Consider the following 57,671-nt stretch of genomic DNA (forward strand, 5'->3'; position numbering starts at 1 on the left):
ATTGCGGTCAATGCGTTGCTTTGGGAATTCGTGGCAACACGAAGGCTCAGCAACGTGCCCAGTAATCTTCGGCTTCCTGGCGGCTTCGCCCGTCCGCATCTCTTCTTCCCATCGTTTCAGTCACGGAGACAACCATGACCAAAGACCCCATCGAGCTCGACGTCCGGCCGCTTCTCAAGAGCGGTAGCGATCCGTTCCAGGCCATCATGCGCGCCGTCGACGGTCTGGCACCCGGACAACCGCTCAAACTGATTGCAACGTTCAGGCCGGTGCCGCTTTTCAGCGTCATGGCCGGCCGCGGCTTTGCCCACCAGGACCAGCCGCTCGGCAACGGCGACTGGGAGGTTCTATTCACGCCGGAGGAACAGGTCGATGAGATCAGGGTCTCCGCCGGCGACACGGATCTGGACGCATGGCCGGATCCCGCGCGCCAGCTCGATCTGACGGATCTGGACCCGCCCGAGCCGATGGTTCGCATCCTCGCCGTGGTGGAAAAGATGCAGGCCGGCGAGGTGCTTTTCGCACTTCTCGCGCGCGAGCCGCTGTTTCTCTACCCCGAACTAGCCAAACGCGGTCACAAATGGGCCGGGAACTTCGACGCGGCGGGCGAGACCTATCGCATCCTGATCCGCGTCGGTGGACAGAAGGGGGACGAAAATGCAGCCGACTGAACGCGAAGAGCTGGTCGAAAGCATTCGCAGCGCCCTGCGGATGATCGTCGATCCGGAAATGGGGTCCAATGTCGTGGATCTCGGTTTGATCTACGACATTGCTGTCCAGGATGGCGGCATCGTCCGCGTAACGATGACCACGACGATAAAGGCCTGCCCCGCCACGGCCTTTCTCAAGGAAGCCGTGCAGAACTGCGTCTGGTACGTTCCCGGCGTCGAATATGCCGAAGTGCGGCTGACCTACGAGCCGCCATGGACCCCGGAAATGATGCGCGAGGCATCTGCCAGGTATTAGGTCGTGGACGTGTAAACTTGCACGCATGTAGCGTGCTGGTGCGCACTGTGCTGTCAATCATCTGAACCACAGCACCGTTCAGGTTCGAGATCGCTCTCAGGATATGATCCCAGACAGGCTCGCGTTCAATGTCGCCTTGAGTCCGTATGCGGTTGCCCGATCCGCAAGTGAATGAACGAGGGACCCGTCCAAATGAAATCTGTGTGCGATTATGTCGAGATTTGCTGCAACACTTGCTCATCGGGAGGTTGCAGCTAATGTCGCTCCGACAACGTCCAGGAGAGTGTGCATGGTCAGGTTCAATCGATTGCCAGCGCTGGCGCTGTTTTCGCTCGTCTCAGCGACGTCCGTTGCCGCGCAGGACCATTTCGGGCCCAAATTCATGGCCGATGTCCCAGCGAGCATCCAGACGCCGGATACCGTGGAAACTCGCATCGGAACCCTGAAGTTCTCGGACGGTCTTCCCGATCAAGAGACGGTGCAGAAGGTTTATGACAACATCGACTTTTCAAGGGGCGTCGAAGCGTTTCTATCGGGAATGCCAGCCGCATCTGTCTACGCACTGTGCCAGGGCCTGGAGGACGTCGGGGCCGCGAAAAACAAGGGCATCGGCATTACGGAAAATCTTATGGACGCGCGTTCATTGTTTCTGACCGCGAATACGACAACCGTCTACGTCTTTTTCTGCGTTGATCTTACGAACGGACCAGTCGTCGCGGAGGTACCTCCAGGCGTCCTCGGACCCGTCGACGACGCATACTTCCGCTACGTCACCGATGTGGGCCTCATCGGACCCGACCGCGGTAAAGGTGGGAAATATCTTTTCGTGCCACCAGACTATTCCGGCGAGTTGCCTGCTGAAGGCTACTTTGCCACCAAGTCGCCGACCAACACAAACCTGATTCTCTACCGCGCCTTCGTAAAGGACGGCGACATCGCTGCGGCAGTCAGGAGCGTGAAGGACCATGCGCGTGTCTATCCGCTGTCGGCGGGCAAGGAGCCGCCGGAAACCACCTTTATCAACATCTCCGGCAAGCAGATGAATACGGTCCATGCCAATGACTTCCATTTCTACGAGGAGCTGAACAGCGTCATCCAGACCGAGCCGGGCGATGCATTCGATCCCGAAATTGTCGGCCTGTTCGCATCTATTGGCATCAAGAAGGGCAAGCCGTTCGCGCCTGATGCCCGCATGAGGGCAATCCTCACCGAGGCTGTTGCGGTCGGCAATGCGACGGCCCGGTCCATGGTCTTTGCTCCCCGCGATGAACGCGCGAAATTTTACCCCGACCGTCAATGGAACAATGGCTTCATCGGCAACAGCTATCAGTTCCTGAACGACGGCGAACGCATGCTCGACGCGCGCACGATGTTCCACTACGCGGCGACGGGGATCACACCTGCGATGGCAGATGCGAAGCCCGGCACCGGCTCAGCCTACGCGTTTGCGGTCAGGGACTCGACCGGAACCTATCTCGACGGCAGCAAGACATACAAAATCACCTTGCCTGCCCCCGTTCCGGTCGGACAGTTCTGGTCGTTCACGGTCTATGACAATCAGACCAGATCAATGCTGGAGACTGACCAGAAGCTCGCAGGCATCGACAGCAACCAGCCGGGCATCAAGAAGAACGAGGACGGTTCGGTGACAGTCTGGTTCTCTCCAGAGGCTCCGTCGGGACAAGAGGGAAACTGGGTTCAAACCATACCTGGCAAGGGCTGGAATTCGCTGTTGCGGCTGTATGCTCCATTGGAGCCATGGTTCGACAAGAGTTGGAAGCCAGGCGACTTCGAGAAGGTTGATTGAACACGCGCCGCGGGTTCCGGATGTTTTGCATACGGTCCGACACCCGACCCGCTGGGAAGTCATCGAAGAAATGAACCACAGGCACTGCATGAGTGCTAGATTTCTTGCGTCTGCCGCCGTGGCAAGTGTTTCTGCCCCCATCGTTTTTTTTAGCGCAGCCAATGACCGGTTATTGGCTGCGCTAGCGATTTTCGAGAGGTTCGCCTCACGCGCGCTGTCGGAGGCACAAGCTTCGATCCTGCGGGGCGACGTCTTTATGAGTACATGGCCTCGTCGGAAGGTTGCCGCAGCGGCGGCAACCTTCTTTTTTGGTTATGCAGAACCAACTTACCCGGGGCGCTAGGCAGTACCCCGTGGCGCGCGCCGGGCGCGAACCAGCATCGGACCGTATTCGATGCAGAACAGCGCAAAGGCTGTGATCCAGAGTGCTCCCGATAGCGCGAGCAGGTGATGATAGTGCGCCGGCAGGATCTCGGCGAAGGGGCGCGCCAGCGCCGCGCCGATGATGGCGATGTAAGAGGCGCAGCTGAGGTTCGATGCAGCCAAGGGCCGTCCGGTGTGTCCACGGCTTGCGCGCGTCATGACGGCCAGCATCATGCAGGCTATGACCCCAACGGTCATCACATGCATGACGGGGTACGCGTCGAGAGCGCCGACCGCGCCTGCCGCAACGGCGGCAAAGCCGAGTGGAACGAAGGCATAGGCCGCGTGCAGGACGAACACGATCTTGTCCGGCCACGTGGTCCACCCGCGCCAGCGGATAAACCGGGCCGCCTGCAGCAACGAGGCGGCGGACGCTACCGTAGCCGTGACGATATGTTGCGGCGCGAAGGTCCAGCAGACAAGAGCAGCGACGCCGACGAGAATCGTCAGTGTGTCAAAGCGGTTATAGGGAACCGGAAAGTCGGTCCGGCCGAACTTGTTCAGCCAGTTGCGGGTGAAGCTTGGCAGAATTCTGCCGCCGACAATCATGATCAGCATGACATAAGCGCCGATCGCCAGCCGTGCCGCCGCATCGACGTCGAGTTCACGGACGACGGAGATATGGAACCACGCATTGGCGGCTGAAAGGAGAACCAGACCGCCGACGATTTTCAGATCCTTCCACTTCCGACCGACGATGATTTCGCGCGCGCAGATCGCGAGCAACGCCGGCATGAAGGCGGCCTCGATGATCACTGCGAACTTCAATCCGATAACATCGGTTGCAAGCAGCGCCAGCCGCCCGGCAACCCACAGGGCGAACAGGTAGGCGAGCGGCCTGCCAGAAACTGGCAGCCTGCCGGTCCAGTTCGGAACAGCGGTCAAAAGGAAGCCTGCGAGTACGGCGGATGAGAACCCGAAGAGCATCTCGTGTGCGTGCCAATGGGCAGGGCCATATTCGCCGGCAATGTCGATACCCGTGGTAAGGGCGGCAATCCATCCGGCCATGGCGAAGATCGCCCAGAGACTGGCGCCGAGGAAGAAGGGTCTGAAGCCATAGGAAAATAGAACGGGACCGGTGGTGGCGATTCCGCGCGGGATTCCTCCGCTAGGCCTTGGTTTGCTGAAGTAACTAAACATTGTTCGATCCTGTTCTTTCGTCGAGCGGACGGGTGGATGGGATCGATTTATCCGGGGCTTGCCCAGGCATCTTTGCGAAAACGCAATTATAGAGCCTGGCGAACGCCGCCCCCGTGAAGATTTGCAGAAAAACATCCACTTTCCGGGGCGATTTGTTCCAAGACAAAGACGTCATTCGCTCTCGGTTCTACTTGAGGCATGACTACTGAAAAACCTGTGGTCAAAACCTGAGGTGAGCCCGCCAGGGACGGCAGAGGACACCGTAACACGTTGAATTTCGGCATGATTTTCGGACGGCCACTCCGGTCGCGCGGTCATGCCCAAGGAGAGCAATGATGACAGAACAGCTGCAGATGACTCGCCGGACGATTCTGGCCGGCGCCGCCTTCGCTGGCGCGCTGACGCCGATCCTGACGGCGACCTCGACCCAGGCCGCAACGGCCGCCGCTCCCGCGGCAGCGGACACGGCGCCGGTCGACATTGCGACACTGGAACGGGTCAAGGTCGACCTCGTCGCTCCGCCCTTCGTTCATGCTCACGATCAGGTCGCCAAGACCGGCCCGCGCGTGGTCGAGTTCACCATGACCATCGAAGAAAAGAAGCTGGTCATTGACGGCGACGGCACCGAAGTGCACGCCATGACATTCAATGGCTCGGTTCCCGGTCCGCTGATGGTCGTCCACGAGAACGACTATGTCGAACTCAGATTGATCAACCCCGCCACCAACACGCTGCTGCACAATATCGACTTTCACGCAGCAACGGGGGCCTTGGGCGGTGGCGGCCTGACGCAGGTCAATCCCGGCGAGGAGACGACCTTGCGCTTCAAGGCGACCAAACCTGGCGTCTTCGTCTACCATTGCGCGCCGGAAGGCATGGTGCCCTGGCACGTTACCTCGGGCATGAACGGCGCCATCATGGTGCTGCCGCGTGACGGGCTGAAGGATGAGAAGGGACAGCCGCTGACCTATGACAAGGTCTACTACGTGGGCGAGCAGGATTTCTACATCCCACGCGACGAAGCCGGCAATTACAAGAAATACGAAACGCCCGGCGAAGCCTATGAAGATACCGTCAAGGTGATGCGCACGCTGACCCCGACCCACGTCGTCTTCAATGGCGCGGTCGGAGCGCTGACTGGAGAGAGGGCGCTGACAGCGGCCGTTGGCGAACATGTGCTCGTCATCCACTCGCAGGCCAACCGCGACACACGGCCACACCTGATCGGTGGACACGGCGACTATGTCTGGGCAACCGGCAAATTCCGTAATCCGCCCGAGCTCGATCAGGAAACCTGGTTCATTCCGGGCGGCACGGCCGGCGCGGCCTTCTACACATTCCGGCAGCCGGGCATCTATGCCTACGTCAACCACAACCTGATCGAGGCCTTCGAACTGGGCGCGGCCGGACACTTCAAGGTCACCGGCGAGTGGAACGACGATCTGATGACCTCGGTCGTCAAGCCGGCTTCGATGTAGCCCCGATATGACAATTGGCCGCGTTGCCCGAAGAGGTCTTTGGGCAGCGCGAGGCAGCGACAAAGGCATGCGCCGGATCCATCGGCGCATGCCAATAGAAGGGGAAGAACATGCGCGATAGACGTCACAAGAATTCGGTTTCGGTGTTTTCCGTCGCCGTTCCAGCTTTGCTGCTGGTTGCCATCGGCGGGGTGCTTTCGGCCAAGGTCGGGCTGCTGGATGACCTCGACGCAACGGTCGACACCCGCATCGAAGCGCCAGTGACAGTGACGATCGAGCCGCGCCGCATGGAATACCGGGCCGAAGGCCACTTCATCAAGAATGGCTTTGCCGTCGATGCACCGCTGGTTGATGCGACGCTCGCGAAACCGTTCAGGATCATGAAGTACCAGGTTAGCCGCACGGACTATCAGCGTTGCGTCGAAGACGGCGCCTGCGAGAAGGGTGAGCCGGCGGCAAGCCTCGGCAATGATACCCCGATGACCGGCGTCAACTACACCGACGCCAGCAACTATGCCGCCTGGCTGACGGAAAAGACGGGGCAGGTCTGGCGTCTGCCGACCGATCGGCAATGGGCCTTTGCGGCCGGCCGGAAATTTCCCGACGACGCGCTCGGCATTGACGGCAGCAAGGACAATCCGGCGCTCCGGTGGCTTGCCGACTACGAGCGCGAATCCGCGCGGCAGAAGTCGAAGAACCCAATGCCGCAACCGTCGGGCACGTTCGGCGAAAACGAATTCGGCGTCGCCGATCTCGACGGCAATGTCTGGGAATGGACGCAGACCTGCCACCGTCGCGTGACGATCGGCGTCGATGGCGAAGTGCTGAAGATATCGCCAGCCTGCGGGATCTACGTCGTCGACGGCAAGCACCGTGCGTCGATGAGCTTTTTCATTCGCGATCCGAAGAGCGGCGGTTGCGCGGTCGGCGTGCCGCCGGACAATCTCGGCTTCCGCCTGGTTCGCGACGATCGTTGGTATGCGAACATGCTGTACGCCTTCGAGCGCCGTTTCCCCGGTGCGGTGTAACAGCGCGGGGCCTTGATTATCGCCGCTTAAGGGCGGCGAAAGGGTGTTGTCCGCTTCTTCCTCCCGATCGCACGTGATATAGCAGCCCGCATCGCCGATCCGCAGGAGACAGGAAACGACGTGGCTGCACTGGACCGAACACTCGTCAAATCACTCCCGCTGTTTCAGAAGATGAGCGATCAGGAGCTGGACAAGCTCCTGGCGCACGCGACCGTGCGGCGCGTCCCCCAGAATGAGGCCGTCTTCGAGCAGGGGGCTGCGGCCGACTCATTCTATCTGCTTCTGCACGGACGCCTTAAGGTCACTCAGGTCACCCGCGACGGACAACAGATCATCGTCCGTGTCGTCAATCCGGGCGATCTGTTCGGCTTTGCCCGCGCGCTGCAGCGCAGCGACTATCCGGGAACGGCGATGACGGCAACGGAAAGCCTCGTCCTCGCCTGGCCGACCGAGCTCTGGAACGTGTTCGTCGAGAGCAATCCGCATCTGGCCATCAATGCGATGCACACGATCGGCCAGCGGCTCGACGAGGCCCATACCCGCATCCGCGAGATGTCGACCGAGGAAGTCGAACGCCGCGTCGCGCACGCGGTTCTGCGGCTGGCCGAACAGGCGGGTAAGCGCGAAGAGCTTGGCGTGCGCATCGATTTTCCCATTTCCCGGCAGGACATAGCCGAAATGACCGGCACGACGCTCCACACCGTCTCGCGCATTCTCAGCGCGTGGGAGGGGCGGGGACTGGTGCAGGGTGGACGACAGAAGCTGCTTCTCTGCGATCTGCCAGGGCTTCGACGTCTCGCTGAACAAGTCGAGAAGAGCTAGGGTTCGACTGCCCCTCCACGACGTGTGTGACTTCCAGACGTCTGGTCAAGGCCTGTAGTCACCATCGGACGAATGCAGTACCTATGGGCAAATTCTAGAGCGCCGTGCGTTCAGATGAACGCACAAAGGACGCTCTAGCACTTTGATTGTAGAGCATCTTATCCGCTTTCGGTGATTCCACTTGAAAGCGGGATGCTCTAGTCGCGGGGTCCAATGGATCGACTTGATGCCATGCGGGTACTGCTTGCGGTGGTCGACGCCGGAAGTTTGTCGGCTGGCAGCCGCAAGCTGAATGCTCCCTTGCCGAGTGTCAGCCGCAAAGTCGCTGATCTCGAGCGGCACCTCGGTGCAAACCTAATCATTCGCACAAGCCGAAACCTGCAACTTACTGATGCCGGTCGTGATTATGTCGAAGCGGCGCGGAAGATCGTGGCGGACCTGGAGGAGGCCGAGCGACGCGCCTCGGGTGAATATCAAACACCGCGCGGAACGTTGACGATCACGATGCCGGTGGAGTTCGGAAGCCGCTACGTGCTGCCGATTGCATTGGACTTCATGGACAAGCACCCGGAAGTCTCCTTGAACATCTTGTCGTTGGACCGCTCAGTCAATCTCGTCAACGAGCAGGTGGATGTTGCCATTCGTCTCGGGGAACTTGCCGACAGCTCTCTTTACGCAGTCAAGGCTGGCGAGTTTCGCCTTCTGACGGTTGCCAGTCCAGCTTATCTCAAGCGGCATGGCGTGCCTGAGCATCCGAGCGACCTGCCGAAGCATGACGGCATCATGTTCAACAACCGCTCGTTCTTCTGGGGATTTGACCTCGACGGTAAACTGATCGAAGCTCTTCCGATCGCCCGGATCGAAGTCAACACGGCGGCCAATTGTGTTGCCGCCGCGTTAAGTGGCATCGGTATCGCCCGGGTCTTTGACTACCAGGTGCCAGAGGAGCTCTCCACCGGCGCGCTTGTGCCGATCCTGCAAGGTTATGGCGGCGAGGCGAAACCGATCCACATCGTTTATTCGCGTCAAGGCCTTCTCGCACTGAAGGTGCGCGCCTTCATCGACTGGGCCCTGCCGCGGCTTCGTACGACTTGCAGTGGGTATGGATCGGCGGCCTGACAGCTACGCGCCGTCACCGAAATGATGCGCGAACCTCTTCAATCGTTTGCTTCGGGCTCTGCAGATGAGGGTAATGCCCAACGCCGGCAAGGAGATTGAGTTTTGCGGGGAGCCTTGAGGCGAGTTCGAGCCCCATTTCCTTCTTGATGTAGAGGTCTTTCTCACCCCAAACCACATTTACGGGTGTTTTGAACCGGGCCAATTGCGATTCAAAATAGTCCTGGTCCCGCGTGAAGTGAGAATAGTAGAATGAGAAAGCGTCTGCCGTCGTCAAAGCGCCATGGTTCCAGCCGTTGGCCATGTCGTCCTTGAATTCCTGCGAAACCTCGAACTGCGCTTCCTTGGGCAGGCCTCGTCTGAAGGCGTTCTCGAGGATATCGGCGCGATTCTTGTTCAGCTGGGCACGCGCCTGACCAGTCGCTCCCGCCACTTTCAGGCCTTGCAGGCTCTCGTACATGTACTGGGGCCTGTTGAAGGGAGCGAAGTCACCAACAATGATCGTCTTGGCGATATCAGGGTTTTCCAACGCCAGGAGAAGCGCCGGCAGGGCTCCGATGTCGGTTGCGTAGATCGTTAGCTTCGATGTGTCGATATCCGCCTTCGCCACGTATTCGTTCAAGACGCGCGCGTAGTCCTTGGGTGCATAGGAAAATCTGTCGACCGCTGGCCTTGATGAGAGGCCGTAGCCTGGCCAGTCGAAAGCATGAACCTCGTAGTCATTGCCAAGGGCGAGCGAAACATCTTTCCAGGCATAGAGGGTTTCCGGAAACCCATGCAGGAAGAGAACGGTCCCTTTCGGTCTCGGGTTGTGCACCACCATTCTTCTAAGCGTGATGTCTGCATCGATCTTCAGGAAGTCGATGTTGGCCTTTGGTTGTTGGGTGTCTTCGGCGCTTGCCGGTGCGATGGCCGAGCAAAGCACGGCGGCGGCTGCAAACAACGTCCGAATGGATGATTTTGGCATGTCAGTTTCCTCAATGTAGCGTCAGATCAGTAGACCAGGCGATCGACTTGCGCCTGAAGGCGAGGGCCGATCAGGAGGATTGCGGGAATGACGATCACGTAGCCGATCCCCCAGGAACGCAGCCACGTCAGGACAAATCCATTCGAAAAGCCCAGATTGAAGGCGAGAAGCGAGAAGGAGATGATCCCCGTCGTCACGACGCCCATCGACAGGGCGAATGCGATTTTCCGTTTCAGATGTATGTGCATGTCTCTCTCCCAGAGGGCTCGGAAATAGTGGCTCAATCACCCTGCTTGTCGTCAGCGACGCGCTCAGGACCTGGCATAAGAATTGAGCGCCACGCCCGCGGCCGGTAGAGCAAGAATGCGAGAGGCAGCCTCTTGATGTCGGCAAGTCCCAAACGGAGCGGAATGACATACACCGGTCGCGAAAGGACGAAATGTCATGTCGCGAACGCACCCGAAGGCCCTTGTGACCTACGCGTCATGCGCGATCGGTCTCCTTTATGCCGATCGGCTGGCGCGCCGCGGATACGATGTTGTGATGCTTGCAAATGGTGCTGATCGACCAGCCGCGCTTGCGCGTATTCTGCGGGCCGAAACCGATGCGGCGGTCGAGATCATCACTCCAAACCTTTGCACCGATCGCGGCCTGGATGACGTGGAAGCCAGTTTCGCGCGAGGAACCGGCTTTGACGTCGCCGTCAATAATCTCGGCCTGCCTCCCGGCAGGGCACTGACCGAAGCTTCTGCGGCAGATCTCGACCGCCTGATTGGCACGAATGTGAGGGCATACACGCGCATTTCGGCGGCCGCCGCCCGGAGCATGGCCCTTCGGCGCCACGGTGCGATTATCAACGTGGCGTCGGCCGTCGGCATCGCACCCGAAACTGCAACCGGCGTCTATGGCGCGAGCAAGGCCTTCCTGATCGCCCTGGCCCGCACGATGCAACACGAACTGGGACATCACGGCGTTTATGTACAATTGGTTCTGACCGCCGCAATCCGCACCGATGTCTGGCCATTTGCGGGATGTGAAGCCGAACTTCTGCCCGGAATGATGAGTGCCGCCGACGTGGTGGATGCCGCATTGGTCGGATTCGACCGTCACGAGCCGCTGACCATTCCCTCTCTGGCGAAGGCAAGCCAATGGGCGCGGTACGAACACGCGCGCAAGACGCTGCTCGATGATCTCGTGAATGGCGAGTTGGCGCCGCGATATCGGCGGCTTGTGTGACCCGAGACTACGAAACGAGAGGCTGGCTCTCATTTCCCCTCAGTACCGGTCGCTGGGTGTCCAGCCTAATCTAAAGGGCATGAGCAGGGACCGAAGCTCGCCAGCGATGACGGCCTGCTTTCACCACAATCAGAGAGGAACGACGATGCAAGAGACGTTGGGAAAAGCTGTCATTACCGGTGCATCGAGCGGTATCGGTGCGCTTTACGCTGATCGCCTGGCTCGGAAGGGTTATGATCTGATCCTCGTCGCGCGAAACGGCGATCGGCTGTGGCGAGCTGCTGCAACCATTCACGAGCAGACGGGCCGCACGGTTGAAACGGTCACGGCCGACCTGACGGTCGCGGACGATGTGGCGCAGATCGCCGGTGATCCGCGGATAACTATGCTGGTCAATAATGCCGGCGTCGGCGCAACTGCGCCTCTGCTCCAATCTGACGCTCACGCCATGAGCGCGATGATCGCACTCAACGTCGACGCTCTGATGCGCCTCACCTATGCCGCGGTGCCTGCCTTCGTCGAGCGGAACAGGGGCACCATCATCAATATCGCTTCGATCGTGGCGGTTGCACCTGAGAGACTGAATGGCGTCTACGGCGGCACGAAGGCCTTTGTTCTCGCCTTCAGCCAGAGCCTGCGTCAGGAGCTCGCCGACAGCAACGTTCATGTGCAGGTCGTGTTGCCAGGCGCCACTGCGACCGACTTCTGGGATATCGCCGGCTTGCCCGTGCAGCACCTGCCCCAGGAAATCGTCATGCCGGCCGATGCCTTGGTCGACGCCGCGCTCATGGGTCTCGCCCGCAACGAATTCGTTACGATCCCCAGCCTTCACGATGTCGGCCAGTGGGACACCTTCGAGGCTGCCCGCCAGGCGATGGCCGACAATCTGTCTACGAACAAACCCGCCGACCGCTACCTGGCCAACTGACCACCATTGAGGGCACACGGGCGACAACGTCGACGCCCGGCAGTGCCCTCGAACGAACGTCTTAGATCAAGGGAAGCGCGAAGGCTCTATCGCTGTGTAGCATAGAGAAACATTGGCCATGGAACGAGCAGACGGCGGGACCGCCTCGCTTGGCTTGGCAGATCGGGGCCAGTTATGGACAGGCAGTTTTATATCGGCGTTTTCGCGGCGATTTTTGCCGCATTCGCCTTTTCCCTCAACTTCATCGTGCCGTTCGTCATCGGCGATTACTCTACCTTCGATTTTGCTCTGATCCGCCATGTCGTTTCGGCGGTGGTTGGCGTGTATATCTTGGTGATCACCAAGGGGGTGGCGCAGTACCTTACCCCCGGCAACTGGCTCATCGCCACGTGGCTCGCCTTCATCGGCTATGTCGGCTATTTCCTCACGGTTACGGGCGCGGCCATCTATGCCGGGCCGGTGATTGCGCCCGCATTCCTCGGACTTGTCCCGATCGTTCTGGCCCTCATCGGCAATCGGCGGCAGGGATCCCTGCCGTGGCGATTTTTGATGATGCCGCTCATGCTGGTGTTGTTCGGTCTTGTTCTTGTCAACAGCGCCGCGTTCACCGAGGTCGGATTGGATTCTGTGCGTTCACTCTGGATTGGGGTTCCACTTTCTATCGCAGCCGTCGTGTTGTGGGTATGGTTTGCCATTGCTAACCAGGCAGCACTGGCCGCCAGACCGGGCATGCCTTCAGGTGTGTGGTCGGCTCTCATCCTCATCGGCGGCGGCATTTTGATGCTGGTTTTCTACCCGATTGGCGCAGCGATGGGGCTGTTCCAGCTTCCCAAGCTTGGTTTCGGATGGGGCACCGCTGCACCATTGTACCTGTGGGGTGTGTCGCTCGCTCTGGTGGCGACAGTTGGCGGCGTCTGGACCTGGAATGTGGCCGCGCGCAGCCTGCCGGTCGCGCTGGCGGCTCAATTGATCGTTTCAGAAACGGCCTTCGGCGTCATTGGTGGGCTCATTGTCCATGCTCGAATACCGACGGTTTTGGAAGGCGCCGGCGTTGCGATACTGATCGCCGGGGTCGTTCTGGCGATCCGTGTGTTCCACGGAAGAAGGGCCTGTTGAAGCGACCCATCATTCCATTTCTCCGGTAGCCTGGCGCGATTTTCGTCAGTTGGCTTCACCCATTGCCAGGACGATTTTTCCCTTCGGTCTCGGCAGCTCGCCTTCGAGCATCAAGTGCGCGTCCTTCGCTTGCTCAAACCGTAATGTCGCCCCGACATTCATCCGGAGGGCACCCCGGGAGACGAGAGAGGAGATGCGGGCAAGGCTTTCGGTCGATACGTCGACGAGAAAAAATTTGGACAGGACCTGGTGCCGTGCGGCCAGAGCCTGGTCCGGAACCGAAACGGCCGAAATCAATCGCCCTCCCTTTTTCAGCACCCGGAACGATCGCGTTTGGGTTTCTCCGCCCACCAGATCGATGACGGCATCGACATCGCGAATTTCGTCCTCAAATCTGGTTTTTGTATAGTCGATGACCGTTTCGCCACCGAGAGCAACAACGCTTTCGATGTCACCCGACGCGGCGGTGCACACTGTCCGAAGGCCCGCTTCTCTGGCGAATTGCACGGCATAGGCGCCGACGTTTCCCGCCGAACCGTGGATCAGCACAGTTTGGCCCTTTTCCAAACCAGCCTGATCGAAAAGTGCCTGCCATGCTGTCACCGCGATCACGGGCAGCGATGCCGCAGCGACGTGGTCAATCGACACTGGTTTGTGATCGAGCATGGAAGCACTGGCGACTGCGTATTGCGCGTATCCACCACAAAAGCGCTTGTTGGTGACGCCATAGACATCATCTCCAACCTTGAACCGCGTCACCCCAGCGCCGACCGCCCCGACCTCGCCTGAGATGTCCGAACCGAGAATGAGAGGGAGAGGCTGGGGCAGGGCGCTGTTGCCGGCGCGAATCCACCCATCCCAAGGGCCAACACCAGCCGCATGGACCTTGACGATGACCTCGTTCATCCCTGGCTCTGGAGTGTCCACGCGCTCCAACTGCATTACATCTGGCGGCCCGAACTGATGGACGCGCCATGCCTTTCCTGAGAAGGTCTTTGAGACATCCGGCATGTGTTTTCCTCTCGATGTTAGTGCAGTGACGAGCGCGCTGCTCACAGTGAAACAGCCCGGGCTCCACCGCCAAATCGCGTTGGGCCGCGCTGCGGACGCGCGATCGGCCGCGGTCCGCGAGCGCTGTTTCGAGGCTATCTGCCAATCGCCGCGTGGGGCACATTCCTGAAGCTTATGGCCATCCGATTGTAGGCGTTCATGAGGCTGATCGCGATCGTGAGATCGACGCGTTCGCGTTCGCTGAAGACGGCGCTGACAGCGTCATAGGCGTCACTAGGCACACCCGTCTCTGCCACGCGCGTCACTGTTTCGGCCCATGCGAGCGCCGCACGCTCGCGCTCGTCGAAGAGAGGGCCGGCTTCCCGCCAGGCTTGAAGCAACGCGATCTTCTCGATCTGCTGCCCTTTCTTCAAAAGATCCCGCGTGTGCATGTCGAGACAATAGGCACAGTTGTTGATCTGGGAAACACGCAGATAGACCAGCTCGAGCAAAACGGATGGGAGGCCGCTTTGCATGACGTAACCGTAGACACCGCCCAGCGCTTTCGCGCCGGCAGGAGCGATTTGGTTATAGTCCAGACGGGCTGACATCGGTTCATTCCTTTGCTTTGGCTGTGGTGGTCAGTTCCTTGTCGTCGGTGTCGACGACAAAGACAGCCAGAAGCTTCGCGGGTTCGGTCTTGCTCGCGTTGCGGCTTACGAGGTGGCTGGAGCCAGGGGTCTCGTAGAAGCTTTCGCCGGGACGATAGGTCCTCTTGGGCTCATCGTTCACCTGTGACTCGATTTCTCCCGACAGAACATAGGCAAAAATGAACGCCGATTTTGCATGGACATGTGGCAGTGACGCTCCGCCTGGACCGTAATCGACGACCACGGCGCGAACCGACTTGCCGGGAATGTTCGGAATATTCTGCTCGAAGGCCGGCGTAACTGTTTCGAGGGGATCATGCGCGGCGACGGGCATCGCAACGGCAATGGCGACTGCGGCGCAGGCTGCACCGATGATGGATCGTGCATTCATGATGACATTTCTCCTTTGTGGCCTGTTCATCTACTCGCTATAAATACCCCTCGACTGGTCCTGTATTAAGCACCAGGAACGCACGAAAATCTTGTACCACGGGACGGAATGGCTAAACCGCTTGAGCTGCAGATTGATCGCACTGCGAAGACCCCGCTGGCGGACCAGATCTGCATGGGCATCACTGCCGCGATCGACAGTGGCGTATTGGCATCAGGCGCGCGCCTACCCTCCTGGATAGACTTGGCGGCCCAACTTGGCGTCGCCCGTGGCACCGTTCGGCTGGCCTACGATAAACTGGCGGCGGCTCAGCTTATCGTTGCATCTCGCACAACGGGAACGCGTGTAACGGAGCGACCGATCCTATCCCGGCGACAGGATTCCCCACCGGAGCCTGGCTCCTTCATGGAGCGGTATCAGGAGATGATCGCGGGCCCGGCAATCTTCCAGATGGGCGTGCCGGCGAAGGAGACCTTTCCCGCAAAACTCTTCGCCAGGATCCGGTCCCAAAGTGTGCGCGCCGAGGCGAGCGCACCGGCGATGTATCCGGACCCACGCGGCGAACTCGAGCTGCGGCGAGAGATCGCCGCCTATCTTGCCATTGCGCGCGGGATCGAGTGTTTGCCCTCTCAGATCCTCATCACTTGCGGTTTTGCCAGCGGCCTTGGATTGACCCTCCACGCGCTTGGGCTCGAAGGACGCAAGGCATGGATGGAGGATCCTGGATTTCCGTTCACGCGGCGCGGGCTTGAGTTGGCGAGATTGTTGCCTGTCCCTGTCCCGGTTGACGCCGACGGCATCGATGTCGACTACGGCCTTCGCATCGCTCCGGACGCGGGGCTAGTCGTTGTGACACCTGGACAGCAGGCTCCAACTGGAATGACGCTTTCGCTCGGGCGACGGCTGCATCTTCTTGATTGGGCGGATCAGGCGGGAGCTTGGGTAATCGAGGATGATTATTTGGGCGAGTTGCAACTGACAGGCCGCGCCGCGCCGGCACTCGCCTCGATTGATCGTGCAGGCCGGGTCATCCATATCGGCTCGTTCAGCAAGACCATAAGTCCGACATTGCGCCTCGGCTTTGTCCTCGTGCCGCGGTCTCTGGAAGCCCGCTTCGCCGAGGTGGCGGCATGTTTGGCGCCTCCGCCCGGGCCATCCGTACAACTCGCCACCGCGGAGTTTATTTGCGAGGGGCATTTCTTGCGGCATCTGCGGCGCACGAAACGCGCATACACGGCACGCCGAGACGCATTGCTGCGGTGTCTGGAAGCGCGCGCAGACGGGATCATCGTCACGACAGCGGGTCTGGCCGTTCTGTTGCGCCTCGCCGATGGCGCGCCGGATGTTTCCATCGTGCGCGAAACGCTACCGTTCGGCCTGGCACCGGCACCCTTGTCGGTATGGCACGCGTCGCCAGCCTTCGCGAAACCCGGTCTGCTTTTGGGCGTTGCCACGTGTCCTCAGCAATATGTCGAGCGGTCTTGTGACCGCCTTCTCGAAATTATTCATCGCTGCACATCGTCGCGATGAGGAAGGCACCGGCCCAATCCGTCGGTCTTTTCTGACAGCCTGATCACGGATCCAATGTGCCAACCTTCAAAGGTGGCGGTCAACATACTCCGCCACTCGCGTGCACAAGGGCGAAAGAACGGAGCCTGAGGCCAGCAAGGGGCAGTTTATTGGAGCGCTGGTGATCGCGATCAATCACAGCCGGTGCTTGTCAGCTAGAGGCGCGGGGTTCTGGGTGAGAACTCCTCATCGAGATCCTCGAAATGAAAAGGCGGAGCGAGCGTTCCGTGTGCCTCAGTTGTGGCGAGGAGACCGGCACTGGACCGACTGATTGGCACGAACGGTGCCCTCTTGAAATCGCCCGAGTAAAACAGGGAGGCCGCTGCGGCGACGCAGAAGGCAAGGAAAAGATTGATGATGCCGGACATTTCACGTGCCTTGCTTTGATATTGGCGCCCAATCCGCGGCCAGTGTTCCAAGTGCTGCTTGCCCCGACCATTTACCGCCAAACCACATGGCCCGCAGGCAAGTCTCGACGCCTTGACACAGATCGATAACGCACCTGGAACACTGGTATTCGTTGCGCATGTAGACGTAACCTAGATTTCTCAAGCGTTTGTATCTGATGCCAACGAACCCATCTTCCTGCGATCGCGTATACCGGATATGTCTGCCTAGGGGCGTTTCTGTAATCATTTGTATCCGCGCAGGCGGATTGCGGCGGCGCCTCTATCGAGAGCGGTTATCGCAACGGCGCTTTCACGACCGTTTCTATCCTTGCGACACCCTCCAGCGTACGATGGACCGGGCATTTGTCGGCGATTTCAGCGATCTTGCCTCGAAGCTCCTCTGAGACCTCGCCGTCGATTGATATGACGCGTTCGAAGCGATCAATCCTGCCGCCAGTGCTGCGCTCAGATTCCGTGCATTCCACACAATCCCTGGCATGGATCTTCGTGTGGGAGACATCAACGCCGATGCGTCCGAGCGGCAGATTCTTGTATTCGGCGTATTGGCGCAGCGTCATCGACGTGCAGGCGCCGAGCGCAATGGACAGGAAGTCATAGGGTGACGGACCGGAATCGAGCCCGCCCATTGCCTTTGGTTCATCGGCGAAAAGACGATGGCTGCCGGCCTGGGTGGTGTTCTGAAATTTGCCGCCGCCTGTCTCCGTCACCCGCACATGCTCTATCGGCTCCGCGCCTTGCGGCGCATCGGCAGCGAGATAGCGCGTCATCCATCCTGAAATGACACGTCCGGCAAAGGCCGCGTCCTCAAGATTTGTGAGCAGGTGATCTGCCTTGTCCAGCGATATGAAGCTTTTGGGATGTCTGGCTGCGCCGAAGATTTCGGTAGCGTTGTCGATGCCGACGGTTTCGTCCAAGGGGCTATGCAAAATGAGCAGTGGCTTTTTCAGCGACGCGACGGCGCCCTTGATGCGGTGCGCACGCGCATCCTCGACAAATTGCATTTTGACGAGGAACTTGCGTCCGGCGAGATCCACTTCCGCCGAACCGGACGTCTCGATCTCCTTGAGGCTCGCGCCCAAGTTCTTCAACACGTGGCCGACATCGGCCGGTGCGCCAATCGTTGCAACCGCGCGGACTTCAGCAATGTCCTTGGCCGCCGCGAGCACTGCGGCCCCGCCGAGCGAATGACCGACCAGCAACGAGGGTGCCTGGAAGTGATGACGTAGATAGTCGGCCGCCGAGACAAGGTCGGCAACATTCGAGGAGAAATTCGTCGATGCGAATTCGCCTTCACTCGATCCCAACCCCGTGAAGTCGAAACGTAGGACAGCGATACCCTCTCGGGCCAGTTCCGCTGCGATCCGGCGCGCCGACGCCAGGTCCTTGGAACAGGTGAAACAATGGGCAAACAGAGCGTAGGCGCGCAGGGGCCCGCTGGGGAAGTCGAGCCGGGCGGCAAGAGTTGCTCCGGAATGGCCGGCAAATTGAAGCCGTTGCGAACTGAAAGCCATAGGAATGCTCCTTCGCTGCTGGGACGTGCGCAGTCTATATGAGCAGCGACGACCGGCTACCCGGATTCGTTCCGGACCCATTCTGCTCGTGCCCTTCACCTGAGCCAAGCGTTGCGGCAAGCTGCGTTCTCGCGGGTGACAAGCGCGCCAACTTTGCGACTGCAGCCAGGCAACCAACGTGGAGCATCAGACATGGATATCAATCAGGTCGGATACTTCCTCAATCTGGCTGAAACGTTGAACTTCACGGAAGCCGCGCGTCGAAGCGGCGTGTCGCAACCGAGCTTGACGCGCGCAATTCAGCGCCTCGAAGAAGAACTGGGCAGTCCACTGATCTACCGCGATGGCAAGGACAGCCGCCTGACAGCGCTTGGTCGCGACGTCCAGGCTGAATTCATGCGGGTGGAACTCGCTCTTCGAAACGTGCGCGAACATTCAGAAAGCACGGTCCACGGCCGCCGCCGTATTCTCGACATTGCCGTTGCCCCGACGATCGGCCCCGCCAAGTTCACGGCATTCTTTGACAAAGTGCTCAGCCAACTCCCTGCCGTAAACCTCAACATGCATCAGTTGTCGGCCGGCGAGGGTGCGCTGGAGGTGCTGTCGGGCAAGTATCATGCCTGCATCCTTCCGGAAGCGCCGCGTTTCAACCCCAAGCTCAACATCGTGCCGCTGTTTCGTGAGCGATTTCTCCTCGCCTGCGCTGATGGGCACCCACTTGCTGAAAATGACGTCGTCAGCGTCAAGGCCCTCGCCTCGTATCCATATGTCGACCGGCTCGCTTGCGAGTTCCATACCCAGATCACAGAGCACCTGATGAACCACAACGCGGTGATGCAGCCACGTTTCAGTGCCGATCGTGAGGACTGGGTCCAGCAACTGGTGGCGGAAGGCCGCGCGATCTGCATTATGCCCGAGCGTTCGGTCGTGGTTGAGGGGATAGTGACCCGCAGGATCGAAGGCATGTCATTGGAGCGAGAGGTGGTCTTGGCATCCGTTTCCGGTTCTGGCACGCCACTTGAGATGCGCAAGATCGCCCAGATGGCAGCCCGTCACGATTGGGCCTGAGGCGCCGGAACGCCCCATGGCATCGCTATTGAATCTATGCACGCCCTCTATTGGGAAAATCGCCGACCCAGCGCCATATTCTGGCAGCAAGTCCAATAGGAGTAATGGCTGTGAAGTACACGAAGACCGACGACGCGATCGCCAGGCTGACGTCGATTCAGTACCAAGTGACCCAGAAAAATGCGACGGAACGGCCCTTTACCGGGTCGTACAATGACAACAAGGAACCGGGCATCTACGTCGACATCGTTTCAGGCGAACCGCTGTTTGCCTCTGCCGACAAGTTCGAATCCGGTTGCGGCTGGCCGAGTTTTACGAAGCCGATCGTACATGCAAATGTTCGCGAATTGTCTGATGGTACTCATGGCATGATCCGCACCGAAGTGCGCTCAGCTCATGCCGATAGTCACCTCGGCCACGTGTTCACCGACGGTCCCGCAGATCGGGGTGGATTGCGTTATTGCATCAACTCCGCGGCACTGCGGTTCATTCCGCTCGGCGAAATGCAGGCCGAGGGCTATGGTGCCTATCTCAACCAAGTGGAGACTTTCAAATGACCGAGAAAGCTGTTTTGGCCGGTGGCTGCTTCTGGGGCATGCAGGATCTCATCCGAGCGTTGCCCGGCGTCATCAAGACCCGGGTGGGTTATACCGGCGGCGATGTACCGAATGCGACCTATCGCAATCACGGCACCCACGCCGAAGGTATTGAGATCGTGTTCGACCCCGAGACGATCAGTTATCGCCGGATTCTGGAGTATTTCTTCCAGATTCACGACCCAACGACGGTCGACCGGCAGGGCAACGACATCGGCAGTTCGTACCGATCTGCGATCTACGTTCTTGGCGATGAGCAAAGACGAATAGCCAAAGACACCATCGCCGACGTCGACGCGTCGGGACTGTGGCCAGGAAAAGCCGTGACGTCAGTCGAGCCGGTTGGAGATTTCTGGGAAGCGGAACCGGAGCACCAGGACTACCTGGAGCGCTATCCCAACGGCTACACCTGCCATTTTCCGCGCGCGAACTGGGTGCTGCCCAAGCGGGAAGCGGCCGCGTAACCGCCGGTACGTCAGCTTCAAGAGAATGGCATCCCAGCGTTCTGGTGATTTGCCGGAACACTGGGATGCCTCTGTACGCGGATGCGATCGCGAGCACATTGCCCGCGGTCGCTTTTCGGCAACCGTGCGTGGTTGGTAAAGACGCCGGGTCTGGGAACACATATCCGAGGTCTTCGCTCCCTCCCAATAGTTGCAAAATTCCCGGATTTTACCAAAATATTCTAATTAAGATTGCAGGGAGAGGGTGGTAAGGTGCGATCTGCGTCGCTGACCTTCCCATCCGCTATTTGACCGAGTGGCCCATGTCGATTTCAGATGCGATCTACCGTCCGTTCGAAACCTTGATCCGGCCCCTGGATATTCCTTACCGACCGCTGCCGTCCAAGGGGCCCGCAACCGTCCTTCTGCATTTCATATCGATGTTCCGCGGCGTGCTGATCGCGCTCGCGCTTTCGTCCATGGCGATTGAGGCCATCAACCTGACCATCGTCTGGGGGCTTTCTGTCATCGTCGATGGCGTATCGCAGAACGGTGCATCCGCCTTCTTGCACAGCGAATGGCCCCTCCTGGCTTTTCTCGGGCTGCTGATCTTTCCGGCCATGCCAGTCGCCTCGTTTCTATTGAACACGCTCAACTCGCATACGCTCGGCGTCGGCATGCCGGCCGCAATCCAATGGCAGGGTCACAAGGCGGTCGAGCGGCAGGATCTGGCTTTCTTCCACGATCTTTTTGCCGGACAGGTCGCTTCGCGCCTGTCACAAGTATCATCCGCCGTTCAGCAGCAGATCATCGCCGCCTTCCAGTCCATTCCACGTTTCCTGCTGCAGATGGTCGGTTCCGTCGTTTTGCTGAGCGCCCTATCCTGGCAGCTCGCCCTGCCGGTCATCGTCTGGATCGGGCTCAATGTGGCACTCGCCGTCAAGATGGCCCCGATTTTCGTGGAACGCTCGCGCAGCACTGCCAAGCAGCGAAGCTTGGTGTCAGGCGCCATCACCGACCTTTACACCAACATGCAAATGATCAAGCAGTTCGCTGCGGAAGACAGCGAGGCCGGCGCGATCCGTCGCATCATTCACAAAACCATACAGACGCAGCACAGGGAACAGCGCATCTACCGCACGTCTGAACTCATTGTCGTGGCACTGAACATGGCACTTTGGCTGGCGATGCTTTCGATTGGTTTTTCGGGCCTCGTCAACGCCTTTCTCACGGTCGGCGAGTTCGTCGGGGCGGTCTATATCCTCCAAAGGCTGTCCGGGCACACCTTCACCTTCCTGCAGATGGGCCAGCAGATCTTCCAGGCGATCGGGACGATCAAGGATGCGATGCCCGTGATGACGACGCCGCCGACCATAACAGATCGGCCTGACGCGACGGCCCTCGTGGTCAACAGCGGCGAGATCCGTTTCCAAGACGTCTGCTTCGCATACAAGTCCGGCAAGCCCGTCATCGCCAACCTATCGCTGACGATGCGGCCGGGGGAGAAGGTGGGGCTGGTCGGCCTCTCCGGGGCCGGCAAGACCACGCTGGTGAGCCTGCTGCTGCGCTTCTACGACATCAACGAAGGCGCGATCCTGATCGACGGGCAGGACATCCGCGATGTCACACAGACAAGTCTTCGCCGCAACATCGGGGTCATCGCGCAAGACGTCGCGCTACTGCACCGTTCGGTCGGCGACAATATCCGTTACGGCCGACCGGAGGCGACGCAGGAAGAGGTCGAAGAGGCGGCCAAAACGGCAAGGGCCGATGTGTTCATCGCCGATCTTGCTGATGGCGAAGGCCGTAAGGGCTATTGCGCCTTCGTCGGCGACCGCGGCATCAAGCTCTCGGGCGGTCAACGGCAGCGCGTGGCGATCGCCCGCGTTCTGCTGAAGGATGCGCCGATCCTCGTGCTGGACGAAGCGACCTCCGCTCTCGACAGCGAATCTGAGGCTGCCATCCAAGAAAAACTCAACCTGGTGATGGAGGGAAAGACGGTGATTGCCATAGCACATCGCCTTTCGACCATCGCCATCATGGACCGGATAATCGTACTCGATCAGGGGCGCATCGTGGAAGAAGGCAGGCCGGAAGAACTGGTTGAACAGGATGGCCTGTTTGCCCGTCTGTGGAAACGCCAGACCGGCGGCTTCATTCCTGAAGAGATAGGCTAGCCCTGAGACAGGCAGTTGGTGGCGAGATGGGCCATCGGAGCGGTTTCCAACATACCGTCACCTGGAAGCCTGCCGTGTGTTCAATCGTTTTCCGCCGTTGCGTCCATGTTCACGCAAATGCTCCGGCTGAAGGCTGCCGGTAAAGATTTCCGTCTGGAACGCCCATCGTAGCGGACCTTTATCGGCCTGTTGATGCAGCGGTGAAAACCGCTAATTGAGCGTCGAAAGCACGCTGGTAGGCGGGTCGCGCTTCGCCGCGGGTGATATAGGCGGCGAGGTTCGGATATTCGTCCAGTATGCCTGATCCTGCCAATCTGCGCAGCACCGTCACCATAAGAAGGTCACCGGCGCTGAACTCGCCGTCGAGCCAATCGGCATTGCCAAGCCTCCCGGAAAGTTCGCTCAGCCGTTTACGGATGCGGCCCTCGACGGCAGACATCCGCTGCTCGTACCAGGTCTCATCGCCTTCCAGATACCTGGCGATTTCGCGATCCACGATCGGCGGCTCCATCGTGTTGAGCGCGGCAAACATCCATGTGATCGCGCGTGCCCGGGCATTCGCATCGTGTGGCAGCAGGCCCGAACGGCGTTCGGCGATATGGAACACGATGGCCCCGGACTCGAACAGGGCGAGATCGCCTTCTTCATAGGTCGGGATCTGTCCGAAAGGATGAAGCGCTAAATGCGCGGGTTCCTTCATCGTTTTGAACGAAACAAGACGAACGTCGTAAGGTTGGCCCACTTCTTCGAGCGCCCAGCGAACGCGCATGTCACGCGCCATGCCCCTGCCGCGATCGGGCGACTGTTCAAATGCGGTAATGGTGATAGTCATCGCTGTTCTCCATAGCTCGTCTGTCTTGAAGACGATCGACTAAGCGAGATTCCGACACTCCGTGCTCGAGATTGCTCGGGGGTATTACCGCAATTCTGGCCTATGCCCTGCGGGCATCATATCGACGCAGATCAGACTTGGCAGCAATTGCATGGGGCCCCTCGCCACTACGTCGACTACTGAGAAGCCAGGCGATCGCAGAATGCCCCGTGAGCATCTTGCCGGATTCTATAGTCTTGGGAATAATCTCTGCGGAAAGAAGCCTACGGCTTCGGAAGCGCTGTCTGGAGCAAAGTTCCGACCTTACAAATGACGCGGCATCGACTAAAAAATAGGCAGCGGAAAATTTGTTAAGAAAATAGGCAATTCTGTTGCGGAAATTGCTGCGCTGCATCATGATCGCCTCATGACAAACCGCGACCTCACCATTCTCGTCATCGACGAGAACGCCATTCGTGCCTCGATCATCGAGGAAGGATTGCATGAGGCCGGGCATCGCAAGGTGACTGTCATTCATGAGGTTCAGGGTGTCGCGCGCGTCATAGACAGTCTCAGGCCGGATGTCATCGTCATCGACATCGAAAACCCCAATCGCGATATGATGGAGCATCTGTTCCAGCTGACGCGCACGGTCGGGCGGCCGATCGCGATGTTCGTGGATCGCTCCGACACCGCTTCGATCGAGGCAGCGGTGGAGGCAGGCGTGTCCGCCTATATCGTCGACGGTCTCAAAAAGGAGCGCGTCAAGCCGATCCTGGACATGGCCGTCAGTCGTTTCAACGCCTTCAGCCGATTGCAACGGGAACTGGCCGATGCCAGGTCCGCGCTCGAGGAGCGCAAGGTCATCGAGCGCGCCAAGGGCATCCTGATGAAGATCCGTGGTCTCTCGGAAGAGGAAGCCTTTGCCCTGCTGCGGCAGACGGCGATGAACGAAAAAAAGAAGATGTCTGAAATCGCGCAAAGCGTGGTGACGGCCGCCGGCCTGCTGATGTGATGGCGGGCGCGGCGCATCTGCTTGGTCGCAAGGAGTGAATGGAGTGAACAGCATGGCCAATTTCGGCGATATCGGCAGCGGCCTCACCTCGTCCGGTCACGGTTTGCCGGCGCCGCAAAAGATGCGCAGCGAGGGCGCCCGCACGCTTCGTGCCGGCTTCATCCCGCTCGTCGATGCCTCGGTCCTGATCGCCGCCTCCGAGTTCGGTTTTGCGCGCAGGGAAGGTCTTGTGCTGGACCTGGTCAAGGATGTGTCCTGGGCAAATGTCCGCGACCGTTTGGCTTTCCGCCAGTTCGATATTGCCCACATGCTTTCTCCCATGCCGGTTGCTGCCGTGCTTGGGCTCGGCTCCAATCCTTCGCCGACGATCACGCCCTTCTCGCTCGGGCGCGGCGGCAATGCCATCACGCTGTCCAATCGGCTCTTTGCCCGCATGGTGGAGGAGGGGGGGCTTGAAGGCGCCGAGGACGCGCTTGCCAATGCCCAAGCGCTCGCCGCCGTACTTGGGCGCATGAAAGCGAATGGCGATGCGCCGTCGACCTTGGGCGTCACCTATCCGTTCTCCTCGCACAATTACGAATTCCGGTACTGGTTGGCTGCCGGCGGCGTTGATCCGGATCGTGACGTCAAGCTTGTGGTCGTGCCGCCGCCGATGGCATCCGACGCGCTCGAAGCCGGCGCGATCGACGGTTTCTGCGTCGGCGCGCCCTGGAACATGGTCGCATCCGAGCGCGGTGTCGGACGTATTGTCGCCGCCAAGCAGGATATCTGGCCGTCGGCGCCCGAAAAGGTCATCGGCATGCGCCCCGAGTGGGCCGAAGCCAATCCAGAAACCGTTTCGCGGTTGATCGTGGCGCTGGATGCTGCCGCGCGCTGGTGCGACGATCCGCAAAATCGCGATGCCTTGTCCGAAGTGCTCGCTGACCAGCGCTATGTCGGCGCTCCGGTTGAAATCATCCGCCGCGTGCTTTCCGGTGAGTTCACCATCGACGCTCAAGGACAGCGTCGGGTCATCGACGACTATTTCGTCTTCCACCGCAACTTCGCCAACTATCCCCGCCCGGGCCACGCACTGTGGATCTACAGCCAGATGGCGCGCTGGGGACAGGCCGATCTAAGCCGGGAAGCGATGACGGCGGCAGCTTCGGCCTATCGCTCGGACCTTTATCGACTTGCGCTCGGGGCCGACGCGGCACCTGCGGATGCCGATATCAGGATCGAGGGCGCATCCGCTGAGGATCGCTTCATGGACGGGCATGTTTTCGATCCTGCGGCGATTGAGGCCTATGTCGAGGCGTTTCCTGTGCGCGCAGAGGGCAGCGTGGCCGCATCTGGCGCTGACAACTGATGGTTCGGCCGCTGCTTGTTTGGGCAGAGCGGCCGAGCCGGTTGTGTGCAGCGCACAATAATTCAGCAGATTCTATAATAGCTGTTTTGCTGGGCAATTACGCTCGTTCGTATTTTTATCATTCGATATCAAGCTATTAGTTCCTAGTTTGTCGAACTGGCACGGCTCTTGCTTTTAAGAAATTGCTTCGGTCAACGGCGATTGAAGCGAGTTCAAACGCCAGATCGCGTTTGCCAGAGACACTGACGTCGCACGGTTTTTGTTTCCCGAGGAATCCTCCTGATCCCGGACGCAATCTCCAAGCGGCGTTTTTTTATGTCCGGTTTTGCCCGGCAGCAGCAGAGGAACCTGCGCATGATCAAGTTTTCGACTGGCGGACTGACCCGCCGCGGCCTGCTGAAAACCACAGCGACGGCCGCTCTACTCGGTGCCGTCAAGACGGCCTTCCCGACCGGCGCCTTTGCACAGTCGGCCGGTCCCGAGACTACCAAGGCGGTTCTCGGTTTCATTGCTCTGACAGACTCCGCGCCGCTGATCGTCGCCAAGGAAAAGGGCTTGTTCGACAAATACGGCATGACCGAAGTCGACGTGGTCAAGCAGGCCTCCTGGGGCACCACACGCGACAACCTCGTGCTCGGTTCGGCCGGCGCCGGTATTGATGGCGCCCATATCCTGACGCCGATGCCTTACCTGATCTCGACCGGCAAGGTGACGCAGAACAACCAGCCTCTGCCGATGGCGATCCTCGCGCGCCTCAATCTCGACGCGCAGGCAATCTCGGTCGGTGGCGCCTATGCCGATCTCAAGGTCGGCCTCGATGCATCGGCGCTGAAGCAAGCCTTTGCCAAGAAGAAGGCTGAAGGCGCTGCCGCCAAGGTGGCGATGACCTTCCCCGGCGGCACGCATGACCTGTGGCTGCGCTATTGGCTTGCCGCTGGCGGTATCGATCCGGACTCCGATGTCGAGACCATCGTCGTGCCGCCGCCGCAGATGGTCGCCAACATGAAGGTCGGCACCATGGACTGTTTCTGCGTCGGCGAGCCCTGGAACGAGCAGCTCGTCAACCAGAAGATCGGCTACACCGCCGTCAACACCGCCGAAATCTGGAACGAGCATCCGGAAAAATCCTTCGCCATGCGGGCTGACTGGGTGGAGAAGAACCCGCGCGCCGCAAGGGCGCTCACCATGGCCATCCAGGAAGCCGCGCAATGGTGCGACGACATGGCCAACAAGGAAGAACTGGCGAAGATCGTCGGCAAGCGCAGCTGGTTCAACGTGCCGCCGAAGGACATCGTCGACCGGCTGAAGGGCGAATACGACTACGGCAACGGCAAGGTCGTCGAGGCGAGCCCGCACTTCATGAAGTTCTGGCGCGACCACGCCTCCTATCCCTTCCAGAGCCATGACAGCTGGTTCCTGACGGAGAACATCCGCTGGGGCAAGTTTGCTCCCGACACCGACATCAAGGCGCTCGTTGCCAAGGTCAACCGCGAGGATATCTGGCGCGATGCGGCAAAGGAGCTCGGCGTCTCCGACATCCCGACCTCGACCTCACGCGGCATCGAGAAATTCTTCGACGGCAAGGTGTTCGATCCCGCAGACCCGCAGGCTTACCTGAAGAGCCTGAGCATTTCGCGCGTCGCCTGAGCCTTTTTGGCGGCGGGCTCGCCCGCCGCCGCTCGACTTGAACCTTTAGGAGAACGGTATGTCCGTCACCAATCTCAAGCTTCCGCAGGAGGCTGCTCAGCGGCCCGTGGCCCGGGTCATCGCCTTTACCCGTGCGACGAAGCCCGGCGGCAGCCGCCGGTTGCCGGCAGCACTCGCCACAGCCTTGACCAACCTCGTCCCGCTGGTGGTGACCCTGAGCTTTATCCTCGTCGCCTGGCAGGTGATCTGTTCTGCGCCCGACTCGAGCCTGCCGGCGCCGACACGTGTTCTGGAGGAAAGCTGGGAGCTGATCGCGCATCCGTTCTATGTCGGACAGGGCGTCGATCAAGGCCTGTTCTGGCATATTTCGGCCAGCCTTCAGCGCGTTGCGATCGGTTATGCGCTCGCCGCTGTCGTCGGTATCGCGCTCGGCGCACTCGTCGGCCAGAGCGCCCTTGCCATGCGCGGGCTCGATCCGATCTTCCAGGTGCTGCGCACCGTGCCGCCGCTCGCCTGGCTGCCGCTGTCGCTCGCCGCCTTCCAGGACGGCACCCCCTCGGCGATCTTCGTGATCTTCATCACCGCGATCTGGCCGATCATCATCAACACCGCCGTCGGCATCCGCAACATTCCGCAGGACTACCAGAACGTCGCCAAGGTGCTGCGGCTCAATGCCTTCGAGTATTTCGCCAAGATCATGCTGCCGGCCGCCGCCCCTTACATCTTCACCGGCCTTCGCATCGGCATCGGCTTGTCCTGGCTTGCGATCGTTGCCGCCGAGATGCTGATCGGCGGCGTCGGCATCGGTTTCTTCATCTGGGATGCGTGGAACTCGTCGCTGATCAGCGACATCATCGTTGCGCTCATCTACGTCGGCATCGTCGGCTTCCTCCTCGATCGTCTCATCGCCCTCATCGGTCGCGTCGTCACCCGCGGCACGGCAACTGCGTGAGAAAGGCAAAGACCATGACCAAGAGCTATCTCTCGCTTGAGCTTATCGACAAGAGCTTCGAACGCGGCGGTGTCAGGACGGACGTTCTGAAGCAGGTTTCGCTTTCCGTCGACAAGGGCGAATTCATCTCGATCATCGGCCATTCCGGCTGCGGAAAGTCGACGCTGCTCAATATCGTCGCCGGCCTGACGCAGGCGACCACCGGCGTCGTGCTCCTCGATGGCCGCGTTGCCGACGAGCCGGGACCGGACCGCGCCGTCGTCTTCCAGAACCATTCCCTGCTGCCCTGGTTGACGGTTTACGAAAACGTCCGCCTCGGCGTCGACAAGGTCTTCCGCGCGACCAAGGGCAAGGCCGAACGTCACGAATGGACCATGCGCAATCTCGAGCTGGTGCAGATGGCGCATGCCGCCGACAAGCGTCCGTCTGAGGTTTCCGGCGGCATGAAGCAGCGCGTCGGCATCGCCCGGGCGCTGGCCATGGAACCGAAGGTTCTTCTGCTCGACGAGCCGTTCGGCGCGCTCGATGCCCTGACCCGCGCCCATCTGCAGGACCAGGTGATGCAGATCCACGCCGAGCTCGGCAATACGGTGCTGATGATCACCCATGATGTCGACGAGGCGGTGCTGCTTTCCGACCGCATCGTCATGATGACCAATGGACCTTCGGCGCGCATCGGTGAAATCCTCGATGTGCCGCTTGCCCGCCCGCGCCGGCGCATCGAACTGGCGGCCGACCGAACCTACCTCAAATGCCGCGAAGCGGTGCTCAAGTTCCTCTACGAGCGCCACCGTTTCGTCGAAGCTGCGGAGTGATTTCCCATGGCTCATCAAACGCCCGAAAAACTCGTCATCATCGGCAATGGCATGGCGCCCGGACGCATGCTGGAGCACCTGTTCGAACAGGCGCCGGGGCAATATCAGGTCACGATCTTCAACGCCGAACCGCGCGTCAACTACGACCGCATCATGCTTTCGCCGGTCCTTTCCGGCGAAAAAGACTACGAGCAGATCATCATCCACGGCGATGGTTGGTACATCAAGCACGGGATCACGCTCTACAAAGGCCACAAGGTCGTGGCGATCGACCGCGCGAAGAAGACTGTGACCTCTGATCACGGTGTGACCGAAAGCTACGACAAGCTTGTCATTGCGACAGGCTCAGTGCCCTTCATTATCCCGGTTCCCGGCAAAGATCTGCCCGGTGTTATTACCTACCGCGACCTCGATGACGTGCAGGCAATGTTGCTTGCCGCGCAGTCGCGCGAAAAGGCTGTCGTCATTGGCGGTGGCCTGCTCGGGCTTGAAGCGGCCGCCGGACTTGCCTCGCGCGGTATGGATGTGACCGTACTGCACGTGATGCCAACTCTGATGGAGCGCCAACTCGATCCGGCGGCTGGTTATCTCTTGCAGAAAGCCGTCGAGGAGCGCGGCATCAAGGTCATCTGCAGGGCCAATACCAAGGCAATCATCGGCGATGGCAAGGTCGAGGGAATCGAGCTCGACAACGGCACGATCATTCCCGCGACACTCGTCGTCATGGCTGTCGGCATCCGGCCGAACGCGGGCATCGCCAAGGAAGCCGGCCTAGCGGTCAATCGCGGCATCGTCGTCGACGACGGCATGCAGACCTCCGATGGCGATATCCTGGCGCTTGGCGAATGCGCCGAGGTCGGCGGCATGGTCTACGGCCTCGTCGCACCACTCTACGAAATGGCGCGCATCGCCGCATCGCATCTGGCGGGCGATCGCTCGCCCGCCTTCGTGCATTCCGACACGCCGACGAAGCTCAAAGTCACCGGCATCAACCTGTTCTCCCTCGGAGACTTTGCCGAAGGCGACGATCGCGAGGAGATCGTGCTGCGCGATGCAGCCGGCGGCGTCTACAAGCGGCTGGTGCTGAAGGACAACCGCATCATCGGCACAGTGCTTTATGGCGAAACCGCCGATGGCGCCTGGTTCAACGATCTGAAGAAGAAAGCCACCGATATCTCGGAAATGCGCGAAACGCTCATTTTCGGCCAGGCCTATCAGGGAGGGTCCCCGCTGGACCCTATGGCGGCCGTTGCAGCCTTGCCGGATGATGCAGAAATCTGCGGCTGCAACGGCGTGTGCAAGGGCAAGATCGTGGCGACGATCCAGGGCAAGGGACTGACGTCGCTCGACGATGTCAGGGCGCATACGAAGGCGTCCGCTTCCTGCGGTTCGTGCACTGGGCTCGTTGAGCAGGTGATGTCGCTGACGCTTGGCGAAACCTACAATCCCGCCGCCGTCCAGCCGATGTGCACCTGCACCGAGCTTGGCCACGACGATGTCCGCCGCCTGATCAAGGCCAAGGGCCTGAAGACCATTCCCGCCGTGATGCAGGAACTGGAGTGGAAGACATCCTGCGGCTGCGCCAAATGCCGCCCGGCGCTCAACTACTACCTCGTCTGCGACTGGCCGGACGAATATGCCGACGACTACCAGTCGCGCTTCATCAACGAGCGTGTGCACGCCAATATCCAGAAGGACGGCACCTACTCCGTCGTTCCGCGCATGTGGGGCGGCGTCACGAATTCCGGGGAATTGCGCGCGATTGCCGACGTCGTCGACAAGTTCGAGATCCCGATGGTCAAGGTCACCGGTGGTCAGCGTATCGACCTGCTCGGCATCGAGAAGGAAGACCTGCCGGCCGTCTGGGCCGATCTCGGCAAGGCCGGCTTCGTGTCGGGCCAGGCTTATGCCAAGGGCCTGCGCACGGTGAAGACCTGCGTTGGTTCCGACTGGTGCCGCTTCGGCACCCAGGATTCCACCGGCCTCGGCATCCGCATCGAAAAATTCATGTGGGGGTCCTGGACGCCGGCCAAGCTGAAATTGGCCGTCTCCGGCTGTCCGAGAAACTGCGCAGAAGCCACCTGCAAGGATATCGGTGTCATCTGCGTCGACAGCGGCTTCGAGATCCACTTCGCCGGTGCAGCCGGGCTCGACATCAAGGGCACCGAGGTTCTTGGTCTGGTGAGGACCGCGGACGACGCCCTCGAACATATCGTGGCGCTGACGCAGATGTATCGCGAGCAGGCCCGTTATCTCGAGCGCATCTACAAGTGGGCCAAGCGCATCGGTCTTGAAGAAATCCGCCGGCAGATCATGGACGATGCCGAACGGCGCAAGGCGCTCTTCGACCGCTTCGTCTTCAGCCAGAAATTCGCCCAGGTCGACCCATGGTCGGAGCGTGTCTCCGGCAAGGACAAGCACGAGTTCCGGCCGATGGCGACGGTCGGATTTTCAGAAGCAGCGGAGTGAGGGGATGGACATGAACTGGATCTCAATCGGTGACATCTCCGACATCCCGCTTCGCGGCGCACGCTGCGTGCGCACGCCCGAGGGCAAGATCGCCGTCTTCCGCACCGCCGAAAACGAGGTCTTTGCGATCGAAGACCATTGCCCGCACAAGGGCGGGCCGCTGTCGCAGGGCATTGTCCACGGGACGGCCGTCACTTGCCCGCTGCACAACTGGGTGATCTCGCTCGAAACCGGCAAGGCGCTGGGTGCAGACGAGGGGGGCGTGCGCACCATCCCAGTGCGCAACGATGGCGGTGCGCTGTTTATCGCACTCGAAAGCCTGATGATCGCGGCGGAGTAGTCATGGCAACCGAAGTCAAAACCACGTGTCCCTATTGCGGTGTCGGCTGCGGCGTGGTCGCGACGGTTGGCGATGACGGCGGCATCGGTGTGAAAGGCGACCCGGATCATCCGGCCAGCTTCGGCCGGCTTTGCTCCAAGGGGGCAGCGCTTGGCGAGACGCTCGATCTCGACGGGCGGCTGCTCTATCCCGAGATCGGTGGACAGGCCGCGGAGTGGGATGAGGCGCTCGACCTCGTCGCCGATCGCTTTTCGCAGGCGATTGCCGAGCACGGGCCAGATTCTGTCGCCTTCTATGTCTCCGGTCAGTTGCTGACCGAGGACTACTATGTCGCCAACAAACTGATGAAGGGGTTCATCGGTTCGGGGAATATCGACACCAACTCGCGCCTTTGCATGTCTTCATCGGTGGCCGGTCATCGCCGCGCCTTCGGATCGGACACCGTTCCAGGTTGCTACGAGGATCTGGAGCTTGCCGATCTCGTGGTGCTGACGGGCTCCAACCTCGCCTGGTGCCATCCGGTACTCTACCAGCGCCTCGTTGCTGCCAAGGCTGCACGGCCGCAAATGCAGGTCGTCGTCATCGACCCGCGCCGCACCATGACGGCCGATATCGCCGACATGCATCTGGCGATCCGGCCGGATGGCGACGTCGCGCTCTTCAATGGTCTATTTGCGCACCTGGCCTCCAGCCCGGCTTTTGATCAGGGCTACATTTCGGCGCACACCAGCGGATTCGCCGAGGCCTTCGCCGCAGCAAGCGCCTTCGATCAAGCCACACTGGCGCGACTAACTGGGCTCGCCGAACAGGAACTAGCCGCCTTCTTCCAACTTTTCGAGAGCAGCGAAAAGGTTGTCACCTGCTACAGCCAGGGGGTCAACCAATCGGTCTCCGGCACCGACAAGGTCAATGCCATCATCAACTGTCACCTGGCGACCGGCCGCATCGGCCGACCCGGCATGGGACCGTTCTCCCTGACGGGCCAACCCAACGCCATGGGCGGCCGCGAGGTCGGCGGTCTTGCCAATATGCTGGCCGCCCATATGGACATCGAGAAGGCGGGAGACCGCGATCAGGTCAGACGTTTCTGGGGCGCGCCGGCCATCGCCGCAAGACCGGGCCTCAAGGCCGTCGACATGTTTCGCGCTGTCGCCGACGGGCGCATCAAGGCGATCTGGATCATGGCGACCAATCCGGTCGTGTCGATGCCGGATGCCGATGCGATCGAGGCGGCGCTCAGGGCCTGTCCCTTCGTCGTGGTCTCCGATGTCATCAGGCAAACAGATACGACCCGTCATGCGCATGTGCTGTTACCTTCGCTTGGTTGGGGCGAGAAGGATGGCACCGTTACGAACTCCGAGCGCCGCATCTCCCGCCAGCGCAGTTTCCTGACGGCTCCTGGTGAAGCCCGGGCGGACTGGTGGCAACTTGCCGAAGTCGGCAGCCTCATGGGTTTTGCCGGCGCCTTTGCCTACGCATCGGCATCCGAAATCTTTGCCGAACATGCCGGTCTTTCCGGTTTCGAGAACGATGGCCGGCGCGATTTCGATGTCGGCGCCTATGCCGAAATCGATGGTGCCGGCTATGATGCACTCATGCCGTTCCAATGGCCGCAGCCGCGGGGCACGGCAAGTACTGCGACGCGCTTCTTCGCCGAAGGCGGATTCTACCATCCGGATGGTCGCGCGCGCTTCATCGCGACCACAAGCCAGGTCGCCGATCGCGTCAGCGATGCCTTCCCATTCGCCCTCAATACGGGGCGCGTTCGCGACCATTGGCACACGATGACCCGGACGGGAAAGAGCGCGCGGCTCTCCGCCCATATCGGCGAACCCTTCGTCGAGATCCACCCCCGCGATGCGATGGAGCTTGATCTTTCTCCGGCTGATCTCGTGGTGCTGGAAAGCCCTTTTGGTGCGGTGGTCGTCCGAGCACTGATCACCGACCGCCAGGCGCGCGGCAATCTCTTCGTGCCGATGCATTGGAACGACCAGTTCGCGGCTAAGGCGCGCATCGATGCCTTGGTGCCGCCGATCACCGATCCTGTTTCGGGCCAGCCCGCCTCCAAGAACGTTGCCGTTTCCGCCCGCCGTTTCTCAGCCTCCACCTATGGATTTGCAGTCAGTGCCGCAAGGCCGGAAGGGCTTGATTGCGCCTATTGGGCGCTGGCCAAGGCAAGGGGCGGGTGGCGGCTCGAACTGGCGTCGCAGACCGAGCCTGATGATTGGGTCGCGTGGTGCCGACGCATCTTCGATATCCCGGCGGATATCGAACCAATCGGCTATGCCGACGGGCCGTCCGGCCATCGCCGGCTTGCCTTCTTCGATGGCGCCAAGCTGTTGCTGGCGCTTTATCTCGCGCCAGAACCCGTCGCCGTTGCCCGCAGCTGGGCGGTGGAGCAGCTCGGCGCCTCGCATGCCGATCTGCGACTTCGCTTTGCGCTCGTGGCCGGCCGACCGGGTGCGGATAAGCCCGATCCGGGAGCAACCGTCTGCTCCTGTTTCAATGTCGGGATCAACCAGATCGTTGCTGCCGTCCGTGGCGGCTGCCGCTCGGTCGAAGCTATCGGCCAGACGCTGAATGCCGGAACCAATTGCGGCTCGTGCCGCGCCGAGATCAGGGGGATCGTCGATGGATGCCTTGCTGCTGCCGCGGAATGAAAGGCGCCTGCGCGCGGACCCGCCGCGCATGATGCCTTTAGCGAAGCTGCCCGTGTTCTTTGCGCTCGAAGGCCGCCGTGTCGTTGTGGCCGGCGGCTCCGACGCCTGCGCCTGGAAGGCGGAACTGTTGGCGGCCTGCGGTGCCGAGGTGCATGTCTATGCACCGCCTGAGGAAATCGGAGAGGCCTGCGCCCGCCTGTTCGAGGCCGGTTCCTCTCACCCAGGCGGCAGGTTCACTCATCACCGCGAGGCCTGGACAAAGGAAGCGATCGCTGGCGCGGCGCTTGCGATTGCCGACTGCGAGGGCGATGAGGACGCGCGGTCCTTCTTCGAGGCGGCCAATGCGGCTGGCGTGCCGGTCAACATCATCGACAAACCGGCCTATTGCCAGTTTCAGTTCGGCTCCATCGTCAATCGCTCGCCGGTCATTGTCGCAATATCGACTGACGGCGCCGCGCCCATTCTTGCCCAGGCGATCCGCCGGCGCATCGAGACCTTGCTGCCGCCGGTCCTGAAGGATTGGGCGTCGCTGGCACAGGCGATCCGCGACAAGGTCAATGCGCGCCTCAAGCCCGGCGCGGCACGCCGCGCCTTTTGGGAGCGTTTTGTCGATCGTGCCTTTCAGGAGACACCGGAGGAGGGTGTCGAGATGCGGCTGGTGGCGGAGGTGGATCGCCTTGCGGCGAACCGGACCGACACCGGCCGCGTCACGCTCGTCGGTGCCGGGCCGGGTGACGCGGAGCACCTGACGCTGAAGGCGGTGCGGGCTTTGCAAGCAGCCGATGTCATCCTTTTCGACGATCTTGTTTCCGATGAGGTGCTGGAGCTTGCCCGGCGCGAAGCCAAGCGTCTGCTTGTCGGCAAACGTGGTGGGCGCACGAACTGCAGCCACGAAGACCTCAACGACATGATGGTATCCTGGGCACGTGCCGGCAAACGGGTTGTCCGGCTGCAATCCGGTGACCCGGCGATTGTCGGCCGTGGCCGCGAGGAGATCGCCCGGTTGGAAGAAAGGGGCATTGCGGTCGATGTCGTCCCGGGCATCGCGGCGGCGAGCGCCATGGCGGCACGCCTGTGCGTCCCGGTTGGAGACCGGGATCATAGCGATCCCATCTTCCGTTGGGCGTGACGACGCAGACCGCCTTGATTGACAACGATCGCAAGGCGACAGTTGAGGGACGCATCTTAGATGCGCATTTCGCGCTGTGGTTCTATAGGCAGCAAACCGCCAGTAGCGTCGTCACTTCCTCTGGGACCGGCCGCTGCAGCATCTCTGTCATTCGCCCTGGGCGAAGCGCCACCATGAACTCTGATCAAGGCGCCGCTGCGGGATCCGCGACGAAAGCAGGGCCGATCGGCAGCGCACGTTTATGTCCGCTCCCCCGATACGCAGCAAGAATTCGCTCGGCGGCCGACTTGCTTATGGTCTTTCCTTCGAGGAAGTCATCGATCGCGTCATAGCCAATTCCATAGACCTCTTCATCGGGCTTCAGCGGGGCGTCTGTCTCCAGATCGGCTGTGGGGACCTTGGAGACGAGATCGGACGGTGCGCCCATGTAAGTGGCGATGGCGCGTACCCGTCTCTTGTTCAGCCCACTGAGAGGGACGACATCTGCGGCGCCGTCTCCGTGCTTGGTGAAGAAGCCCATCAGGGCCTCGGCGGCATGGTCCGTTCCAATCACCAGCCCGTTTGCGGCACCGGCGATCGCGTACTGGTAGATCATCCGCTGACGCGCCTTCACATTGCCGAGGTGGAAGTCGTCGCGAGCCGTGCCAAAAAGATCGCCAGCGGATTTTCGAACCTCAGTGAACAAAGCGTCGGCAGCCGGTTTGACATTTGCTTCCAGGCCAAGATCGGGGTTGATCACCGCCAGACATTCGCGAGCGGCCGCTTCGTCAGCCTGTGTCCCATAGGGCAGCCGAACGGCGATGAACTGCGCGAGATAGCCGTCCTCGCGCAACGCCCGGACGGCGGCCTGTGCAAGCAAGCCGGCAGTCAGGGAATCGACCCCACCGCTTATACCCAATACATAGGCCCGGGCATTTGCCTGTCGCAAATAGCCGGCCAAAAAAGCAATCCGCTCTCTTGCTTCCCTCTCTGCATCGAACGCGCCTGGCACGCCGAGTGCCCGAATGATCTCGAATTGCTCATCCACTGACCAATTTCCGGTCAAATCTGCCTCCCATTCGACGCGGACGCGTCAAGCGCTGTCATCGCCTGTTCGTCTTGTGTGGCGGTCTTCCCAATGTTGCTCGGCGCCCGGCACTGGGGCAAGCCAGGGCTCACGTCTCTTCACCCACAATTCATAGGTCGGAACCAGTTTGGTCGGTGCATCGTTCAAGGTGCCAAGCTGGACCTCGGCTTCATCTTCGTCATAGGCAAACATGTGGGAGCTGCAGCGTGTGCAGAAACGCTGTCCGTTATGGGCAAGCGTCGTCTCCCCGCTAGCGGCGAAATCGTCTCTGGCCCAAATGGCGTAGAATGTGAATGCCGATCCGCTCTCCCGACGGCAATTGGCGCAGTGACAGATACCAACTCGGATGGGTTCGCCTTTCACCTCGTATTTGACCTGCCCGCAGAGGCAGCTACCTGATCTCTTCGTCATGGTTGTGGCTCCGTTTCCCTCCACAGGCGGGGGCTGGTTCGATCATCAATGACTCACCGGGATCCAGATTGCCATTGCTGGGCCTCGAAAATGAAGGGAGCCAAAGCCGGTAGTATTTGCCAAGCCCAATGCATCCAAATGGAGGGTCAAACGTTGACGCCTTGAAATCATCGGAGCGTCTGATGTTGCCGAAACGCATCACAACGGATCCTGCGGCGGCAATAGCCGTAGTTGCGGTAGCGATGGTCGCCGTCAGTTTCCTTTTATCCCGGCAGACAGCGATACGCGCGCGAGGAGTATCGATGTCCAATGACCAGCATTCGATTGTGGAGGATGAGCACGGACGCTATGCATCGGTGCCGGAACAATTGCCAGCGCGAGGTTTGCGCGATGTGTTTTGGCGAGTCGTGCATGAGGTTGCTGAAGATCGGGTGGCTTTCGTTGCGGCCGGAGTGACCTTCTACTTGCTGCTCGCCTTGTTTCCAGCGCTTGCTGCTCTCGTATCGCTCTATGGGTTGATGGCAGATCCGGCCGTTATTTCCGACCATCTCCGCGACCTGGCAGGCATGCTTCCACCCGGAACGTTCGAAGTTTTCTCGGAGCAACTCCATGCCCTTGTCGAGCGGCGAGACACCACCCTCGGGATAGCGTTCCTCGTTGGGCTCATGATCGCTGTCTGGAGCACGCACAACGGCACTTTGGCTGTGTTTGACGCAATGAATGTGGCCTATGAGGAAAACGAGAAGCGTCGCTTCGTCAAATTGAACCTGATAGCGCTTGCGTTTACGTTCTGCGCAATACTCGCCGCAGTCTTCCTGATAGGCGTAATGGCGCTACTGCCTGCGATCCTGCAACTTGTCTGGCTCGAGCCATGGAAGGAAACGCTGGCGTTGCTTGTTCGCTGGCCCATCCTCATGCTCGTATCGTTGCTGGCGATGACCGCCGTATACCGCTTCGGGCCCAGCCGGCAGCCCGCCAGGCTTAGGTGGCTGACCTGGGGCGCGCTCTTCTCCACCTTGGCCTGGGTAGTCATGACCCTGTGCTTTTCCTGGTACCTCGACAAGTTCGCCGACTACAATGCAACCTACGGCGCTTTAGGCGGTCTCGTTGGGTTTATGATGTGGATCTGGTTATCGGTATGCATTCTGATCGTCGGGGCCGAACTCAATGCCGAACTCGAGCACCAGACATCTCGAGACACTACGACTGGCGCTCCACTGCCGATGGGAGCGCGTGGAGCGTACATGGCCGACAACATTGGCAGGATCGTCAACTAGTAAGCGCCAGATCAATGCGGCGCCGTGCAATCTGTCGGTTCGCCTACAAGCCGGCGGCGGGCGGTGTCTAAATCGCGCGGATACTTATTGTTGAGGACGAAATACTCGTTGCCACGCTCATTGAAGATACGGTCAGCGATCTTGGCCATCAGATCATTGGGCCGGCGATGCGGTAGAAGTCGCCTTGGCTGCCGCGGACAATGAAGACTTCGATTTCGCCATCCTGGACATCAACCTGGCCGGCAAACAATCATCCCCCGTGGCATACCGCCTGACGGAGCGCGGGATACCCTTCATGTTTGCCAGCGGATACCCGCGTTACCGGCCTGGTCGAGCCTTGCCTCGATGCACCGACGGTTCTGCATTTAGGCGCACGTTCTCGTCTGAAGCATGCATTGTTTGTGGCGAGCAAAACTGGCTGCCGCCTCCTGCACGCCGGTGCTCACAATGCGAAACCCGAAATTTATCCTCGTCAAATCTAAGAGGGCTTGGCGAGCGATCGTGATCGTGTTCAGATTGTTGCGCGTGGGGATCTCCGGGGTGGCGAGCGGATGATTCTGCGCTGTCGTGGCAAGTGATGGTCGTTTTGACCTGGCACATAGCCATAAGAGGGCAAGATAATGGTCCCGTTACCGCATGCCGACCAATCCGCCCATTCATCGGCCGGTACCCTGCGCCCGGACATGATCGCGGGCCTGACGGCGGCTGCCGTGGTGCTGCCGAAGGCCATGGCCTATGCGACCGTTGCCGGCCTTCCTGTCAGCGTCGGGCTCTACACCGCCTTTGTACCGATGATCGTCTATGCCCTGCTCGGCACCTCGCGCGTGCTCAGCGTCAGTTCGACGACCACGCTCGCGATCCTGACCGCGAGCCAGCTTGCGCTCGTCGTACCGGATGGGAACCCTGAACGATTGCTCACAGCGACCGCAACGCTGACGGCGCTCACGGGACTGCTTTTGATCGCGGCTTCGGCGCTTCGTTTGGGTTTCGTGGCAAATTTCATTTCGTCGCCGGTGCTCACGGGTTTCAAGGCCGGGATCGGCCTCGTCATCGTGTTGGACCAGGTGCCAAAACTGTTCGGGCTGCATTTTACCAAGGAGGGGTTCTTCCGGGATATTCTGAGCCTCGTCCACCATTTGCCCGAGACGTCGCTCGTTACATTCGCAGTCGGTGCCACGGCGCTGGTGCTCCTGCTGGTCATGGAAGGCCGTTGGCCGCATTCTCCGGCTCCGCTCGCTATAGTCGCGGCCGGGATAGCGATCTCGTGGTTGGCGGGCCTTGGACCGGCAGGCGTCGCCACAGTCGGGCACATTCCGCAGGCTCTGCCTTCATTGGTACTGCCGAATATCGACCTGGTCCTGCAGCTCATCCCTGGGGCGTGCGGCATCGCATTGATGAGCTTCACCGAGACGATTGCTGCCGGGCGAGCCTTCTCGGTCGCGGGGGAGCCTCCGATCCAGCCAAACCGCGAACTGATGGCGACGGGCGCTGCCAATCTGGCCGGCGGGCTGTTCGGCGCGATGCCGGCAGGCGGCGGCACATCGCAGACGGCGGTGGTGCGCGCCGTCGGTGGGCGCACACAAAAGGCCTCGCTGGTCACGGCAGCGGCGGCAGCGGCGACGATGCTCGTTCTTGCACCGTTGCTCGGCCTCTTGCCGCAGGCCGTGCTCGCGGCCATCGTCATCGTCTACTCCGTCGGTCTCATCAAACCCACCGAGTTCGTCTCGATACGCAAGGTTCGCCGGATGGAGTTTCGCTGGGCACTCGCCGCCTTCCTCGGCGTGCTCTTGTTCGGCACGCTCCAGGGCATTCTGGTCGCTATCACTCTGTCGCTCGTCGGTCTCTCGGGCCAGGCGGCAAACCCGCGCGTCCATGTCGTAGGCCGCAAACGCGGCGCAGACGTCTTGCGGCCGCTTTCGGCCGAGCATCCAGACGACGAAACCTTCGAGGGAATGCTGATCGTGCGCCCGGAGGGGAGGCTCTTCTTCGTGAACGCCCAGCAGGTCGGCGACCGTATTCGTACGCTGGCCAATGAACAAAAGCCGCGCGTTCTGATGCTGGACCTTAGTCGCGTTTTCGACATCGAATACTCGGCACTCCAGATGATCATTGATGGCGAGCGAAGCCTTGCGCGCGGGGGCATCGAACTCTGGCTCGCAGGCCTCAACCCGGATGTGCTCGCCTATATCAGGGCATCGGGGTTTGCCGACCAGCTTGGCCCTGACCGCATGTTCTTCAATACCCGCTCTGGTATCCGCCACCACCAGGACAGCCTCACGGTCGCGCCGTCACAGCCCGGTGCGGCAACGACCTGACGTGTCGGCGCACCGGGATCCGGCTTTCGCGCTTCACTGTGTTTGTTTTCGGCCGCTCCTCCTGGAGCATAGTTCCAAGGCGTGGATGCGCCTTCCGACCAAACTCGGGAAGTAATGACGCATCAATCAGTTCAAGGGCCAGAAAAGAACCAAAACACTGTGTGTTCCTTGGTTTGGCGCCGTATTTGAAAGTTTCGGATATCATACTATTTTTATTCTGAATAACGCCTTGAAACGAGTGTGTAAGGGTGTATTCTCGCAGAAATAGCGATGAGGATTTAGTCAGATTTGGTTCCCGATTTCCGAGTAACAGGGGAAGCTCTATGATTGACTGGTTTGTAAATACGCTTCGCACTTATCCCGAAATTGCAATATTTCTCTCTTTGGCGCTTGGATACTACTTCGGTTCGTTCACCTACAAGGGCCTGGGCCTTGGTGCAGTGACCGCCACGCTCGTTGCTGCCGTCATCATCGGGCAGATCGGGATCACCATATCGCCACCGCTCAAGGCTACGTTCTTTCTGATGTTCCTGTTCGCGATCGGCTACGGTGTCGGGCCGCAATTCGTGCGCGGCATTGCCAAGGATGGCATCCCGCAGGCATTGTTCGCCGTGGTTGTGTGCGTCTTTTGCCTCGGGGCGCCCTTTATTGCCGCCAAGATAGCCGGTTATGATGTCGGTTCCGCGCTGGGGCTCTATGCCGGTTCGCAGACAATCTCCGCGTCGATGGGTTTGGGAACGGACGCAATCAATCGTCTTGGTCTGGCACCGGAAGAAGCCAAGCGGCTGCTGGACGCGATGCCGGTCGCCTATGCCGTCACCTATATTTTCGGCACGGTGGGGTCGGCTATTGTGCTGGCCCTGATCGGCCCCGCGCTGCTGGGTATCGATCTGGAGGCGGAATGCAAGCGCTACGAGGCGGAACAGGGCGGCAAGAAGGAAGTTGGCGGGGCGGGAACCGCTTGGCATCACTACGAGTTGCGCGCCTATCGCGTTCGGGAGGGAGGGCCGGTCGTCGGCAAGACGGCACGTGAAGCCGAATCCTTGATCCCCGAGCAGCGGGTTTTCATCGAGCGTATCCGCCGAGGATCGAAGATCGAGGATGCAACGGCGGACACGGTCATCCAGGCGGGCGATGTCGTTGCCGTGGCAGGCCGACGCGAAGTGCTGGTGAGCCTGATCGGTCATGCTGCAGAAGAAGTCGACGATCGCGAGTTGCTGGCCGTTCCTGTGGAAGGTGTCGATGTCCTTGTCACGACCAAAGAAGCGAACGGGAAGACGCTGGCCGAATTGGCGCAATGGCCGTCATCGCGTGGCGTGTTCCTGCGCCGGATCGCGCGTGGTGCCACGGCGACGGAAATTCCGATCCTTCCGAACACCCAGATCCATCGCGGGGACATTCTGACGATCGTCGGACGGACGCAAGATACTGCCGCGGCCGCCAAGGCACTCGGGGTGGCCGACCGTCCGAGCGACGTTGCCGACGTCGCGTTCATCGGCGCTGCGATTACAATCGGCGCTTTGATCGGCGCACTCGTCTATAAGGTCGGCGATGTGCCATTTACGCTGTCCACATCAGGGGGGGCGTTGATCTCCGGGCTCTTCTTCGGTTGGCTGCGCTCCGTGCGGCCGAAGTTCGGACGCATACCGACATCGACGGTCTGGTTCATGAATTCAGTCGGCCTCAATGTCTTCATCGCCGTGGTCGGCATATCGTCAGGGCCAGGCTTTGTTGCAGGCCTGCAGCAGCTTGGTTTCAGCCTGTTCCTTTGGGGCATTTTCGCAACGACCGTGCCGTTGGTACTGGCAATGTATGTCGGGAAATATGTGTTCCGGTTCCACCCCGCCATTCTCTTGGGGTGCTGCTCCGGCGCGCGCACGACGACTGCCTCCCTCGGCATGATCAACGATCGCGCCAAGAGCCAGATCCCCGGGCTCGGCTATACCGTTACCTATGCCGTCGGCAACACCCTGCTGACGATCTGGGGCATGGTGCTTGTGATGATGATGACCTAGAGCTTTTCGAGGAACAGTGCGAAGCGGTCTTCTGTCAGGAAATGCGTAAAGACAAAGAGATAGTGCGTTTGCGACTCCGTTTAAATCGGAAACGCTCTAGCGACCTGTTTCGGACCGTAAGGGATCGTCTTTCGAAGTGCATAAGTCTCATTTTGCGACCGGAATTGTAGCTGCCACTGAGTGAGAGCCGCGGACTGGTGACAGTGGACAGCCGATTCAGAACAGAGTTGGGAGCGCGTTATGCCAAGCAAAACCACACATGTAGATCAGTTTCTGCTCATCCATTCGGCACGGGCCGATAATTGGCGCGAGATCACGACATTGGCCGATGCCTGGGCCGCTAACCGGGGTGAGCGGACAGCGCTGGAGGCGGCGATCGCCGAAGTGGCACCGGCCGAGGAGTACCACGCCTATCCGGGTGGGCGATTGCTTTCGGCGCTGGCCGAGCGCATCGCCACCAACGATGCCGGCGGGGCGGCGAAACTCGCGCGGCGCATCTCCAACGGGCTTCTTTCCCATTCCTATCGCGGGCGCCCGAGCGAGTGGGATGTCCATGACGAGATGTCCGTGACAGACGTGCCCGATATCATGCCTCCCGGAACCGGGGAAGCGGGCGGCCGCCGGCCATACTTCGAAGTTCTGTTCGTCAACAGCCAGCCGGCCGTGCGGTGGGAGGCGTTCGCAGCCGAGATCCGCAGGCTACGCCGGCCCGAGGATGGCTTCATCTACGAGCCTGTTCTGGTGGGATCCTTTGAGGATGCGTTCTGTGCGGCCGCATTGAACCCGGCCATCATTGCCGTCGTGCTCGCCGAGGGTTTTCCCTATCGCTCGCGTCACGACGCGCCGGTGCTCCGCTCCGTGCTTGATCCGCTTGGAGAAGCCGAGGGACCGGACATGTCGGCGCTGCGTCTGGCGCGCGGGTTGAAGCGGATCCGGCCGGAGCTCGACGTCTATCTGCTGTCTGACCGTCAGGTGGAAAAGATCGCCGGCGATCCGGCCGCAGATGCGGTTCGGCGTGTGTTCTACGCGGTCGAGGAACCGCTGGAGATGCATCTCGCCATCCTTGAAGGCGTGCAGGCGCGCTACGAAACGCCCTTCTTCGACAATCTGAAGAAATATGCGCGGCGGCCCATCGGCACATTTCATGCCCTGCCCATCGCCCGCGGCAAGTCCGTCTTCAAGTCGGACTGGATCCGCGACATGGGCGAGTTCTATGGGCTCAACCTGTTCCTGGCGGAAAGTAGCGCGACGACAGGCGGCCTTGATAGTCTCCTGGAGCCTACCGGCACGATCAAGCGCTCTCAGGAGTTGGCCGCACGCGCCTTCGGCGCTGACCACGTCTTCTTCGTGACGAATGGCACGTCCACCTCCAACAAGATGGCGGTGCAGGCGCTTCTGGCGCCCGGCGACATCGCGGTTGTCGATCGCAACTGCCACAAGTCGCACCATTACGGCATGGTCCTGACCGGCGCACAGCCCTATTACGTCGAAGCTTTCCCGATGACGGAGTATTCGATGTATGGCGCCGTGCCGCTCGCCACCATCAAGCGCGCGCTGCTGGCCTTGCGGGCGGAAGGGCGCCTCGACCGGCTGAAGCTGCTTGACCTCACCAACTGCACTTTCGACGGACATATGTACAATGTCAGGCGGGTGATGGAGGAATGCCTAGCCATCAAGCCAGACCTTATCTTCCTCTGGGACGAGGCGTGGTCCGGGTTTGCCCGGTTTTCGCCCTTCCTGCGTCCACGCACGGCCATGGGGGCGGCAGCCGATATCGAGGATTGGCTGCGCGATCCGGCCTCGGTCGACGCTTATGAAAAGCAGCGCGCCGACCTCGGCAAGGATCCCTCCGATGAAGCACTGCTCGCCGCTCGCCTGATCCCAGATCCGCGCCTTGTCCGCCTTCGGGTCTACCAGACCAACTCGACGCACAAATCAATGTCGGCGATCCGGCAGGGCTCAATGTTGCTGGTCAAGGATGTCGATTTTCACAACGTCGAGGCCCAGTTCCACGAGGCGGTATTCACCCATGCCTCGACCAGTCCGAACCAGCAGTTGATCGCCAGCCTCGACATTGCACGCAGGCAGATGGAACTCGACGGTTACGGACTGGTGATGAACGCGATCGAGATCGCGCTCAAGATCCGCCGGGCGATCAACGAGCACCCGCTGATTTCGAAATACTTCCGTGTTCTTGGTGCCGATGAGATGATCCCGGCGGAGTACCGGCAATCAGGATTCAAGGACTATCTGGCGCCCGGCTCGACCTGGGCCACAGCGGTCAAGGCGATGAACGAGGACGAGTTCTACCTCGATCCCACGCGCATGACGCTGGTGTGCGGGACGGCTGGTTTTGATGGAACGCAGTTCAAGGGATTGTTGGCGAACGAATATGATATCCAGCTGAACAAGACGTCGCGCAACAGTGTGCTGCTACAGTCCAACATCAACAATACCCGCAGCGATATTGCGCATCTAATCCGTGTTCTGGTCGAGATCTGCCGTGGCATCGAGAAGCGCCTGGCCGACGGCGGGGAGGGCGAGCGTGCGGCTTTCGCGGCACGGGTAAAGTCGCTGATGACCGATGTGCCCGACCTTCCCAATTTCAGCCACTTCCACGAAGTGTATCGCAGCGATGCAGGGCGAACGACGCCGGAGGGCGATATGCGAGCCGCCTTCTTCAACGCCTATGACGCGTCTGTGTGCGAATATGTGCCGCTCATCGGTGCCGAATGCGATCGGCGCCTGAAGGACGGGCCGGAAATGGTCTCCGCCAACTTCGTCATTCCCTATCCGCCCGGATTTCCGATCATGGTGCCGGGTCAGGTACTGACGCAGGAGACGATCGACTTCATGCGCAAACTGGATGTGAAGGAGATCCATGGCTACGAGAAGGCGCGCGGACTGAAGCTGGTCAAGCCAGACGCAGTCGCCACCAAGGCGAAGCGTCAATCAAAAGCACGGTAGCGCCGGGATATATCGGCGCTCAATTGTTTCGATTTGGTCATTCTCGTGGCGATCCAGCGCGCACGGGCGACCGGAGCGGCAGCCAGCTACAGCGGTTGGCTGGGTGATTACGACCCGGTGCGTCGTGGTCGCTTTTTTATGGCTTAACTTTTTGCATGAGCGTTTGGGGTCGGCAGTGAAGGCGTCGTAGCCCCGGATCGGGGCGAGGGGGGAGCTAATCTGGACATGGTTTGGGTCGAGCAATTCCTGATCAAATATCCCGAGCTTGCCGTATTCCTTGCTATCAGCATTGGATATCTGATCGGCGGTCTCAAGTTCGGTGGCTTCAGCCTCGGACCCGTTACCGGCTCGCTGTTTGCGGGCATCCTGATCGGGCAGTTCGCCCATGTGCCGATTGCCGGGATGGCGAAATCGCTGCTCTTTCTCTTGTTCCTCTTCGGCATCGGCTACTCGGTCGGACCGCAGTTCCTGCAAGCCCTGAAGCGGGACGGGATGAAGCCCGTACTCCTTGCGGTCGTCGTCTGTGTGACCGGGCTGCTCATGTCTGTCGTGGTCGCCAAAATCCTTGGTCTCGATCCCGGCTTTGCAGCCGGGCTTCTGTCCGGCTCCCTCACCGAAAGCCCGGCTATGGGCACGGCAACCGAAGCGATCAATGCGTTGCCGCTGCCCGAGGCGGATCGCGCGCGGTTTGTGGCGCATATCGCTGTGGCTGACGCTGTTTGCTACGTCTTCGGCGCGGTTGGCGTCATTCTGTTTTGCAGTGTCGTCGGCCCCAGGCTGCTTGGCATCGACCTCGTTGCCGAGGCGCTGAAACTGGAGAAGGAGTACGGAATTACCCGCAAGGTGGCCGGTGTCTCCTCCGCCTGGCACAGGTTCGAAATTCGCGCTTACCAGATCGTGGACGCCGCGCCAGTCGCTGGCCTGTCAATAGCCGCCGCCGAGGCGACGTATCCAGAGCACAGGCTCTTCATTCAGCGCCTGCGTCGGAGGGGCGCAATCATCGAGGCGGCCCCGGAGGTCGTGATCAACCCCGGTGATATCGTCGCTGTATCCGGGACGAGGGAGGCGCTGGTCAGCGTCCTTGGGCCGCGCGCCGAGGAGATCGAGGACCGTGAACTGCTCGATGTCCCGGTATCGGTTTCCGATGTGCTGCTGACAAGCCCTGATCTCAAGGGGAAAAGCATCGCGGATGTCGCTAAGGAAAGCTGGACACGCAGCCTCTACCTGCGCGCCATTACGCGCGGGGGGCAGGATATTCCTATCGCGCCGGGGATTACGGTGGAGCGTGGTGATATCCTGCGCCTGGTGGGGCCGGAAGCCGTCGTGTCGAGCGCCGCCAAGCGCATTGGCGTTGTGGTCGCGCCGACGACGGCGACAGACTTCCTGGTCCTTGGTTTTGCGATATTCCTTGGTGGGCTTGTCGGCGTTCTCGTCACTTTTCCCATCGGTGACATGCGGATTTCGCTCAGCACCAGTGTGGGCACGCTCCTGGCTGGGTTAACGGTGGGGCATCTGCGCACGCGCTTCCCGCTCTTCGGCCGAATACCGGATGCCGCCGTGTCGCTCATGACCTCGCTTGGTCTTGCCGCCTTTGTCGCGATGACCGGCCTTCATGCCGGACCCGTGTTTGCCTCCGCCATCGCCGAAGCGGGTATCGGTCTTCTGTTCGGCGGTATGATCGTTACCATGATACCGCTGATCGTTGGTCTGTACTTCGGGCGCTACGTGCTTGGCATGAACCCGATATTGCTGCTGGGCGGGCTCGCAGGGGCGCAGACCATGACAGCCGGCATGGCGGCCGTTCAGGACAGGTCGGGAAGCACCGTTGCCGTCCTTGGCTACACGCCGGCGGTCCCCATCGGCCATATCCTGCTCACGACTTGGGGAACGGTCATTGTCGGTATCGTCGCGGGATGAAAATAGGCAGGTTTAATCAATCAGCGGCGACGCTGCTGCATGCTAGAATTCGCAACAGACTTTCACAGTAAAAAGACGAATACTGAATGCGAATCGACGATGCGAATCGCCAATGATCTGAAAGGTGCTTTTGATGCGACAGACACTATACATTGTTCCGCCCGCACTTCTCATCGCTGCACTGGCGGCCGCAGAGCCTGTGTCGGCGCAGGAGGCGGTAAAACCGGCGGTGCAGCCCACGGAGGCCAGCAAGGCTCCGGAACACTGGATTCCCAAGCTGCGGGTCGGCGACGACAATGCCTATTTTGAATTCTACGGCCAGATCAACAAGGGCCTGCTGGTCTACGATGACGGCGGGGCAACGGATAACTACTTTCCGGTCGACAACGGCAACTCGTCCACGCGGGCGGGCTTTCGCGCATACACCCTCATGGAAAAGGGTTGGTCGTTCGGCGCCAATCTCGAATGGGAATGGAACCCTTATTCGACAACCAACGTCAACCAGTTGAACAAGGACCACTATGATTGGGGGACTGACCTGCTGCGCAAGGCGGAAATTTACCTCGACTCGAAGGAATACGGCAAGTTCTGGCTCGGCCAGGGCAGCATGGCGTCGGACTCGACGGCTGAGGTAGATCTGTCCGGCACGGGCGTGGTCGGCTATTCGCTTGTTTCCGATATGGCCGGGGGACCGTTTTTCCGCAACGATGACGGGACGCTTTCGACGGTAAAGGTCAAGGACGCGTTCACCAACTATGATGGTCTCGGCCGCAAGTTCCGCGCCCGATATGACACGCCTTCGTATGGCGGATTCAGCTTTGCGAGTTCGGTCGGCACACAGGTCGTGCCCGAAGAAACCGACGTTACCGTGTGGGACATGGCGGTTCGATACGATGAGACCTACGATGCCTTCAAGGTCGGTGCCGCAGTTGCCTTTTCGAGGCCAGGCGACGGCAACTCGATTTACGACGCGTCCGTTTCCGTCCTGCATATCGATACCGGTCTCAGCCTCACCCTTGCCGCGGCCTATTCCGACAAGGAAACGGTCGATGGACACTATGGCTACGTGAAGGTCGGCTATCAGACTGATATTTTCGACGTCGGCAAAACCGCGTTTTCGGTCGACGCCTATTTCGGCAAGGACATTGCGGGCAAGGGCAGCAACAGCGATTCCTTCGGGGCACAGATTGTCCAGAATCTCGACTATCTGCAGACGGAACTCTATCTTGGAGCCCGGACCTACTCCTTAGATCAAGAGACCGCCGACCTCCAGGATAGCTTCGCTGTTCTGGGCGGCGCCAGAATAAAGTTCTGAAGCAACAGTCGGCAGCGTGCTGCCGGCCGTGCCACACGATCATCGTGCATTCGTTCACTATTGTTTCGACTTGGCCGCTTCGGCGGACCTTGCAGTTCACAGGGAGGAATGACTCATGGCAGACATCGACTATCGCGAATACGAGAAGATGAGCCCGTTCGAAATCAAGGACGGCCTCATGAAGCTTGCCAAGCGCAGCGCACAGAAATCGACGAATGCTCTGCTCAATGCCGGCCGTGGAAATCCAAACTGGATCGCAACGACCCCGCGCGAGGGGTTCTTCCTCTTCGGCCAGTTCGCCCTGACCGAAAGCCGGCGGACCATGGACAACCCGGCGGCGGGCCTCGGTGGCATGCCCCAGATGAAGGGTATCGCGGCGCGCTTCGACGCGTGGCTGGCAAAACATGCCGAGGACCCGGGCGCCGACTTCCTGTCGAGGATGGTCGAGCACGGCGTCAAGATGTTCGGTTTCGATGCCGACGCCTTCGTTTTCGAACTGACGGACTCGATAATCGGCGACAACTATCCCGTCCCGGACCGGATGCTGGTGCATGCCGAGCAAGTCGCGCATCGCTACCTGATGTGGGCAATGGGCGCAAATGCGCCGATCGGCAAGTTCGATCTCTACGCCGTTGAAGGGGGAACGGCGGCGATGTGCTACATCTTCAAGTCGCTGATCGCCAATCGCATCCTCAAGAAGGGCGACACGATCGCGATGGGCACGCCGATTTTTACCCCCTATATCGAGATTGCGGAACTCGAGGACTATGCGTTCAAGGCCGTCCATGTCAGAGCGACGCAGGAGCACCGCTTCCAGTATTCCGACGAGGAGATCCGCAAGCTCGAGGACCCGAAGATCAAGGCATTCTTCGTCGTCAATCCGGGCAATCCGACGTCGATGGCAATCGATCCGCAGACGATGAAAAAGCTGGTCGATCTGGTCAATACCAAGCGGCCGGACCTCATCCTTCTGACCGATGACGTCTACGGGACGTTCGTGCCGAACTTCCGCTCGCTGATGTGCGAGCTGCCCTACAACACCATCTGCGTCTATTCCTATTCGAAGTATTTCGGCTGCACGGGATGGCGTCTCGGCGTCATCGGCATCAACGAGAAAAACATTCTCGACGATCTCTTGACCAAGCTCCCGGCCAAGGAACTGGAGGCGCTGGACAATCGATACCGCTCGATCACGCTCGAACCGCGCAAGCTCAAGATGATCGATCGCATCGTTGCCGATAGCCGCGACGTCGCGCTCAATCACACCGCGGGGCTCTCGTTACCGCAACAGGTGATGATGACCATGTTCTCGATCAGCGAACTGATGGACACGGACAAGGTTTACCAGAAGGCCTGCATGGCGATCTGCACCGACCGGGTGAACATGCTGCTCGAGGGACTGCCGCTCGACCTGCAGCCGAATGCAAACTTTGCCGGCTACTATGGAACGATCGATTTCGAGTTCTGGCTGCGCAAATATGTCGGCGAGGAGATGGTGGCCTGGCTGAAAGCGAATGTGCATCCGCTCGATCTGGTCTACCGGCTGGCGGAGGATCATTCGATCGTGCTGCTCAATGGCGGCGGCTTCGATGCGCCGAACTGGAGCGTCCGCGTCTCCTTCGCCAATCTTCCAGACGATGTCTACGACGACATCGGCCGCGGGGTCCGTGCAGTCGGGCGCGGTTATGTGGATACGTTCAACGCGCTGAAAGGGAAGTAACACTCCCCTTCCGGCATGCCGGCAGATTTTCCAACAGCGGTTCGCAAATTACTGCGAACCGCTCTCGCTGCGCGAGTCACGGCCTCGGCTCGCTGCGGCGCAAGACGTCCGACGAGGTATCTACCGTCAGAGGTAGATGTTGTTCGTACCAGCAAGCAGTGCGCGATAGTCAAATTCACACGTCAGTGAGAAGGAGTCATTCGATGCTAAGCACATCCACAACGATGCTCGACTACAAGGAACACAAAGGTATCGGACAGAGAGCCGGCGGGATCACATCGCGGCATCGCGGGTTGGTCAGACGACTGCTCGTGACGGTCGCCCTTTTGGCGGCCGCCCCCACCTTGGCCCAGAACATGCAGGAGCCTTCCAAGCAATACAGCAAGGAAGAGATGCAACAGGCACTAGAGACCAGGGAACAGTACGACGTTCACGGTCTGCGCTTCGCAATGTCGGAAGCGACATTGCGACCTGGAGCGGAAGGACTTCTTGACGACATCGCTGCGGCGCTCAAGAACTTCCCTGAATGGGGCCTGAGAATTGTCGGCCATACCGATACCAGCGGTAATGAGGAGACCAACCTGCGCCTTTCCGCCGAGCGTGCAGAGGTCATCAAGGCGGCTCTCGTCGAACGCGGAATCGATGCCGCCAGGCTGACGACGGGAGGCGTCGGACAGGCCCAGCCGATTGCCAGCAACGATACGGCCGATGGCCGGGCTCTCAACCGCCGCGTCGAGCTCGTCCGGGTCACCGACTCGGCCGAAGCCAAGAAACTGCTCAAGGCCATGACCGACTACCTGGCGGCTCAGAATGCCCTGTCGTTCGGCTATGATTCCACCTTCCAGGTCGTCACCAACAGTGATCAGAAACTCGGACTGGCAAGCTCGGGGACAGTGACCCTCAGTCGGCCCGACAAGGTACACACGACCCGTTCGGGCGGCTTTGTCGACAGCGAGGCGCTGTTCGATGGAAAGACGCTGACACTCCTGGGCAAGAACCTCAACAAATACACGCAGGTCGAAATACCCGGGACAGTCGATCATCTGATCGACGAGCTGAAGGACAAGTACAACTTGCCTTTGCCGGCCGCCGACCTGTTGATGACCGGTGCATATGACGAATTGATGCAAGGGGTGTATGATTCTAAGGATCTGGGAAGCGGCGTCGTCAATGGCGTGGAGTGCGATTCTCTCGCCTTCCGCAAAGACGATGTCGATTTCCAGATCTGGATCGCGCACGGGGCAGAGCCCTATCCCTGCCGCCTGGTCATAACCTCCGGGCAGGTGAAGGGTGGGCCGGAATACAGCATCCAGATCAGGGATTGGAAATCCGGGGCGGCCGTTGCGCCGGGTGATTTCGACTTCAAGAATGCGTCGAATGCCGAAAAGATCGATGTGAACGACCTCCAGCACAACCTGGGTGAATTGCCAGAGAACTTCAAGGTAGGAGATAAAAAATGACCTTCCGTAAGCGCGCAGCAATGATCTGCCTTGTTTGGGCAGTTCTGTTTGGCATCGGCGAGCTGGCGAAGGATGTGCCAGTTCTCGCGATCCCCACCTTTACCTCTGACGCCGTTGCCGTGGTCGGCCGGCCGTTGACGCCGGTCAGTGTGGCCGGTGCCGCGCGGCGCACGACCCGGCGCTGTGCCGCAGGCGTTTATAACTGCTAGAAGAGCGCGTGGCCGTTCGGCAGGCATGGCCGATTTCGGATAGGAATTCGGACGGTTGATGCTGTTCGGCCCGCACTATCTCGGCTCCAGCACATTCCGACACTTTTGCCGTCAAGGCTGGAGCGGGTCTTCTGCATGCCTCCAATTGCGTGGTGAACCGCTGCGAAGGCGTTGCTCCTAAAACTGCGGTCTATCGCCGGTCAGGCGCGAGTTGCTGCGCCCGACGGCTTGGCATCGCCTGCCGTGACGTCTTCTGCACTTTGTGTAAGTTTGCGCGCTATTTCATAGAATGCATGGACAAGTTTCCCGTTGCTGCGTTCGCGCAGGCAGATGAGCGCTTCGTCCATCAGCATTTCCGGGGCATCGATCTTGATCGGCACGAGACGCGTGTCCTGGCCGAACTCGGCGGATGAGACGAAACCGACGCCGCCGCCGGCAGCGACGATCTCGCGAACCGCCTCGCGGCCCTCGGCCTCGATCAGCGGCGTCAGCGTGACGCCGCATTGTGCGGCCATGGCCTCGAGCTTCTGGCGGGTCTTGGAACCTCGCTCGCGCATGACGAGCGGATGTTTTGCAAGCTCTGCGAAGGTGGCGCTCTGACATGTCGCCAAAGGATAATCGCGGCTTGCGAAGGCGACGATCGGCGTCGAATTGAGCTTCAGAACGTCGAAGTCGCCGGCCTGCGGGACTTCGCCGAGAACGCCGATATCCGCTTCATAGGCGTGCAGGCTGGTGATGACGGTTTCCGTGTTGCCCGCATCGATCGAAACCTGTACGGTCGGGTAGGCCCGCCGGAAGGCGGCCAGGATGTGCAGCAGATGGTGTGCGGCATCCGCGACGATCCGCAGCTTTCCAGCCCTTAATGCGCGCGACTCCGAGAGAAGATCGAGTGCCTGTTGCTCGACGTCGAACATGCGCCGGGTGACTTCGAGAAGCTGCTGGCCCGCCTGGGTCAGCGTCACCTGCTTCTTGTTTCGATTGAAGAGCAGGACGTCATACTCCTCCTCCAACTTGCGAACCTGATCGGAGACGGCGGGCTGCGTCAGGAAGAGCGCCTCGGCTGCCCGCGAGAAGCCGCCGTGGATGGCCACATTGTGAAAGGCACGGAGCTGGACATAGCGCACGGTAACATCCCCACAGATAAATTCTATCTATGGAACCATCAGAACGAACGATTTGATTTATGTAAAGGGGCAAAAGATAATTTCCGGAGTTAACCCTTTCCGGAGCGCGCCTATGAATCTTTCGGCTGTCGCCCTTGAACTTACCGCCGCAACAGTCCTGCTGCTTTATGCCGTCAGCCTCGTCAAGAAGGGCGTCGAAGCTGCCTGCGGCGACGTGGTCACCCGTGCCGTTGGAGGGGCTGGCGGCAGGCCCCGCGCGGCAGCCTACGGCTGTTTGATTGCAATTGCCCTGCAGAGTTCGACGGCGGTTGCGATGCTCGCCGCCAGCTTTGCCGTGAGCGGAGCTCTGAGCCTCGAAGTCGGGCTGGCGGTCCTTCTCGGCGCGGACCTGGGCTCTGCCCTTGTCGTCAAGATCTTGAGTTTTGATTTGCACTGGCTGGCGCCATTGCTGATTGCCGCCGGCGGCCTCCTGCATCTCAAGGCGTGCGCTCGCAAGCCGGTCGAGGCCGGGCGTGCGGTTCTCGGGATCGGCCTGTTGCTCCTGTCGCTGCAGATGATCGGCCATGCGACCCTTCCGCTTGGTCAAAGCCCATTGCTGCCGGCAGCGATCGACATGCTGAGCAAAGACCCTCTCACGGTCATGATCGTGGCTGCGGTCTTCACCTGGGGCCTGCATTCCAGCGTCGCGGCCATCCTTTTGATCCTGACCTTTGCCGCAAAGGGCCTGCTGCCGCTCGATGTCGGCATTCCCCTGATCCTTGGCGTCAACCTTGGTGGTGGGCTGATCGCCCTGTGGCTGACCCGAGGCCTGCCGGTGGAAGGCAGGCGGCTGCCGCTTGGCAATCTCGTCTTTCGCGCGCTGTTCAGTGCCGCAGTCTTTGCGCTGTTTTCCGCGCAGCTCTCTTTTGCGTGGCTGCCTGGCACGACGGTCGCTGCCGAGCTCGTCAATCTGCACGTGCTGTTCAATGCTGCACTGGTGCTCCTGGGTCTCATATCGTGTGGTCTGATGGCGCGCATCGTTCGCGTTCTCACGCCTGACAACGCTGGGGGAAAAGATGCGGGTCTTGCAGCGCATGTCAGTGCGCTCGACCGGTCTCTGATCGAAAAGCCGGCGCAGGCTTTGGCGGCGGCCGCTCGCGAAGTGCTCCATATGGGCAACCTGATCACGCGTTTACTCGAACCGGTCATGGGGGTAATCGCGTCGCCAACGCCCGAGACGGTCGATGCGCTGCGCCGCATCGACGGCGACATCCATCGCGCACATAGCGAGATCAAGCTCTTTATCGCCGCAGTTAATAGAGGTGTGCTGACGGAGGAGCAGTCCCGGCGCGGCATCGAACTCACCGAGGCGGCCATTCATCTGGAATATGCCGGCGACGTGGTGTCGAAGAGCCTGTTGCGCATGGCAGAGGAGCGGCTGGAAGGGGCGGGCGCCTTTTCGCAAGCCGGCTGGCACGAACTGACGGCGCTGCATGACGCAGTGTTTTCGAACGTGAAACTTGCCGCCAATCTGCTGGTCTCGCCCGAACCGGTGATTGCCCGCGAGATGGTGCGCCAGAAGGAACACGTGCGCCGGCTGGTGCAGGAAAGCAGTCAAAGCCACCTTGAGCGGCTGAGGCAGGGAATTGCTGCCAGCATCCAATCGAGCGACATGCATCTGGAGATCGTGCGTGCGCTGAAAGAGCTCAATTCACTGGTCACGACGATGGCCTATCCCCGTCTTCGCGAGACCGGGGATCTGCTCGAAAGCCGCCTCGTTCCGGCGGCATAGATGTATAAGTGAAGCTTATAGATTCATACAAAAGAACGATTTTACATATATACCCGTCCACCGCATTGTCGGTTCCGGAGACGCCAACGTGAGGACGGACAATGCCAAACACCGCTTCTGACAGAACCATCGCACCGCTGGAAACGCCGAGACTGGGCGAGCCCTATCTGCTGACGCCCGGTCCGCTGACGACGGCCTATGAAGTCAAGGAGGCTATGCTTAGGGACTGGGGATCATGGGACGGTGATTTCCGTGCGATGACTGCCGACCTGCGTCGCCAGCTTCTCGATATTGCCGGCGATGCCAAGGGCGAGTTCGATTGCGTTCCGATGCAGGGCAGCGGTTCGTTCTCGGTCGAGGCGATGCTGGGCAGCTTCGTTCCCCGCGACGGCAAGGTGCTGGTGCTGATGAACGGCGCCTATGGCAAGCGCATCGCCCAGACGCTCGCCTATCTCGGCCGCGACCACGTGACGATCGACAAGGGCGATTACATGCCGCCACGCGGACCCGAGGTTGCCGCTGCGCTCGACGCGGATCCGGCCATTACCCACGTGGTCGTCGTCCACTGCGAAACCAGCTCCGGCATCCTCAATCCGCTGAAGGAAATCTCCGAGGTCGTCTATGCCAGAGGCCGCAAGCTGCTGGTCGACTCGATGAGCGCCTTCGGTGCCGTACCGGCCGGCGTTGCCGACTTCCGCTACGAGGCGATCGTTTCCTCAGCCAACAAATGCATCGAAGGCGTGCCTGGCTTCGGCTTCGTCATCGCCCGCAAAAGCGAACTGGAGGCCGCCAAGGGCCGCAGCCACTCGCTCAGCCTCGACGTGCACGCGCAATGGGACTACATGAACAAGACCGGTCAGTGGCGCTACACGCCGCCGACGCATGTCGTCGCTGCATTCCTGGAGGCCCTTCGGCTGCATCGCGAGGAAGGCGGAGTCTCCGCCCGCGGCGCGCGTTATGCCCGCAACCGCGACGTCATGGTCGCCGGCATGCGCGAGGCAGGCTTCGAGACCCTGCTTGCCGACCGGTGGCTGTCGCCGATCATCGTTACCTTCTTCAGCCCTGCCGATCCGGCTTTCGCCTTTGATCGCTTCTACGACCTGATGAAGGAGAAGGGGTTCATCATCTATCCCGGCAAGCTGACGGTCGTCGACAGCTTCCGCGTCGGCTGCATCGGCCGCATGGATGAACATGTGATGCGCCGCGTGGTCGAGGCCGCGCGCGCATCCCTCACCGAAATGGGGGTCGCCAGTGCTGCGCCTCCGGCGATCGCCCTTGCCGAACGCAGCCGTCTCGCCGCCTGAATGAACGATAGGATTTTCCCGATGAACCAGATGTCCAAGATCAACGTCGCCGTCACCGCGAACCGGCGCAGCTATCCCTGGCCAAACGTCCCAGCCATCGCCATCTGCCTCGATGGCTGCGAGCCGGCCTATCTCGACGAGGCCATCAAGGCCGGGTTGATGCCGACACTTGCCCGCATGCGCCAGACGGGCACGGAGCGCACCGCGCTCAGCGTCATCCCGAGCTTCACCAACCCCAACAACCTCTCCATTGCGACCGGCCGTCCGCCGGCCATTCACGGCATCTGCGGCAACTACCTCTACGAACCGCAGACCGGCAACGAAGTGATGATGAACGATCCCCGCTTCCTGCGCGCGCCGACCATCTTCAAGGCCTTCTACGATGCCGGCGCGAAGGTCGCGGTCGTCACCGCCAAGGACAAGCTCCGTGCGCTTCTCGGTCACGGCCTGAAGTTCGACGAGGGCAGGGCGGTCTGCTTCTCGTCCGAAAAATCCGACACCTCGACCAAGGCGGAACACGGCATCGAGAATGCCTCGGCCTGGCTTGGGCGGCCGGTGCCGGAAGTCTACTCGGCGGAACTGTCGGAGTTCGTCTTTGCCGCCGGTGTGAAGCTGCTGAAGGAGTTTTCTCCCGATGTCATGTACCTGACAACGACCGATTACGTGCAGCACAAATATGCACCGGGCGTCCCGGCGGCGAACGCCTTCTACGAGATGTTCGACAAGTACCTGACCGAACTCGACGCGCTTGGTGCGGCGATCATCGTGACGGCCGATCACGG

At 60.5% G+C, this 57,671-nt stretch carries 48 protein-coding genes and 1 pseudogene (2 of these 49 running past the window's edge); 37 read left to right on the forward strand and 12 right to left on the reverse strand.

What is annotated here, in order from left to right; translation table 11 throughout:
• The 4 genes from IB264_RS18835 to IB264_RS18850 form a co-directional block, all read left to right on the forward strand.
• Positions 1 to 138, forward strand: partial view of a hypothetical protein gene (locus tag IB264_RS18835; protein ID WP_025430204.1) — the 3' portion only. The gene continues 1,227 nt to the left of window position 1, outside the view; only the last 138 of its 1,365 coding nucleotides appear in the window; the start codon falls outside the window, past its left edge; the stop codon is at positions 136 to 138.
• Positions 135 to 671: a DUF2249 domain-containing protein gene (locus tag IB264_RS18840; protein ID WP_025430203.1), complete on the forward strand. Its 537-nt coding sequence runs from the start codon at positions 135 to 137 to the stop codon at positions 669 to 671. The genes IB264_RS18835 and IB264_RS18840 overlap by 4 nt, the downstream gene beginning before the upstream one ends.
• Positions 658 to 966 (forward strand): metal-sulfur cluster assembly factor, encoded by a 309-nt coding sequence (locus IB264_RS18845; RefSeq protein WP_025430202.1) that lies wholly within the window; start codon positions 658 to 660, stop codon positions 964 to 966. The genes IB264_RS18840 and IB264_RS18845 overlap by 14 nt, the downstream gene beginning before the upstream one ends.
• 289 nt (positions 967 to 1,255) lie before the next feature.
• Complete coding sequence (locus tag IB264_RS18850) at positions 1,256 to 2,773, forward strand: DUF1254 domain-containing protein (RefSeq protein WP_025430201.1); 1,518 nt, start codon at positions 1,256 to 1,258, stop codon at positions 2,771 to 2,773.
• Positions 2,774 to 3,112: 339 nt separating this feature from the next.
• On the opposite strand, the gene IB264_RS18855 is transcribed toward IB264_RS18850, so the two are convergent.
• Entirely contained in the window at positions 3,113 to 4,336 is a 1,224-nt protein-coding gene (locus IB264_RS18855) for an NnrS family protein (RefSeq protein WP_025430199.1), read from the reverse strand.
• Positions 4,337 to 4,671: 335 nt separating this feature from the next.
• Here IB264_RS18855 and nirK point away from each other — a divergent pair, with 335 nt between their 5' ends.
• From nirK to IB264_RS18875, 4 genes are all read left to right on the forward strand, one after another.
• On the forward strand, positions 4,672 to 5,814 hold the full coding sequence (gene nirK / locus IB264_RS18860; protein ID WP_025430198.1) for a copper-containing nitrite reductase: 1,143 nt from the start codon (positions 4,672 to 4,674) through the stop codon (positions 5,812 to 5,814).
• A gap of 110 nt (positions 5,815 to 5,924) precedes the next feature.
• Complete coding sequence (locus IB264_RS18865) at positions 5,925 to 6,842, forward strand: SUMF1/EgtB/PvdO family nonheme iron enzyme (protein ID WP_025430197.1); 918 nt, start codon at positions 5,925 to 5,927, stop codon at positions 6,840 to 6,842.
• Between the two features lie 120 nt (positions 6,843 to 6,962).
• Positions 6,963 to 7,664, forward strand: coding sequence for a Crp/Fnr family transcriptional regulator (locus tag IB264_RS18870; RefSeq protein ID WP_025430196.1), 702 nt, complete (start codon positions 6,963 to 6,965; stop codon positions 7,662 to 7,664).
• A 213-nt stretch (positions 7,665 to 7,877) separates the two neighbouring features.
• Complete coding sequence (locus IB264_RS18875; RefSeq protein WP_025430195.1) at positions 7,878 to 8,783, forward strand: LysR family transcriptional regulator; 906 nt, start codon at positions 7,878 to 7,880, stop codon at positions 8,781 to 8,783.
• 13 nt (positions 8,784 to 8,796) lie between these two features.
• Here the strand turns inward: IB264_RS18875 and IB264_RS18880 are convergent, their stop codons facing one another.
• Both IB264_RS18880 and IB264_RS18885 read right to left on the reverse strand, forming a co-directional pair.
• Complete coding sequence (locus IB264_RS18880; protein ID WP_025430194.1) at positions 8,797 to 9,747, reverse strand: alpha/beta fold hydrolase; 951 nt, start codon at positions 9,745 to 9,747, stop codon at positions 8,797 to 8,799.
• Positions 9,748 to 9,773: 26 nt separating this feature from the next.
• Positions 9,774 to 9,995 (reverse strand): DUF2798 domain-containing protein, encoded by a 222-nt coding sequence (locus IB264_RS18885; protein WP_025430193.1) that lies wholly within the window; start codon positions 9,993 to 9,995, stop codon positions 9,774 to 9,776.
• A 196-nt stretch (positions 9,996 to 10,191) separates the two neighbouring features.
• On the opposite strand from IB264_RS18885, the gene IB264_RS18890 reads away from it, so the two are divergent.
• From IB264_RS18890 to IB264_RS18900, 3 genes are all read left to right on the forward strand, one after another.
• Positions 10,192 to 10,983, forward strand: a complete 792-nt coding sequence (locus IB264_RS18890; RefSeq protein ID WP_192433907.1) for an SDR family oxidoreductase — start codon at positions 10,192 to 10,194, stop codon at positions 10,981 to 10,983.
• A 145-nt stretch (positions 10,984 to 11,128) separates the two neighbouring features.
• A complete protein-coding gene (locus tag IB264_RS18895; protein ID WP_192433909.1) occupies positions 11,129 to 11,911 on the forward strand; it encodes an SDR family oxidoreductase in 783 nt (260 codons plus the stop codon).
• 174 nt (positions 11,912 to 12,085) lie between these two features.
• Positions 12,086 to 13,027: a DMT family transporter gene (locus IB264_RS18900; protein WP_025430190.1), complete on the forward strand. Its 942-nt coding sequence runs from the start codon at positions 12,086 to 12,088 to the stop codon at positions 13,025 to 13,027.
• Between the two features lie 45 nt (positions 13,028 to 13,072).
• On the opposite strand, the gene IB264_RS18905 is transcribed toward IB264_RS18900, so the two are convergent.
• The 3 genes from IB264_RS18905 to IB264_RS18915 all read right to left on the reverse strand — a co-directional run bounded on the left by IB264_RS18905 (position 13,073) and on the right by IB264_RS18915 (position 15,058).
• A complete protein-coding gene (locus IB264_RS18905) occupies positions 13,073 to 14,038 on the reverse strand; it encodes an NADP-dependent oxidoreductase (protein ID WP_025430189.1) in 966 nt (321 codons plus the stop codon).
• A gap of 134 nt (positions 14,039 to 14,172) precedes the next feature.
• Positions 14,173 to 14,628 carry a carboxymuconolactone decarboxylase family protein gene (locus tag IB264_RS18910; RefSeq protein ID WP_025430188.1) on the reverse strand — a complete coding sequence of 152 codons (456 nt, stop codon included), beginning with the start codon at positions 14,626 to 14,628 and terminating at the stop codon, positions 14,173 to 14,175.
• A gap of 4 nt (positions 14,629 to 14,632) precedes the next feature.
• Positions 14,633 to 15,058 (reverse strand): cupin domain-containing protein, encoded by a 426-nt coding sequence (locus IB264_RS18915; RefSeq protein ID WP_025430187.1) that lies wholly within the window; start codon positions 15,056 to 15,058, stop codon positions 14,633 to 14,635.
• A 108-nt stretch (positions 15,059 to 15,166) separates the two neighbouring features.
• On the opposite strand from IB264_RS18915, the gene IB264_RS18920 reads away from it, so the two are divergent.
• Entirely contained in the window at positions 15,167 to 16,588 is a 1,422-nt protein-coding gene (locus IB264_RS18920) for a PLP-dependent aminotransferase family protein (protein WP_025430186.1), read from the forward strand.
• A gap of 194 nt (positions 16,589 to 16,782) precedes the next feature.
• On the opposite strand, the gene IB264_RS18925 is transcribed toward IB264_RS18920, so the two are convergent.
• Positions 16,783 to 16,995 carry a hypothetical protein gene (locus IB264_RS18925; RefSeq protein WP_025430185.1) on the reverse strand — a complete coding sequence of 71 codons (213 nt, stop codon included), beginning with the start codon at positions 16,993 to 16,995 and terminating at the stop codon, positions 16,783 to 16,785.
• A gap of 314 nt (positions 16,996 to 17,309) precedes the next feature.
• Positions 17,310 to 18,548, reverse strand: coding sequence for a bifunctional alpha/beta hydrolase/OsmC family protein (locus tag IB264_RS18930; RefSeq protein WP_084813991.1), 1,239 nt, complete (start codon positions 18,546 to 18,548; stop codon positions 17,310 to 17,312).
• A 192-nt stretch (positions 18,549 to 18,740) separates the two neighbouring features.
• On the opposite strand from IB264_RS18930, the gene IB264_RS18935 reads away from it, so the two are divergent.
• The 4 genes from IB264_RS18935 to IB264_RS18950 all read left to right on the forward strand — a co-directional run bounded on the left by IB264_RS18935 (position 18,741) and on the right by IB264_RS18950 (position 22,832).
• Complete coding sequence (locus tag IB264_RS18935; protein WP_084813990.1) at positions 18,741 to 19,616, forward strand: LysR family transcriptional regulator; 876 nt, start codon at positions 18,741 to 18,743, stop codon at positions 19,614 to 19,616.
• Positions 19,617 to 19,726: 110 nt separating this feature from the next.
• Positions 19,727 to 20,173, forward strand: a complete 447-nt coding sequence (gene msrB / locus IB264_RS18940; protein ID WP_025430182.1) for a peptide-methionine (R)-S-oxide reductase MsrB — start codon at positions 19,727 to 19,729, stop codon at positions 20,171 to 20,173.
• Positions 20,170 to 20,676, forward strand: coding sequence for a peptide-methionine (S)-S-oxide reductase MsrA (gene msrA / locus IB264_RS18945; RefSeq protein WP_025430181.1), 507 nt, complete (start codon positions 20,170 to 20,172; stop codon positions 20,674 to 20,676). Before msrB ends, msrA begins: the two co-directional genes overlap by 4 nt.
• A gap of 302 nt (positions 20,677 to 20,978) precedes the next feature.
• On the forward strand, positions 20,979 to 22,832 hold the full coding sequence (locus IB264_RS18950) for an ABC transporter ATP-binding protein (RefSeq protein WP_025430180.1): 1,854 nt from the start codon (positions 20,979 to 20,981) through the stop codon (positions 22,830 to 22,832).
• A 178-nt stretch (positions 22,833 to 23,010) separates the two neighbouring features.
• On the opposite strand, the gene IB264_RS18955 is transcribed toward IB264_RS18950, so the two are convergent.
• A complete protein-coding gene (locus tag IB264_RS18955) occupies positions 23,011 to 23,664 on the reverse strand; it encodes a glutathione S-transferase family protein (protein ID WP_025430179.1) in 654 nt (217 codons plus the stop codon).
• Between the two features lie 406 nt (positions 23,665 to 24,070).
• Here IB264_RS18955 and IB264_RS18960 point away from each other — a divergent pair, with 406 nt between their 5' ends.
• The 9 genes and pseudogenes from IB264_RS18960 to cysG all read left to right on the forward strand — a co-directional run.
• Positions 24,071 to 24,658: an ANTAR domain-containing response regulator gene (locus IB264_RS18960; protein WP_025430178.1), complete on the forward strand. Its 588-nt coding sequence runs from the start codon at positions 24,071 to 24,073 to the stop codon at positions 24,656 to 24,658.
• 121 nt (positions 24,659 to 24,779) lie between these two features.
• Positions 24,780 to 26,006 carry a CmpA/NrtA family ABC transporter substrate-binding protein gene (locus IB264_RS18965; protein ID WP_375154974.1) on the forward strand — a complete coding sequence of 409 codons (1,227 nt, stop codon included), beginning with the start codon at positions 24,780 to 24,782 and terminating at the stop codon, positions 26,004 to 26,006.
• A gap of 354 nt (positions 26,007 to 26,360) precedes the next feature.
• On the forward strand, positions 26,361 to 27,653 hold the full coding sequence (locus IB264_RS18970) for a CmpA/NrtA family ABC transporter substrate-binding protein (protein WP_025430176.1): 1,293 nt from the start codon (positions 26,361 to 26,363) through the stop codon (positions 27,651 to 27,653).
• A gap of 58 nt (positions 27,654 to 27,711) precedes the next feature.
• Complete coding sequence (gene ntrB / locus IB264_RS18975; protein ID WP_025430175.1) at positions 27,712 to 28,605, forward strand: nitrate ABC transporter permease; 894 nt, start codon at positions 27,712 to 27,714, stop codon at positions 28,603 to 28,605.
• Between the two features lie 14 nt (positions 28,606 to 28,619).
• Positions 28,620 to 29,420 carry an ABC transporter ATP-binding protein gene (locus tag IB264_RS18980; RefSeq protein WP_025430174.1) on the forward strand — a complete coding sequence of 267 codons (801 nt, stop codon included), beginning with the start codon at positions 28,620 to 28,622 and terminating at the stop codon, positions 29,418 to 29,420.
• Positions 29,421 to 29,426: 6 nt separating this feature from the next.
• Entirely contained in the window at positions 29,427 to 31,889 is a 2,463-nt protein-coding gene (nirB, locus tag IB264_RS18985; RefSeq protein WP_025430173.1) for a nitrite reductase large subunit NirB, read from the forward strand.
• A gap of 4 nt (positions 31,890 to 31,893) precedes the next feature.
• Positions 31,894 to 32,229: a nitrite reductase small subunit NirD gene (nirD, locus tag IB264_RS18990; RefSeq protein ID WP_025430172.1), complete on the forward strand. Its 336-nt coding sequence runs from the start codon at positions 31,894 to 31,896 to the stop codon at positions 32,227 to 32,229.
• 2 nt (positions 32,230 to 32,231) lie between these two features.
• Positions 32,232 to 34,889: a nitrate reductase gene (locus IB264_RS18995; protein WP_025430171.1), complete on the forward strand. Its 2,658-nt coding sequence runs from the start codon at positions 32,232 to 32,234 to the stop codon at positions 34,887 to 34,889.
• A pseudogene (gene cysG / locus IB264_RS19000) lies at positions 34,861 to 36,003 on the forward strand (siroheme synthase CysG); the annotation flags it as partial. The gene IB264_RS18995 and the pseudogene cysG, both read left to right, overlap by 29 nt.
• 199 nt (positions 36,004 to 36,202) lie before the next feature.
• Here the strand turns inward: cysG and nadE are convergent.
• Together nadE and IB264_RS19010 are read right to left on the reverse strand one after the other, a co-directional pair.
• Positions 36,203 to 37,045 carry an ammonia-dependent NAD(+) synthetase gene (gene nadE / locus IB264_RS19005; RefSeq protein ID WP_309141655.1) on the reverse strand — a complete coding sequence of 281 codons (843 nt, stop codon included), beginning with the start codon at positions 37,043 to 37,045 and terminating at the stop codon, positions 36,203 to 36,205.
• A 45-nt stretch (positions 37,046 to 37,090) separates the two neighbouring features.
• Positions 37,091 to 37,495: a GFA family protein gene (locus IB264_RS19010; RefSeq protein WP_025430168.1), complete on the reverse strand. Its 405-nt coding sequence runs from the start codon at positions 37,493 to 37,495 to the stop codon at positions 37,091 to 37,093.
• A 182-nt stretch (positions 37,496 to 37,677) separates the two neighbouring features.
• Here IB264_RS19010 and IB264_RS19015 point away from each other — a divergent pair, with 182 nt between their 5' ends.
• The 9 genes from IB264_RS19015 to IB264_RS19055 all read left to right on the forward strand — a co-directional run bounded on the left by IB264_RS19015 (position 37,678) and on the right by IB264_RS19055 (position 52,690).
• Positions 37,678 to 38,772 (forward strand): YihY/virulence factor BrkB family protein, encoded by a 1,095-nt coding sequence (locus IB264_RS19015; RefSeq protein ID WP_025430167.1) that lies wholly within the window; start codon positions 37,678 to 37,680, stop codon positions 38,770 to 38,772.
• 620 nt (positions 38,773 to 39,392) lie between these two features.
• Positions 39,393 to 41,087, forward strand: coding sequence for a SulP family inorganic anion transporter (locus IB264_RS19020; protein ID WP_025430166.1), 1,695 nt, complete (start codon positions 39,393 to 39,395; stop codon positions 41,085 to 41,087).
• Positions 41,088 to 41,410: 323 nt separating this feature from the next.
• On the forward strand, positions 41,411 to 43,102 hold the full coding sequence (gene aspT / locus IB264_RS19025) for an aspartate-alanine antiporter (protein WP_025430165.1): 1,692 nt from the start codon (positions 41,411 to 41,413) through the stop codon (positions 43,100 to 43,102).
• A gap of 240 nt (positions 43,103 to 43,342) precedes the next feature.
• Positions 43,343 to 46,069: a decarboxylase gene (locus IB264_RS19030; protein ID WP_025430164.1), complete on the forward strand. Its 2,727-nt coding sequence runs from the start codon at positions 43,343 to 43,345 to the stop codon at positions 46,067 to 46,069.
• Positions 46,070 to 46,294: 225 nt separating this feature from the next.
• Positions 46,295 to 47,986: an aspartate-alanine antiporter gene (aspT, locus tag IB264_RS19035; protein WP_025430163.1), complete on the forward strand. Its 1,692-nt coding sequence runs from the start codon at positions 46,295 to 46,297 to the stop codon at positions 47,984 to 47,986.
• Between the two features lie 133 nt (positions 47,987 to 48,119).
• A complete protein-coding gene (locus tag IB264_RS19040) occupies positions 48,120 to 49,301 on the forward strand; it encodes a porin (protein ID WP_025430162.1) in 1,182 nt (393 codons plus the stop codon).
• 115 nt (positions 49,302 to 49,416) lie between these two features.
• Positions 49,417 to 51,021: a bifunctional aspartate transaminase/aspartate 4-decarboxylase gene (locus tag IB264_RS19045; RefSeq protein ID WP_025430161.1), complete on the forward strand. Its 1,605-nt coding sequence runs from the start codon at positions 49,417 to 49,419 to the stop codon at positions 51,019 to 51,021.
• A 203-nt stretch (positions 51,022 to 51,224) separates the two neighbouring features.
• Positions 51,225 to 52,481 (forward strand): DUF2092 domain-containing protein, encoded by a 1,257-nt coding sequence (locus IB264_RS19050; RefSeq protein ID WP_025430160.1) that lies wholly within the window; start codon positions 51,225 to 51,227, stop codon positions 52,479 to 52,481.
• On the forward strand, positions 52,478 to 52,690 hold the full coding sequence (locus IB264_RS19055; protein ID WP_025430159.1) for a hypothetical protein: 213 nt from the start codon (positions 52,478 to 52,480) through the stop codon (positions 52,688 to 52,690). The genes IB264_RS19050 and IB264_RS19055 overlap by 4 nt, the downstream gene beginning before the upstream one ends.
• A gap of 200 nt (positions 52,691 to 52,890) precedes the next feature.
• Here the strand turns inward: IB264_RS19055 and IB264_RS19060 are convergent, their stop codons facing one another.
• Positions 52,891 to 53,814: a LysR substrate-binding domain-containing protein gene (locus IB264_RS19060; RefSeq protein WP_025430158.1), complete on the reverse strand. Its 924-nt coding sequence runs from the start codon at positions 53,812 to 53,814 to the stop codon at positions 52,891 to 52,893.
• A 112-nt stretch (positions 53,815 to 53,926) separates the two neighbouring features.
• Here IB264_RS19060 and IB264_RS19065 point away from each other — a divergent pair, with 112 nt between their 5' ends.
• The 3 genes from IB264_RS19065 to phnA form a co-directional block, all read left to right on the forward strand.
• The gene (locus IB264_RS19065) at positions 53,927 to 55,585 is read left to right on the forward strand and encodes a Na/Pi cotransporter family protein (protein ID WP_057217080.1); all 1,659 of its coding nucleotides are present in this window, start codon (positions 53,927 to 53,929) and stop codon (positions 55,583 to 55,585) included.
• Positions 55,586 to 55,686: 101 nt separating this feature from the next.
• Positions 55,687 to 56,889, forward strand: coding sequence for a 2-aminoethylphosphonate--pyruvate transaminase (locus IB264_RS19070; RefSeq protein ID WP_084813988.1), 1,203 nt, complete (start codon positions 55,687 to 55,689; stop codon positions 56,887 to 56,889).
• A 21-nt stretch (positions 56,890 to 56,910) separates the two neighbouring features.
• Positions 56,911 to 57,671, forward strand: partial view of a phosphonoacetate hydrolase gene (gene phnA / locus IB264_RS19075; RefSeq protein WP_025430155.1) — the 5' portion only. Its footprint extends 508 nt past the window's final position; 761 of the gene's 1,269 nt are visible here — the first part of the coding sequence; it begins with the start codon at positions 56,911 to 56,913; its stop codon lies off the right edge, out of view.

Origin of the sequence: Ensifer sp. ENS11 (assembly GCF_014851895.1) — a bacterium.
Classification (GTDB): domain Bacteria; phylum Pseudomonadota; class Alphaproteobacteria; order Rhizobiales; family Rhizobiaceae; genus Ensifer; species Ensifer canadensis.

Coding starts and splice junctions, on each gene's coding strand:
- IB264_RS18840 (WP_025430203.1), top strand. CDS start 135: ATGACCAAAGACCCCATCGAGCTCGACGTCCGGCCGCTTCTCAAGAGC.
- IB264_RS18845 (WP_025430202.1), top strand. CDS start 658: ATGCAGCCGACTGAACGCGAAGAGCTGGTCGAAAGCATTCGCAGCGCC.
- IB264_RS18850 (WP_025430201.1), top strand. CDS start 1,256: ATGGTCAGGTTCAATCGATTGCCAGCGCTGGCGCTGTTTTCGCTCGTC.
- IB264_RS18855 (WP_025430199.1), bottom strand. CDS start 4,336: ATGTTTAGTTACTTCAGCAAACCAAGGCCTAGCGGAGGAATCCCGCGC.
- nirK (WP_025430198.1), top strand. CDS start 4,672: ATGACAGAACAGCTGCAGATGACTCGCCGGACGATTCTGGCCGGCGCC.
- IB264_RS18865 (WP_025430197.1), top strand. CDS start 5,925: ATGCGCGATAGACGTCACAAGAATTCGGTTTCGGTGTTTTCCGTCGCC.
- IB264_RS18875 (WP_025430195.1), top strand. CDS start 7,878: ATGGATCGACTTGATGCCATGCGGGTACTGCTTGCGGTGGTCGACGCC.
- IB264_RS18880 (WP_025430194.1), bottom strand. CDS start 9,747: ATGCCAAAATCATCCATTCGGACGTTGTTTGCAGCCGCCGCCGTGCTT.
- IB264_RS18885 (WP_025430193.1), bottom strand. CDS start 9,995: ATGCACATACATCTGAAACGGAAAATCGCATTCGCCCTGTCGATGGGC.
- IB264_RS18890 (WP_192433907.1), top strand. CDS start 10,192: ATGTCGCGAACGCACCCGAAGGCCCTTGTGACCTACGCGTCATGCGCG.
- IB264_RS18895 (WP_192433909.1), top strand. CDS start 11,129: ATGCAAGAGACGTTGGGAAAAGCTGTCATTACCGGTGCATCGAGCGGT.
- IB264_RS18900 (WP_025430190.1), top strand. CDS start 12,086: ATGGACAGGCAGTTTTATATCGGCGTTTTCGCGGCGATTTTTGCCGCA.
- IB264_RS18905 (WP_025430189.1), bottom strand. CDS start 14,038: ATGCCGGATGTCTCAAAGACCTTCTCAGGAAAGGCATGGCGCGTCCAT.
- IB264_RS18910 (WP_025430188.1), bottom strand. CDS start 14,628: ATGTCAGCCCGTCTGGACTATAACCAAATCGCTCCTGCCGGCGCGAAA.
- IB264_RS18915 (WP_025430187.1), bottom strand. CDS start 15,058: ATGAATGCACGATCCATCATCGGTGCAGCCTGCGCCGCAGTCGCCATT.
- IB264_RS18920 (WP_025430186.1), top strand. CDS start 15,167: ATGGCTAAACCGCTTGAGCTGCAGATTGATCGCACTGCGAAGACCCCG.
- IB264_RS18925 (WP_025430185.1), bottom strand. CDS start 16,995: ATGTCCGGCATCATCAATCTTTTCCTTGCCTTCTGCGTCGCCGCAGCG.
- IB264_RS18930 (WP_084813991.1), bottom strand. CDS start 18,548: ATGGCTTTCAGTTCGCAACGGCTTCAATTTGCCGGCCATTCCGGAGCA.
- IB264_RS18935 (WP_084813990.1), top strand. CDS start 18,741: ATGGATATCAATCAGGTCGGATACTTCCTCAATCTGGCTGAAACGTTG.
- msrA (WP_025430181.1), top strand. CDS start 20,170: ATGACCGAGAAAGCTGTTTTGGCCGGTGGCTGCTTCTGGGGCATGCAG.
- IB264_RS18950 (WP_025430180.1), top strand. CDS start 20,979: ATGTCGATTTCAGATGCGATCTACCGTCCGTTCGAAACCTTGATCCGG.
- IB264_RS18955 (WP_025430179.1), bottom strand. CDS start 23,664: ATGACTATCACCATTACCGCATTTGAACAGTCGCCCGATCGCGGCAGG.
- IB264_RS18960 (WP_025430178.1), top strand. CDS start 24,071: ATGACAAACCGCGACCTCACCATTCTCGTCATCGACGAGAACGCCATT.
- IB264_RS18965 (WP_375154974.1), top strand. CDS start 24,780: ATGCGCAGCGAGGGCGCCCGCACGCTTCGTGCCGGCTTCATCCCGCTC.
- IB264_RS18970 (WP_025430176.1), top strand. CDS start 26,361: ATGATCAAGTTTTCGACTGGCGGACTGACCCGCCGCGGCCTGCTGAAA.
- ntrB (WP_025430175.1), top strand. CDS start 27,712: ATGTCCGTCACCAATCTCAAGCTTCCGCAGGAGGCTGCTCAGCGGCCC.
- IB264_RS18980 (WP_025430174.1), top strand. CDS start 28,620: ATGACCAAGAGCTATCTCTCGCTTGAGCTTATCGACAAGAGCTTCGAA.
- nirB (WP_025430173.1), top strand. CDS start 29,427: ATGGCTCATCAAACGCCCGAAAAACTCGTCATCATCGGCAATGGCATG.
- nirD (WP_025430172.1), top strand. CDS start 31,894: ATGGACATGAACTGGATCTCAATCGGTGACATCTCCGACATCCCGCTT.
- IB264_RS18995 (WP_025430171.1), top strand. CDS start 32,232: ATGGCAACCGAAGTCAAAACCACGTGTCCCTATTGCGGTGTCGGCTGC.
- IB264_RS19010 (WP_025430168.1), bottom strand. CDS start 37,495: ATGACGAAGAGATCAGGTAGCTGCCTCTGCGGGCAGGTCAAATACGAG.
- IB264_RS19015 (WP_025430167.1), top strand. CDS start 37,678: ATGTTGCCGAAACGCATCACAACGGATCCTGCGGCGGCAATAGCCGTA.
- IB264_RS19020 (WP_025430166.1), top strand. CDS start 39,393: ATGGTCCCGTTACCGCATGCCGACCAATCCGCCCATTCATCGGCCGGT.
- aspT (WP_025430165.1), top strand. CDS start 41,411: ATGATTGACTGGTTTGTAAATACGCTTCGCACTTATCCCGAAATTGCA.
- IB264_RS19030 (WP_025430164.1), top strand. CDS start 43,343: ATGCCAAGCAAAACCACACATGTAGATCAGTTTCTGCTCATCCATTCG.
- aspT (WP_025430163.1), top strand. CDS start 46,295: ATGGTTTGGGTCGAGCAATTCCTGATCAAATATCCCGAGCTTGCCGTA.
- IB264_RS19040 (WP_025430162.1), top strand. CDS start 48,120: ATGCGACAGACACTATACATTGTTCCGCCCGCACTTCTCATCGCTGCA.
- IB264_RS19045 (WP_025430161.1), top strand. CDS start 49,417: ATGGCAGACATCGACTATCGCGAATACGAGAAGATGAGCCCGTTCGAA.
- IB264_RS19050 (WP_025430160.1), top strand. CDS start 51,225: ATGCTAAGCACATCCACAACGATGCTCGACTACAAGGAACACAAAGGT.
- IB264_RS19055 (WP_025430159.1), top strand. CDS start 52,478: ATGACCTTCCGTAAGCGCGCAGCAATGATCTGCCTTGTTTGGGCAGTT.
- IB264_RS19065 (WP_057217080.1), top strand. CDS start 53,927: ATGAATCTTTCGGCTGTCGCCCTTGAACTTACCGCCGCAACAGTCCTG.
- IB264_RS19070 (WP_084813988.1), top strand. CDS start 55,687: ATGCCAAACACCGCTTCTGACAGAACCATCGCACCGCTGGAAACGCCG.